Origin of the sequence: Corynebacterium nasorum (assembly GCF_022345765.1) — a bacterium.
GTDB lineage: Bacteria > Actinomycetota > Actinomycetes > Mycobacteriales > Mycobacteriaceae > Corynebacterium > Corynebacterium kefirresidentii.
Genome location: NZ_JAKRDR010000010.1, coordinates 1 through 57218, shown reverse-complemented (window position 1 = coordinate 57218; position 57218 = coordinate 1). Strand labels below are relative to the sequence as shown.

Below are 57218 nucleotides of genomic sequence, written 5' to 3'. Positions count from 1 at the left end.
CGGTCGAGTACATAGACATGAGAGTCGCTCCTTATGCGGCGTTGTCTTGCAGTGGTATTGGGGCGTTCGGGGTGCCGTTCGGGTGCATCGTGGTGCTGTTGTCAGGGCGGTAGCGCACGCCCTCGGGGTCTGTGATTGCTTGGCCCTTGTAGTGCAAGCGAACCGGAAGCCCATTGCTGTAGTGAGTAGCGCGGTGCACGTTGTGGTGCATGGCTTCCTTGCGAACTGCGTCGCGAATGCCGTCGAGGATGAAGAGCGCGTTCTGCAGGTTTTCGGGCAGCTCGTCGAACTCCGGGCAGGTGCCGTTGATGTCCTGGATTTCCTCGTTAGCGGCGTCGAGCGAAGCGAGCACACTATCAGCGAGATACGCCAGCGAGTCCTGGGGGAGGTACTGCTTCCGCACTTATGCCACCTCCTTGGGAGTGTCGGATTCGATGCCAAGCGTGGCGAGGAATGGTTTCGCGGGGACGATATAGCGGGAGTTCACCTTGAGAACGGGGAACGGGAGAGAGCCTTCACGTGCGGCGGCGTACATGGTGGAGTTGCTAACTCCCATTAGAGAAGCGGCTTCTCTGATCGTGTATGCGGCTTTTGAGGGTGCCATATTGGAAAATCCTTTCTTTCGATATTGGCAACCTTGAGATTATCGCATGCTATTTGGATACGCAAGCAATAAACGCAAACTTGCGAAATTAAACCGATAATGGCAACTGTCAGGCGAATATGGAATCCTTGCTATATGACCGATATTCCTGCGATGAGAGAAGAAGTCGCATCTCGCATAAAAAAAGCACGTAAGAGCAAAGGGGTTACTCAAGAAGCCTTAGCGGCGTCGATGGAAGCTAGAGGTGTTGCCATACATGCTTCTTCAATTGCAAAAATTGAATCTGGGCGTCGTTCTGTGGAGATTGTGGAAGCGCTAGCCATTGCGGATGCCCTGGAGATGCCATGGAGCGAATTCATGGTGAAACCAATTGAGCGTGAGGATGGAGCGGAACGTTTTCGCCAAGAAGCCAGCCGTATTATTCAGGCGGTTGAAAAAAATATTCGTGTGAATGAAGAGCACTTGGTCGAATTGTTAGAGCTAGTGAAGGTCTGGCTAGAGTCTTCCCCGAAAATCAGAATCGAATGGGCAAAAGCTTCAGAGGTAGACGGAAAGGTTGAAGACATTGCCAAGGACCTTGGTGATGCGCTTTTACGCCTGGAGGAGATAGCAATCGCTACCGGTTTGCGTGGCCCGTTTGAGACCGACGGTGACGGCCTACTGACTGAAAACTTCACGCCGATTCTTGTTCCTCCGCTGCATATGCTTCTGCAGGAAGACGAAGACCGGCAAGAGATATTGGACGATGGCTCGCGGTAGGCCGGCGACCCCTCCGGGGACGCATGGGGAGATTTCGGAGCCTAAAAAACTCGGAGAGAAAAAGTTCCAAGTATCCACTCGCCTAAGGCTACTGAACGGCAAAACGGTCAGAGTTCGAGCCACTGGAAGAAGCGCCACTGCCGCCCGCACCGCTCTAGAAAAGCGCTGCTCCGAAAGACTCCAGGGGAACGATAATGACGAGTTACGCAGCGCTTCCAAAGTCTCCACACTGATGCATATTTGGCTTGCACAACATGACGTCACAGAGTCTTCGAAAACCACCTACAGAAAATGTGTGGATGTGCACATCAACCCCAACATTGGGGAGCTTCGCTTAAACGAGCTGACTACCCAAAGAGTGCAAAACTTTCTCGAATCATTGACGCCAGGAACCGCTAAGACAGCCCGGGCCGCGTTGGGTAGCGCGTGCGGAATGGCGGTGCGTTGGGGCGTGGTGGCACGAAACCCTGTTCGTGATACGAAGCTGAAGAAGGCATCAAGGAAAGAAGTCCGAGCTTTAAGCGACGAAGAAATTAGCCAATACCGTTCTGCAATCGAGAAATGGAGTGGTGGAAACGCTTCAGGCACGAAACGCGGGGAGTCCCTACTAGAAATAGTGGACGTGCTGCGCGGTAGTGGTATGAGGATTGGCGAGGTGTTGGCGCTTCGGTGGCAGGATATTGACTTCGGCAACGGCACTGTCACGGTTGCTGGCACAGTCGATAATAAAGGCGGGCGAAACTCGCACCCTAAGACTGAAAAGTCACGACGGACGATTCCCGTGAAGCAGTGTGCACTCCAGGCACTGAAGGTTCAGTGGGGGAAGGAATATCGGCCGTTTATGGGAGAGGTTGTGTTCCCAACGCGGAATGGAACTTACCGCACTGTCCCAAATGTGTCTGGTGACCTGAAGAAGGCGCGTGGCGATTTGGATATTCATGCGCATGATTTTCGGAAGACGGTGGCAACTCGTATAGAGGAGTCTCACGGGGTCATGGCGGCTTCGAGGTATTTGGGTCATGCTTCCACGAAAGTGACGGAGCAGTCATATTTGGCTCGTCCTAGCATGATTGCTGACTATACGGAAGCGTTCTAGCGGTGTCCGAAAAGTGTCCAAGTATTGCCCGATATTAGCCGGAATATATGAGCTCTGGAATACTGGTTAATTCTTCTGCCTGCGCTAAAGGGAATAGGCAACACTAAAAGAGTGGGTTAGAATCGCTGCAATCTAAGCGTAGGTTGCGAGTTCAAGTCTCGTCTCCAGCTCAAAAGGAGGCTGGGTCCAGCGTGGGCCTAGCCTTCGTGGTGTTTTGTGGGGGCATCAATAAGCCCAAAAAGCCGGTCAACCATGCGTTGGCGGTTAGCGGGGGAGAGCTTGCGCTGGTTGAGGTGATCGTGCACCCACAGCCCCGTACTAAGCAACATGACGAGCAGGTCATCCTCGTCGGTCTCGGCGGCGGAGGGATCCACCATCCACCGTGCATCCACATCTGCCCATTGGGCAGAAAAATCTGGGTGAGTCTGGGAGTGCACACACATCAGCAGCTTGACGAGCGGATCCTTTTTGCCCATGGAGAGCACCAAGGCGCGGGAGCGCTCGGCCCAACTGAGTTCGCTGGCAGGGCGGCCGCCGGCGAGTTGCTCGAGCTCTTCTTCCCAGCGCTCAGCGCAAAAACGGTGACAATCTACCAGCAGGTTGTGGCGGGTAGGAAAGTGGTAGATGAGACCGGACTTGGACATGCCGGTCGCCTGCGCAAGGGAGTCATAGGTAAGGCCGGAGACGTCCTCGGCGGCGATGATATCGAGCGCGGCTTCAAGGGCTGCGGTCTTTTTGTTGATTCGCGGCATGGGGATCTCCTGATTTGGGGTTATCGCGGAAGCACCAGGCGGTTATCGCGGCTAGGAGCAAGGCGAAGCAAGCTAGGCCGCCAATGGTGGAAAGATACCCGGCATTGTAGGCGCTGGCGGCGGTCGCGTGGGAAGCGGGGTGATGCAGCGCGTCGGTTCCTAGTTCTGCGAGGTGAGGTGGGAGTTCGCGGGCCATGAGTAAAGGCACGAGGGTTCCGGTCAGGGCAATGGAAATCAGGGTGCCAAATTCATAAGAGACCGCCTCTACGCCAGCGGCCATGCCGGTGCGGTGGAGGGGCGCGGCATTGATGATGGCGGTTGAGGATACGGACATGGCAAGGCCCGCGCCTAGGCCGGTGAGGACGAGGGCGACAACGAGTAGGGCAAGCGTCTCGCCTCGGGTTGCGAGCAGCAGGGTCATGCCGGTGGCCATAAGGAGGAATCCGCCGCTTATGAGCGGGAGGAATCCCAGGCGATGCAATGTGGCGCCGCCCAGGATGGAGGTAGGGATGGCAGATAGCGCCATGGCGGAGATGATAAGGCCGGCGTGGAGGGGTGAGAGGGCGTCGACAAGCTGCAGCTTTTGGGTGCTGAGTAGCTCTAGGCCGGACATACCGAACATGGCACCGCCGGCCGCTAAGGCCCCGCCGCTGAAGACGCGGGAGCCAAAGATATCGAAGGTCAGAAGGGGATCTGCCAAGCGGGTCTGGCGGTGGGCAAAGGCGAGCGCTCCGCAGACGAAGACGGCAGCCGCAGCGACGCTCACCGGCCACGCGTGTGACAGGGATTTAATGGCCAGTACCAGGCTGGTAAGAGTGATAAGGGAATACAGGGACGAGGGAAAGTCCCAGTGTTTAAGGGGGTTTGGGACGTTTGGCGGAGCTAGGAGCAAGGTCAACGCGAGGGCAAGGGTCACGACGGGGACATTGAGCAGGAATACCGAGCCCCACCAGAAGTGCTCCAAAAAGAAGCCGCCCACGGTGGGGCCGGCCGCCGCGCCGATGACGGCGACAGAACCCCAGATGCCAATGGCCGTGTTGCGCTCCACCTCATCGGGAAAGGTAAGGCGGATAAGTGCAAGGCTCGATGGCATCATGATGGCGGCGCCGCAGCCTAGGAAAGCCCGGCTTAGGACCAGCGCCCAGGCGCTGGGGGAATAGGCGGCGAGTAGGGAGGCGCCGCCAAAAATGGCCAGACCGATGAGGAACATCCGCCGGTGACCGGTGCGATCACCTAGCGTGCCGGTGCTGAGAAGGAGACCGGAGAGTACCAACGCGTAGGCGTTGATAATCCATAGTTGCTGGGTATCGGTGGTATGCAATTGCTGCGATAGCTGCGGCAATGCGGTGTAGAGGATGGAATTATCCAGCCCAACCATGAGTAACCCCAGAGAGATGACGGCGCAGAAAGACCACCGCTGCGTGGCCGTGGAGGCCGGGGTGGAAACGCTTCCTGCGCGGGGTGGGTGGATACTCATAGCAGAGTAAACAGTACCGAACGGTCGTTATAGTTTACAGCCAAAGATAGGTTAGTATTACCTTCCTCACAGCTGGACGCAGTGTGTGAGTGTATAGGAGAATAGTGGACTTTCCTGCGGTGTAAGTAGCACAGTGGTATTAGCACCAATTAAGAGTTAAGGATGATAATTAATGGCACGTAACTATGCAGAACAGCTAGTTGACACCCTAGAAAAGCAGGGTGTCGAGCGCATTTATGGCCTGGTCGGTGACTCTCTGAATCCGATTGTGGATGCAGTTCGTCGCTCCTCCATCGAGTGGATTCACGTCCGCAATGAGGAGGCTGCAGCCTTCGCCGCTGAGGCAGATTCCCTGACCACCGGCAAGCTGGCAGTATGTGCTGCATCCTGCGGTCCGGGCAACACTCACCTCATCCAGGGCCTGTATGACGCCCACCGCAACGGCGCCAAGGTTCTGGCACTGGCTTCCCATATTCCATCCCGCCAGATCGGCTCCAAGTTCTTCCAGGAGACCCACCCAGAGGCAATCTTCCAGGAGTGCTCTGGTTATTGCGAGATGGTCAATTCCGCTGAGCAGGGCGGTGTTGTCCTGCACCATGCCATCCAGTCCACTATGGCAGGCAACGGCGTTTCCGTCCTGGTCATCCCGGGCGACGTCTCCATGCAGGACGCCGACGATGACTCCTTTGTGGAGTCCAAGATCTCTACTGGTCGCCCAGTCGTCTTCCCGGACCCAGCCGAGGCTGCGGCCCTGACCCAGGCCATCAACGAGGCTAAGACTGTCACCCTCTTCGTTGGCGCTGGCGCCAAGGATGCCCGCGAACAGGTGCTGAAGCTGGCGGAGAAGATTAAGGCTCCTATCGGCCACGCCCTGGGTGGCAAGATGTACATCCAGTACGAGAACCCATTCGATGTGGGCATGAACGGCCTGCTGGGCTACGGTGCGGCACACGAGGCCACCCACGAGGCTGACCTGCTCATCCTGTTGGGTACCGACTTCCCGTATAACGACTTCCTGCCGGATGCCAACGTGGCACAGGTGGACATCAACGGCTCCCACATCGGCCGCCGCACCAAGATTTCTTATCCGGTTACCGGCGACGTAGCCGCTACCATCGAGAACATCCTGCCGCACGTGGATGAGAAGAAGGACCGCTCCTTCTTGGACAAGATGCTCAAGAAGCACTACGGCAAGCTGGAGCACGTCGTGGAGGCCTACACCTCCAACGTGGAAAAGCACACCCCGATCCACCCAGAGTACGTTGCAGACCTCATCGATAGGAACGCGGATGAAGACGCCATCTTCACCGTCGATACCGGCATGTGCAACGTGTGGGGCGCTCGCTACATCACTGCCAACGGCAAGCGCGAGCAGATTGGCTCCTTCCGCCACGGCACCATGGCCAACGCCCTGCCACAGGCGCTGGGTGCACAGGCCGCTAACCCTGGCCGCCAGGTCATCACCTTCTCTGGTGACGGCGGACTATCCATGCTGATGGGTGAGCTGCTGACCGTAAAGCTCCACAACCTGCCTATCAAGATGTTCGTGTTCAATAACTCTTCCCTGGGCATGGTCAAGCTGGAGATGCTGGTGCAGGGTCTACCGGAGCACGAGACCGACCACGAGTCTGTCAACTTTGCCAAGATTGCAGAGGCTTCCGGTATCAAGCACTTCCGCATCGAGGATCCGAAGGAAGCTCCGGAGCAGATCAAGAAGGCGTTGGCCTACAACGGCCCGGCTCTTATCGACGTCGTTACTGACCCCAACGCCCTGTCCCTGCCACCAACGCTGACCATCGAGCAGCTCATGGGCTTCTCCAAGGCCGCAACCCGCACCGTTCTGGACGGTGGTGTGGGCCAGATGATCACCATGGCAAAGTCCAACCTGCGCAACATCCCACGCCCGCAGGACTTCTAAATAGCGCGCCGCGTTAGTTACCACGCTCTTCCTCACTAGGGGAGGGGCGTGGTTTTCTTTTGCGGCGACCAGGGCGAGCATCTATGTTCACAGGATTCAGCCAGAAACTCTTCAGTAGGCTGGGAAGCAAGCGTGTCATGATTGCGTGATAGAAATTCGCAACCTTTAAGGGAGTCTGAGGAGAACATGGAAGACAAAAAACTCGCCAAGGTTCTTGTCGTCGATGACGAGCCCAATATTGTGGAGCTGCTCACCGTATCGTTGAAGTTCCAGAACTTCGAGGTCTTCAGCGCCAATTCCGGCCACGAGGCGCTGCGCGTAGCCCGTGAGGTAAACCCTGATGCCTACATCCTGGACGTGATGATGCCGGGCATGGACGGCTTCGAGCTGCTAGGAAAGCTGCGTCAGGAGGGGCTGGACGGCCCGGTGCTGTACCTCACGGCAAAGGATGGGGTGGACCAGCGCATCCACGGCCTGACCATCGGTGCGGATGATTATGTGACCAAGCCATTTAGCTTGGAAGAGGTCATCACCCGCCTGCGCGTCATCATGCGCCGCGGTGGTGCGGCGGAAGAATCCACCAACGACGCCACCATGAGCTACGCAGATTTGACGCTTAATGATGACACCCATGAGGTCACCAAGGCCGGTGAGCTCATCGAGCTTTCCCCCACCGAGTTCAATCTGCTGCGCTACCTCATGCAGAACAAAGAAGTGGTGCTGTCTAAGTCCAAGATTTTGGATAACGTGTGGCACTACGATTTCGGCGGCGATGGCAACGTGGTCGAGTCCTATATCTCCTACCTGCGCCGCAAGATTGATACGGGCGATACCCAGTTGATCCACACCGTGCGCGGCGTGGGTTATGTACTGCGCACCCCGCGCTCCTAAAGTGCTGTGGTAATGGAAGATTCACAGGAGACCCAGGGCCAGGCGCCTGCGCCAGCGGCAGCGCGCCCGCAATCCATGTGGCATGAAGGCCTAGGGCAAGACGAGGGGGAGGACAAGTCCTCCAAGCGGCGGATGTTTTCCCAGATTCCGCAGGCAATGCCGCTGCGTACGTGGTTGGTCATCCTCCTTGTCGTAGTCTCTGGGCTGGGTATTACAGGCTCGTCCTTTGCGGTGAACTCCATTATGCGCAATGTGCTCTTTAATAACGTCGATGATGAGCTGCGCTCCGCATCGACTACGTGGGCACGCGATATCAGCAATGACTTCTTTATCGGTGATCACACTAAGCGCCCGCCTACCGAATACGTGGTGCTGAACTACCTGCCCAATGGCACCATCCGCTATTCGGGGCCGTCTTCGACCACACCGAATGCGGAGAATATCCCGCTTGGCGGCTATCCCACCACCGTTGGGTCCATCGAGAACAATACCAAGTGGCGCGCGCTGGCTTTTGCGGATTCTAATGGCGTCATCACGGTCATCGCTAAGGATATGACCCATGAAAAGGAAATCCTGCACGGCCTGGCGATGGTGCAGGTGACCATCGCCGCCATCGCCTTGGCCGCCATTGCGGCCGTGGGTTTCTGGTTTATCCGCAGGGCGTTGCGGCCGCTGCGGGTGGTGGAAAAGACGGCGTCGGAAATCGCGGCGGGCGACCTGGACAAGCGCGTTCCCAAGTGGCCGCTGCATACCGAGGTGGGCCAGCTGGCCGCCGCGCTCAATATTATGCTGGGGCAGCTACAGCGCTCCGTCGTGCGTGCGCAGGACAAAGAGGAACAGATGCGCCGCTTCGTAGGTGATGCCTCGCACGAGCTGCGCACGCCGCTTACTAGCCTGCGCGGCTATACCGAGCTTTATCGCTCCGGTGCCACCAAGGACGTGGACATGGTCTTTTCTAAGATCGATGATGAATCGAAGCGCATGTCCCTGCTGGTGGAGGATTTGCTGGCGCTTACCCGCGCCGAGGGTACACGCCTCGACCTGCGTCCGGTGGATCTATTGGAACTGGCCCTGTCCGTAGGCTCGTCCGCGCGTGCGGCCTTCCCCGGCCGCGAGATTTCGGTGGCCAATGATGCCAAGTCCATCCCCGTGGTCAATGGTGATGCCAGCCGCCTGCACCAGGTGCTGCTTAACCTAGTGACCAATGGCATCCGCCACGGCGGCGAGGGGGCCACGGTGACGCTGCGCCTGCGCCGTGAAGCCAATGACGTGCTGATCGATGTCATCGATGATGGCAAAGGCATGTCCAAAGAAGATGCGGCGCATATCTTCGAGCGCTTCTACCGCGCGGATACCTCGCGCACCCGCGATACCGGCGGTTCCGGCTTGGGCTTGGCCATCGTGCACTCCCTAGTGGAACAGCACGATGGCAGCATTAGCGTCGACTCCGAGCTCGGCCGCGGCACCACCTTTACGGTGCGCCTGCCCGCGCTTGCCGACGCCCCCTCTGAGTCCTAGTCCTCCTCCCGAAAGCCTTCCTCGTTGCAGCCCAGGTGCTGGCGGATGCGGGCGGCCGCCTCATCCATCGCGGCATCGTCGGTGTTATCGGCGTCGAAGGCCTTGGCAAAGTCATACTCTTCCATCTTCTCGGTAGGGAAGAGATGGATGTGGGTATGCGGGACGTCGAATCCGGCGATGATATAGCCAGTGCGCGGGGTATTGAACGCGGTCTTGATGGCACCGCCGATTTCCAGGGCGACCTCGTTGAGGTGGGCCCAGGTCTGCGGATCCAGGTCGGTCCACTTATCTACTTCCTCGATGGGCACGACCAGGGTGTGGCCGTAGCGCAGCGGCTCGATGGAGAGGAAAGCCACGCAGGTCTCATCGCGGTAGACAAAGCGAGCGGGTAGTTCACCGTTAATGATCTTGCTAAATACAGAAGCCATGTGTGCCAGGCTACCCGCTGGTTATGATGGTGGGCATGCGCATTCTCGTAATTGGTTCGGGCGGCCGTGAACACGCCCTTGTGAAGGGCCTGTCCGCCGACCCCCAGAGCACCGAAATCCACGCCGCGCCGGGCAGCGCGGCCATGTCCACTCTCGCCACGGTCCACCCGGAATACTCCCAGGTAGATGACGTGGATCGCATGGTAGAACTGGCCCGGGATATCGCCGCAGATCTCGTCGTCATCGGTCCCGAGGTGCCGCTCGTTGCTGGCGTGGCAGACGCCCTGCGCGCCGCCGGCATCGCGGTCTTCGGCCCCAGCAAGGAAGCAGCCCAGATCGAGGGATCCAAGGCCTTTGCCAAGGACGTCATGGAGGCGGCAGGCGTTAAGACCGCTCGCGCGGAACAGCTGCGCCCAGGTGCGGCCGAGGAAGACATTGAGGCCGCGCTCGACCGCTTCGGCCCACAGTTTGTGGTCAAAGACGATGGTCTTGCCGGCGGCAAAGGCGTGGTGGTCACCGCGGACCGCGCCGCTGCCCGCGCTCACGTAGATACCGTCCTTGCCGCCGGCAATCCGGTGTTGCTGGAGTCTTTCCTCGATGGACCTGAAATTTCGCTTTTCTGCCTGGTTGACGGCGAGACCGTCGTCCCGCTGCTGCCAGCTCAGGACCACAAGCGCGCCTATGACAACGACGAAGGCCCCAATACCGGCGGCATGGGGGCGTACACCCCGTTGCCGTGGCTGCCGGAGGAGGGCGTGCAGCGCATCGTGGACGAGGTTTGCGTCCCTGTGGCCAAGGAGATGGTATGCCGCGGCACCCCATATTCCGGCCTGCTTTATGCCGGCTTGGCGTGGGGCGAAGAAGGCCCGGCCGTAGTCGAGTTCAACTGCCGCTTCGGCGATCCCGAGACCCAGGCCGTGCTTTCCCTTCTCAAGTCCCCACTAGCAGAGGCCCTCCACGCCACCGCGACTGGCACCCTGGCCGAGCTCGCGCCGCTGGAATGGGAGGATGGCTTCGCCGTTATCGTAGTCATGGCGGCAGAAGGCTACCCGGCCTCCCCGCGCAAGGGCGATGCCATCTCCGGAGCTGCGCTGGATGATCCGCAACGCGTCCTGCACGCCGGCACCGTTCACACAGACGGGGCCTACCACACCGCGGGCGGTCGCGTGCTTAGCGTGCTGGGAAAGGGATCCACGCTGGCTGAAGCGCGAGCAGACGCCTACGCCACCGTCGACGGCATCGAGTTTGCGGGTGGTTTTGTCCGCCGGGACATCGGCAAGCGAGCAGAAGACGGTGAGATTTCTCTCTAACCCTTCACCCCGCGGTGGGGCAGGCATGGAATAATAGTCACATGGCTGAAAAGAAGAAGATTTCCAACGTCCTGTCCTCCCGCTATGCCTCCGCAGAGCTGTCCAACATCTGGAGCCCGGAGCATAAAATCATCCTGGAACGCAAGCTCTGGATTGCGGTTATGCGCGCCCAAAAGGATTTGGGCGTAGACATCCCCTCCCAAGCCATCGATGCCTACGAGGCCGTGGTGGAAGACGTGAACCTCGAGTCCATCGCGGAGCGCGAGCGCGTGACCCGCCACGATGTGAAGGCCCGCATCGAGGAGTTCAATGCGTTGGCCGGTTATGAGCATATCCACAAGGGTATGACCAGCCGTGATCTCACCGAGAACGTGGAACAGCTGCAAATCCACACCTCGCTGGAGATCATCCGCGATAAGGCCATTGCCGTGGTCTCCCGCATCGGCCGTCATGCCGCCGAGTACCAGTCTCTGGTTATGGCCGGCCGCTCCCATAACGTGGCCGCGCAGGCCACCACCCTGGGCAAGCGCTTTGCTACGGCCGGCGATGAGATGCTGCTGGCCATCGAGCGTGTCGAAGACCTTCTCGCGCGCTACCCGCTGCGCGGCATCAAGGGGCCGATGGGCACCTCCCAAGACATGCTGGATCTCATGGGCGGCTCCGAAGACAAACTTGCCTCCCTGGAGACCGCCATCGCGGATTACCTGGGCTTCCACCGCATCTTCAACTCCGTGGGCCAGGTCTACCCACGCTCCCTCGACTTCGACGCCATCTCCGCCCTAGTGGAGCTCGGCGCCGCCCCGTCCTCGTTGGCCACCACCATCCGCCTGATGGCCGGCAATGAGACCGTCACCGAAGGCTTCAAGGAAGGCCAGGTCGGCTCTTCTGCCATGCCGCACAAGATGAACGCCCGCTCCTGCGAGCGCGTCGGCGGCCTGCAGGTCATCCTCCGCGGCTACCTCACCATGGCCGCAGACCTGGCCGGCCAGCAGTGGAACGAAGGCGATGTCTTCTGCTCGGTCGTCCGCCGCGTCGCGCTTCCCGACGCCTTCTTTGCCCTCGACGGCCAATTCGAAACCTTCCTCACCGTCCTCGACGAGTTCGGCGCCTTCCCCGCCATGATTGACCGCGAATTGGAGCGCTACCTGCCCTTCCTGGCTACCACCCGCATCCTCATGGCGGCCGTGCGTGCCGGCGTGGGCCGCGAGACTGCCCACGAGGTCATCAAGGAAAACGCCGTAGCCGTTGCGCTTAATATGCGCGAAAACGGCGGCGAGCAGGACTTGGTCCAGCGCCTTGCTGCCGATGACCGCCTGCCCATGGACGAGTCCGACCTCGAGGCCGCCCTGGCCGATAAGCACGCCTTCATCGGCGCTGCCGAGTCCCAGGTCAACCAGGTGCTCAACCGCATTAACGCCTTGGTAGGCGAGCACCCCAAGGCCGCCGCCTATACCCCGGGCGAAATCCTCTAGCCCGCATTTTCCGGCTCCCTTCGCAATTCGATCAAATAGTCCCCGGATCCCGCGCGGATTTCGGGGCTTATTTGATCGAAACCTACTCGCCACCCCTGGGCGCTAGAATGAAAGCCATGCGTCTTGAGCTTTCTTCATATACCCATCTTGCCTCCGGCAAGGTCCGCGATATCTACGATGTGGACGAAAACACCCTGCTGATGGTGGTTTCGGACCGCATCTCCGCCTACGACCACGCCTTAGAGCCGGCCATCCCGGATAAAGGTCGCGTGCTGACCGCGACCTCGAAGTTCTTCTTCGATTCCATCGATTTTCCCAACCACCTGGCCGGCCCGCTCGATGATGAGCGCATCCCTGCCGAGTGCCTCGGCCGCGCGATGGTAGTCAAGAAATTGGACATGCTGCCCTTCGAGTGCGTGGCCCGCGGTTTTCTCACCGGCTCCGGTTTGAAGGAGTACAAGGCCAATGGCACCGTGTGTGGCATCGAGCTGCCAGAAGGCCTCGTGGAGGCTTCCCGCCTGCCCGAGCCCATCTTCACCCCGGCCACCAAGGCGGAACAGGGCGAGCACGATGAGAACGTTTCCTTCGACTACGTGGTGGACAAGCTAGGCACCGAGCGCGCCGAGGAGCTGCGCGCGGCCACCCTCCGCATCTACTCCGAGGCCGCCGCGCTCGCGGAGGAGAAGGGCATCATCCTCGCCGATACCAAGTTCGAGTTTGGTCTTGACCAGGACGGTACGCTCGTGCTGGCAGATGAAGTCCTCACCCCAGATTCCTCCCGCTACTGGCCGGCTGATTCTTATGTCGAGGGCGAGGTTCAGCCTTCCTTCGACAAGCAATATGTACGCAATTGGCTGACTTCCGACGCCTCCGGATGGGACCAAGCCGCCGACGGCACCCCACCTCAGCTGCCTGCCGACGTCGTTTCCGCCACCCGCCTGCGCTACATCGAGGCCTACGAGCGGCTGTCAGGCAAGCATTTCGCTGATTTCCTCTCGCCTGAGGACTAACTCCCCGCCGAAGCTCCCGCACCATGGGGTGCCACGCGTACAGTGGGACGGCATGAGCAACGAGAATCTTTCCGCCCCCGTAGCCGCCGTCCACCCCGTGACCCGTTCCTTCCACGGCCGGGAGTTCGTGGATAACTACGAGTGGCTGCGCGATAAGGAATCCCAGGAAACCCTGGATTACCTCAACGCCGAAAATGATTACACCAAGGCGAAGACCGCGCACTTGGAGGAGATGACGGAGAGTATCTTCCAGGAGATTAAGTCCCGCATCAAACAGACTGATATGTCCGTGCCCTCCCGCCGCGGCGATTACTGGTACTACGGCCGCACTGAGGAAGGTAAGAGCTACGGTTATTCCTGCCGCCTTCCAGTAGAGGAGGGGTCCGACCCCTGGACCGCCCCGGTTATCCCGGAGGAAGGCACCCCGGACGGGGAAGAGATTATCCTTGACGCCAACGCGTTGGCCGAGGGGAAGGACTTCTTCGCGCTCGGTGCCGCCTCCATCTCTGATTCTGGCCGCTACCTAGCCTATTCGGTGGATTTTGCCGGAGATGAGCGCTTTGAACTCTACATCAAGGACCTAGAGACCGGCGAGCTTCTCGACGACCACCTAGAGGGCATTTTCTACGGCGCTACCTGGGCTGGAGACGGCTTTATTTTCTACACCACCGTCGACGATGCATGGCGTCCCGATACCATTTGGCGCCACAAGGTAGGCACCGCGCAGTCCGAGGACGTGCAGGTGTTTAAGGAAGATGACGAGCACTTCAACGTCGGCATCGGCAGCGCCCGCTCTGATAAGTACCTCTTCCTTGGCATAAGCTCCAAGGTGACCTCTGAGGTATGGGTGCTCGAAGAGGACAACCCCGAGGGCGACTTCCGCCTGCTGTGGGAGCGTGAATCCGGCGTGGACTACGACGTCGATCACGTCGTCGTCAAGGGCGAGGACTACTGGATTGTCACCCACAATGCCACCGGCCCCAACTTCGAGGTGGGCTATACCAAGGCCGACGGCGAGCTGCCCGCTCTTCGGGATCTGCCCGCGCTGCTGCCTCATAAGGAAACCACCCGCATCGAGGGCGTGGATACCTACCGCGACCAAATTGTGGTGGGTTACCGCCGCGGCGGCATCGGCCGTGCCGCCATCATGCGCATTAACGACGGCTTTGGCGAATTCGAAGAGCTCAACTTCAACGAAGAGCTTTTCACCGTTTCCGTATCTGGTAACCCGGAGTGGGACGCGCCGGTGCTTCGCGTAAGCTATGTGTCCTTTACCCAGCCCGCCCAGCTTTTCGATTACCGCGTGGACACCGGCGAGTACACCCTGCTCAAGGAGCAAGAGGTTCCCGGTGGTTATAATCCGGATGATTATGTGGCCTACCGCGTGTGGACCACGGCTGCCGACGGCACCGACATCCCCGTCTCCATTGTCCATCGCGCCGATCTTGACCGCACCCAGCCGAATCCGACTCTGCTCTACGGCTATGGCTCCTACGAGGTCAGCGTGGATCCGGCCTTCTCCGTGACCCGCCTGTCCCTGATGGACCGCGGCATGATTTTTGCGGTCGCCCACGTGCGCGGCGGCGGCGAGATGGGGCGCACATGGTACGACGATGGCAAAATGCTCAAAAAGAAAAACACCTTTACTGACTTCATCGCCGTTGCCGATGACCTCATCGCCCGAGGCGTGACCACCGCAGACCAAATGGTGGCCGAGGGCGGTTCGGCCGGCGGAATGCTTATGGGTGCAATCGCCAATATGGCCCCAGACCGCTTTACCGCCATCCAGGCCGTCGTGCCGTTTGTCGATCCGCTGACCTCCATTCTCATGCCGGAGCTTCCACTGACGGTGCCTGAATGGGAGGAGTGGGGCGACCCGTACCACGATCCTGAGGTCTATGACTACATGAAGTCCTACTCGCCGTACGAGAATATCGAGGTCAAGGACTATCCGGACATCCTGGCTATTACCTCGCTAAACGATACCCGCGTGCTCTACGTTGAACCGGCCAAGTGGATTGCCCAGCTGCGGGCGACGGCCACCGGCGGTGAGTTCCTGCTCAAAACTGAAATGGCTGCAGGCCACGGTGGAGTGTCCGGCCGTTATGAAAAGTGGCGCCAAAACGCCTTCGAGTATGCGTGGACGATCAATAAGGCCACCGGCTTGGAGAAGTAAAACCCGGATAGGGGGCCAACGCGCGAATCCTAAATTCCTGTGCGATAATTTTCCTTATGAATGGCCACCTTCTGGTATCTATCTCCAGCATCTTTGATGACACACGGAAGCAGGCTAGCCGGCTCCTCTCGATCCTTGATCGGGAGGAGATTCCTGTTTCCCTGCTGATTGCCCCGCATATCGACGGCAACTGGCACCTCGCCAAAGACAAAGACACCAAGAAGTGGCTTCAAGACCAAGCCGATGCCGGCCGCATTCTCATCCTGAACGGTTTCGATCGCTCGGTGCAGGGCCGCCGCGCGGAATTCGCCAACCTCGATTCGCACGAGGCGAAGCTGCGCCTCGCCGGAGCTACCCGCCAGATGGCCAAGATCGGCTTCGAGCCCACCATCTTTGCGCCCCCTCGCTGGCGCATGTCACCCGGTACCTTGCAGGTCCTGCCACAGTTTAAGTTTGAGGTGGCAGCCTCTACCCGCGGCATCCTCCAGATTAGTTCCGGTAAGTTCCACCAAGCCCGCAACCTGTCCTTCGGTGAAGGCTTCGGTTCCGCCAAGTGGTGGCGCAAGAACATTATTCGCGCTGCTGAGCGCTCTGCCCAGCGTGGCAATACGGTCCGCCTGTCGGTTTCCGGCCGCAACCTGGATGACCGCAAAGTAATCAATGACTTCGTCAAAGCCGCCGACCGGGCCATCAACGCCGGCGCGACCCCTGCCGATTACGGCGCTTATCTTCCAAAATAGCCCGCGCATTCCCTCGTCAGAGGCTCCGCGGAGCAATAAGCCCAGCTTCGCGATTTTCGTCCATATAAACCACCACAACCGTCGACGGAAATGGGCGTTTATATGGACGAAAGTCGTGAAATGACCAAAGGCCCCGCCGCTAGGGAGTCTTCCTCCGAAGTTGCGGGGCTAGGGCTAATGGGTGATTAGCGCTGCAAGCTAGTGATGAAGTTCTTCACTTCCTTTGGCAACATGACCCAGATGGGGGCCGGGATGGCCTTGTGGAGGTTTCCGGTCACGGCGAGGAAACCAGGGATGGCGACAAGGCCGGCGATGGCCGCGATGGCGGCGGCGATGCCTGCGCTGACGGAGCTGGTGCTGGAGCTAGAGCCGGTGGCAGGTTTATTCGGCTTTTCAGAAGGATTATCGGAGGGCTTGTCCTCTGGCTTACCTGGCTCATCGGAAGGCTTGTCTGAAGGGGCATCCGCAGGATCGTCTGGCTGGCCGGCGGAGTCGTCCGCGCCGAGGGTGAAGCCGACCTTGACCGGGTCGTGGTCGGAGGCGCGGAATGGGGAGTCATCGTAGAAGTCGACGATATTGTAGTTGCGGCGGGAGTACTCGAAGGCGACGGGTTCGTCGGCATTGATGTTCCAGACTTGGGCGTCGTCAAGCGTGCCGGTGGCTACCTTGTTTGCCAGCACGTGGTCCAAGGTGCCAAGCAGGCCGGAGAACTGGTAGGAGGGATCGGCACCATATTTTTCGGCGGGCACGGTAAAGCCATCGTTGCGGAAGACGTCGAGCGCGGTCTCGTGAGTATAGGTATTGAAATCGCCTAGGGCGAAAAGCGGCTTATCCTTCCAGTCTTCCTGCTTGTGGAGGGCATCGAGGACGGCCTGTGCCTGCGCGTTGCGCACGTTCGGGTTATTGCCCTGGCCATCGCCGGAATCGACATCGCCCTTGGCCACCGAGCCCTTGGACTTGAAATGGTTGGCCACGGCAACGAAGGACTCCTCGCCCTCCTTTAGCGGTTGGAATTCCTGGGCAAGAGGCTCGCGGGCGGTGCCGGTGAAGCGATCGTCCTGGAAGATGCGGGACTCGCCGACAGGCTTCACCACATCCTTGTGGTAGATAAACGCGGTGCGGATGACATCCGGGGAGTCTGGTACGGCGTCCTTGGACGGGGAAGGAACGAAGGCCCACTTATCGGAGCCGGCGGCCTCATTGAGCTTTTCCGTCAGGTGCTTGAGTGCCTTATCGCGCTGGGCAAAGTCACCGGTGACAGCGTAGCCATCTTCGATTTCGGAAAGGCCGATGACATCGGCATCGAGGCCGTTGATGGCCGCGACAATCTTGCGTTCCTGGTCCGCGAGTGCGGACTGAGTATAGGCGCCGCGGGTCTTACCGCGGTTGACCGTGACCTTATTGCCCTCGCGGTCGGTGTAGGCGCTGCCGCCGAATTCCTCGCCCAGGGAGGTGAAGTAATTCAAAACGTTGAAGGCGCCGATGGTGTATTCGCCCTTGACGTCATCGATGGCGTGCAGCTCAGCCTCGCGGGAGTCCTCCCAAGAGATGGGCAGGTCTGCGCCCGCGGTGTTGCCGGTAACCGGGGTGGTGGGCTGGAAGCGCCACTGCTCGTGAGAAAAGCCCACGATGACCGGGTGCTGGAAAGAGACGGTATCGGTGGTGCGCAGGGATTTGATGGTGTGGGCATCGTCCTGGGCGATATATGGCAGTGGGGTTTCCTGGTCGGTTTTGAGGTAATCGCGGGTGCGGCCATCGTCCAAGGTGACCAGTTTATCGGCGTTGTCCTTGGTCAGCTTCTGGATATCGGAATTGGGATCCGTGGAAGGGGAGAAGATATCGGAAGGCTGGCGGAAGGCCTCCTTGCCAGGGGCAAGGCCAATCTCGCCGTACTGGTTGAGGGCGTAGTTATTGGTTACGGTGTGCTCGCCGGGCTGGATGAGCATGTGCTCGAAGGGCTCGCGGGCCTCGTTGCCATCAGGAAGCTGGTCGACCTTCAGTGGGGTGACCTTCTCTAGCGGGGCATCGAGCTGCGTGACCTCGGCGGCGGTGATTTGGGTGGAACCATAGAACTCGGAGACCTTGCCGGTGACCGCAACGGAATCCTCGAGGTCCGGGTACTGGTCGGCTGGCTTATCACCCATGTACACGAAGAGGGCCTGGGAGGCATCGGTAGCTTCGGCACCGGTCCCGCCCGTCTGGATAGTGAAGCCATTGAGGCCACCCTCGCTCCACACGCCGGTGACAACACCCTCGGTGGTAACGGTCTGGTCCTTGAGCGGGGACTCAGCGCCGGTGCCTTGGATATCCGCGATGGCGGTCACGCCTTCGGGAGCTGGCTGCTCGGGCTCGGCCGGATCCTCAGGCTGAGGGGAGGGAGCCTTATTACCGGTATTAGTCGGGGTGGGAGCGCCACTGGTGAAGTCGGCGGCATTGTCATCGGTATCGGTGCCCTCGGCGTCGCGAGAGGCGGATTTGGCATTGGACAGACCCGCAGCAGCGGTGCCCTCCTTGAGGGAAGCGGCGCCGTAGCCGATGGCATCGATGGGGGATCCGGTGGCGTCGGCAAGCTGCACGGAGCCCTTGGAACCGGACATGTTGAGGTTGCCCTCGGCATCTGGGGTAGGCAGTGCATCGCCCGCTCCATTGCCGGCCGCTCCCTGCACGAGGTAGTAGCCATGCGGGGCGATGGTGCCCGAAAGCACTACCTTGCCGCCCGTGTTGCCGGAGGCGGAGAAATACTCCACGGTATAGCCGCTCAGGTCAATCGGGGCATCGGTGGGGTTATAGAGCTCGATGAAGTCATGGGTGAAGGCAGCGCCCTTATTGCCACCGCCCCCGTAGACCTCTGAGATGACTGCGGCGGAGCCGTCGGTGGCAGCCGTGGCAGTGGGTACAGCAAGGGCGGCAGTAGACAAGGCGGTGGCGAGCGCCAGCGCACCTAGGCGACGAGAAGACATAGATTCAACCTTAAATGAGAGCGATAGTGTGCGATGTCTATTAGTAGATCGCCGCGCCGGGGCGGGGTGGAGCGCACGCCGGAGTTTGCCAGAGCGTTGTTTGAGGTTCACGTAGAGTTTGCCCAAGCGGGGTGAAACCCACACTGCGGGGGTGAGTCTAGGTAAAAGCAGGGGGTGCCAACTAAACTAAGCCGCGCAGACCAAAGCCCCATACAGTAAGGCAATATTTTCATGGCTCGTGTAGTTGTCAATGTCATGCCCAAGGCGGAAATTCTGGATCCGCAGGGCCAAGCCGTCGTCCGCGCGCTGGGTCGCATCGGGGTATCCGGTGTCAGCGATGTGCGCCAGGGAAAGCGCTTCGAAATCGAGGTCGACGACTCTGTAACCGCAGAGGACCTAGATAAGGTAGCCGCCACACTGCTGGCCAATACCGTCATCGAGGACTACGAGGTTGTTGGGCTGGAGGTCAAGTAAGTGGCCGCAACAATCGGAGTAATCACTTTCCCCGGAACCCTGGATGATGTGGATGCCGCTCGCGCAGCCCGCACCGCCGGCGCAGAGGTGAAAAGCCTCTGGCACGCAGATAGCGATCTGCACGGCGTGGATGCGGTCGTAGTGCCGGGCGGTTTTTCTTATGGTGACTACCTGCGTTCGGGCGCTATTTCCGCGCTTGCGCCGGTGATGCAGTCCGTTATTGACCGTTCGAAGCAGGGCATGCCGGTGCTTGGCATTTGCAATGGCTTCCAGATTTTGACCGAGGCGGGCCTGCTGCCGGGCGCGCTGACCCGCAATAAGGGCCTGCACTTCCACTGCACCGATACCTACCTGGAGGTGGCCAATTCCACCACCGCATGGACCAGCGAGTTTGAGCAGGGCCAGAAGATTTTGGTGCCGGCCAAGCACGGTGAGGGCCGCTTCCAGGCCGGCGATGATGACATTGCCCGCATCGAAGGCGAGGGCCGCGTGGTCTTCCGCTATACCGATAACTACAACGGCTCTGTCAACGGCATTGCCGGTGTCAGCGATGAATCTGGCCGCATCGTGGGCCTCATGCCGCACCCAGAGCACGCCATTGACACGCTGACCGGCCCATCCACCGACGGACTGGGACTTTTCGTATCCGCCATCAAGGCCGTCGCCCAGGCGCCGGCGGTTTAAGGAGGCCACTTTAATGACCGTTCATAATGACACCGTAGAAAAGGCACAGTCCACCCCGGATGAGCAGCAGCCCTACGCGGAGCTCGGCCTGAAGGATGACGAGTACCAGCGCATCCACGATATTCTGGGCCGCCGCCCTACCGATGCGGAGCTGACCATGTACTCCGTTATGTGGTCCGAGCACTGCTCCTATAAGTCTTCCAAGACGCACCTGCGTTATTTTGGCGAGACCATGACCGAGGAGATGGGGGAGAAGATCCTCGCCGGCATCGGTGAGAACGCCGGCGTGGTGGATATTGGCGACGGCAACGCGGTGACCTTCCGCGTGGAGTCCCACAATCACCCCTCCTACGTGGAGCCCTACCAGGGTGCGGCCACCGGCGTGGGCGGCATCGTGCGCGACATCATGGCCATGGGCGCTCGCCCGATTGCCGTGATGGACCAGCTGCGCTTTGGGCCTGCCGACGCCCCCGATACCAAGCGCGTCCTGCCCGGTGTGGTCTCCGGCATTGGCGGCTACGGAAACTCCCTGGGTTTGCCCAATATTGGTGGCGAGACCGTCTTTGATGAGACCTACGCGGGTAACCCACTGGTCAACGCCCTGTGTGTGGGCACCCTCAAGGTGGAGGACCTCAAGCTGGCCTTTGCGTCCGGCAAGGGCAATAAGGTCATGCTCTTCGGCTCCCGCACCGGTTTGGACGGCATTGGCGGTGTTTCCGTGCTGGCCTCCGATACCTTCGAGGACGGCGCCGAGCGTAAGCTGCCGGCCGTACAGGTAGGCGACCCCTTCGCGGAGAAGGTGCTTATCGAGTGCTGCCTCGATCTCTACCACGCCGGCGTGGTCGTAGGTATCCAGGATCTCGGCGGTGCGGGCTTGGCCTGTGCTACCTCGGAGCTGGCAGCGGCCGGCGATGGCGGCATGGAGGTCAACCTCGATAATGTTCCGCTGCGTGCGAAGGATATGACCGCGGCCGAGATCCTCGCCTCCGAGTCCCAGGAGCGCATGTGCGCCGTTGTGTCTCCGGAGAACGTGGAGAAGTTCCGCGAAATCTGCGCGCACTGGGATGTAACCTGCGCCGAGATCGGCGAGGTTACCGAGGGTAATCACCTGGTTATCCGCCACCAGGGTGAGGTCGTCGTGGATGCCCCAGCCGGCACCATCGCGGACGAAGCCCCGGTCTACGAGCGCCCCTATGCCCGCCCGGAGTGGCAGGACGAGCTGCAGAAGTACCAGGGCACCGACAAGCGTGGCTTGGTTGAGTCTTTGCAGAAGCTCGTCTCCTCCCCGTCGCTGTGCTCGCGCGACTTCATCATGAACCAGTATGACCGCTACGTGCGCGGCAATACCGTCCAGTCCCACCATGCGGATGCCGGTGTGCTGCGCATCGATGAGGAGACCGGCCGCGGCGTGGCCGTTTCTGCCGATGCTTCCGGCCGTTACACCAAGCTGGATCCGAATATGGGTGCCCGCCTCGCGCTGGCGGAGGCTTATCGCAACGTCGCCGTCACCGGTGCTAAGCCCGTCGCGATTACCAACTGTCTGAATTACGGCTCACCGGAAAACCCCGACGTGATGTGGCAGTTCCGCGAGTCGGTGCATGGGCTTGCCGACGCCGCCGTGGAGCTTTCCATCCCCGTCTCCGGCGGCAATGTATCCTTCTACAACCAGACCGGCGAGGAGCCGATCCTGCCCACCCCGGTGGTCGGCGTGCTGGGCGTTATCGATGACGTGCACAAGGCCATTGGCAATGAGCTGGGCACCGTGGGGGAGAAGGAAGTACTTATCGCCTTGGGTGAGACCAAGGACGAGTTTGGTGGCTCAATCTGGCAGCAGGTCAGCGCCGATACCTCCGAGGCTTCCTCCCTCAATGGCCTGCCGCCGCAGGTGGACATGGCCAACGAGAAGCGCCTGGCCGAGTTCTTCCACGGCAATGATTTGCTCACCGCGGCGCACGATATCTCCGAGGGCGGCCTTGCCGTCACCGCCTTTGAGATGGCAAAGCGCGCCGGTGCTACTGCCGACGGCGCCGGCCTCGGCCTCAACCTGGACCTCACCGCGGTCCACGAGGACGAGTTTGTCGCCGCTTTCTCCGAGTCCGCCTCCCGCGTACTCGTGGCCACCACCGCCGACCGCGCCGATCAAGTCCTCGCCCGCGCCGGCGAGCTAGGCATTCCTGCCGCCATCGTTGGCGAGACCACCGAAACCGGCGCCCTTACCCTCGGCGGCGAGTCCGTCGCCATCTCCCAGCTGGTCTCCGCCTGGTCCGCCACTCTGCCGGACCTCTTCGACCATGCCGTGGGTGCTAACTCCGTGGTGGAGTAAAAACTCCCGGCGTTGGACAAACGCAACTAAGCGACAATGCTGAAAGCCCGGCTTCGGCCGGGCTTTTTATGCTCGTTAGGAGCCGGGACAAAGGCTCGGCCTTATAGAGAACAGCGTCGGGACGAGTTCTTTTCAATCATTTTCCTTTCAGGCAACCTTTCCGTAACGTCAGCGGCCTACCGTGGGTGTGTCCCTCTTCAAGATATCCACTACTCATGGAAGCCAACGTCCAATGCGTATTCGTACTCTCGCTCTTATTGCCGCCGTTGCGTGTTCTGGTGTAACAGTGCCAGCCACGGCCGCCGAGCATGGTTCCTATTACTCCACCAAGCAGCACTATGAACCGCAGGGGCGGGAGTATTCCGAAGCTCCCGCAGGATTCCGACAGATCTATACCTCCACGGTGGACCGGCATGGCTCGCGTGGGCTGTCTAGCTTTAAGTATGACGACCTCGCGCAGCAGATGCTGGAGTATGCTCAGGAGCGTGGTGAGCTCACGGATTTAGGAGAAAAGCTCATTCCGCAGGTAGAAGCGATGATTTCCGTGAATGAGGAATTGGCCGGTGGCGCCGGACAAGACGCCGGATACGGAAACCTCACCGCAGTTGGGCGGGAAGAACTGCGGGGGATTGGTCAGCGCAATGCGCAACGCAATGCTGAGCTTATGCACAGCATCGACAGGGACGACTCCAAGGTGAAATTCATCTCTTCGGGTGAGGACCGCGCTAATGACTCTGGTTGGAATTTCGGTGCGGCGTGGCTGAAGGAAGCTCCCACTCTTGCTGACAACCTCGTGGACGGAACCAACGATGGTCATGTCACCATCGAGCCACGCACTGACCTGATGTATGCGCATAAAGTTAAGAAGTCACCGTCGTACGAAAAATATTCGGCGTGGAAAGACTCACCGCAGCTACAGGAAAAGATCCAGGAAGCTTATTCCAAGCCGGCCTCCCAAGAAGCATCGCAGGAGTTGCTGTCCAAGATTTTCACCTCGGATTTTATCAATGAGCTAAAAGATGGGTCCATTTCTTTTAGCGCCCGTGAAAAGGATGGCAAGACAGTAGAAGGAATAGTGGACGCCGCGCTGCAGTTCTACAACCTGTACATCATTGCTCCAGCACTTGCTGATGAGGAGAAAACCCCTGCTGAGGGGTGGATATTTGATCAGTACATGGACGATGCGAGCGGGCCTACCTTTGCATACCTATTGGATGTAGAAGACTTCTATGAGAAGGGGCCGGCTATCGAGGGGCGCACTGTTTCTTATGACAATTATGAGCCATTGCTTGAGGAAATGATTGAGGGCGTACAGGAACGCGCGGCCGGTGGTGATATAGCTGCGGAATATAGGTTTGGTCACGCGGAAACTATCATTCCGCTCGCCGCATTGCTGAAAACACCAGGCTCAGAAAAGGGAGTTCCCGCAGAAGAACTCTACACCTGGCAGAACTCGGATTGGCGTGGTGACAAGGTCTCCCCGATGGGAGCAAATATCCAGTGGGATGCCTTCCAGAATGACAATGGCGAGACCCTCGTGCGCATGCTGTACAACGAGAAGGAAATTCCCTTCAAGGAGGGGTGTGAGCCAATAAGTGAGGGCTCGACGTTTTATACCATCGATGAGCTGTCCGCTTGTCTGCCGCTTGGTTCTGTCTCTGACCACTCTCAAGCCCATATTGATTCCACCGCGGACAGCGGGTACAAGCCACAAACAGGAAGTAGCGTTGCCTCTTCACAGCCGAAGATGTGGGCGGTAGTTGGTGCCCTCGTCAGCGTACTGACTATTGCAGTTGGAACTGTGTACATTAACCGGCAGCAGATAGAAAGTCTGCTACATAAGTTCGGCATCCAACTTCCCTTTTAGTATCGGCAAGGTTTACTGAGTGGCCACTGCCGAGTTGATGCTGGGCGCTCTTGGCCTCTGTTATAGGTGTGGGGAGACGGGAACAATACACATTCATTCCGACTTATGTTCGGGATAGGGTGCCAGTGGCGTTGTAGGCGAGCTACACAGCCAGCTAAGCCGTATTTCTAACCTGCTTTGTCTTTGTCAAAGGCCAGGTAGGCTCCGCCACAACGAACTCTAAGCACCAGGGTCTACCCTGGCGGGCATGAAGGTTATCGCCCGGCTGCTCTCGATTCCGTTGACACTTATAGCAATGCTGGTGCTGTGGCTAGCGGTCTCGCCCTTTACCCCGCACATTTCATATTGGGGCGCTGGATCGCTCATCGGGCCGCAGTACATAGGGCCGCTGTTGCTGATTGCGCTGGTATTGGTGATCTTGGCGGCGCTGGGCGCGTTGGCCTCGCGCAGCTGCTACGTGCCAAGTGTGTTAGCTGGCATTGCCTTGGTAGCGAGCGTGGGTTTATTGGGAACACAGATTCATGCCGCAAAAGAGCAGGGAACCGACGTCGATATCCCGGCGGCCTTTACTTGGACCGGCGTTGAGAAGGCCGATGAAGGCCCGGATCATACGGTGACATATGACTCCTTCAACGGCGATGACCTCACCATGGATATCTACTCTCCGGAGACACACAGTATTCGCTCCGGCAGCAGCCATTCGCGCAAGCACCCGGTGATGATGTATGTCCACGGCGGCGGTTGGGACCAGATGACTAAGCGCTCCCAGGCTTTCAATATGCGGCAGATGGCCCAGCATGGTTACCTCGTATTATCCATTGACTACACATTGTCTAGCTGGGAACAGCCCACGTGGAAGGTGGCGGCGGGGCAGGTGGGCTGCGCGATGAACTGGGTCAACGCCCATGCCGCAGATTATGGCGGCGACTCGGAGCGCTTCTTTACCTATGGTGAATCCGCCGGTGGGCAGTTGGTCCTGAACGCGACTGCCGATGTCGCCGCACACCCCAGCCAGCTGCCTTTCTCCGACTGTTCCGGTACGCCGGCTGTTCCCAGCGCCGTCTATGCGGATTCACCGGCCTTGGATGTGCGCCACATTTATGATTCTGACGACCCCTATGCCGGGCAGGGCTCCCGCGATACCGTGGAGAAATACCTGGGTGGAACGCCTAAGGAATATCCAGACCGCGCGGACTTCGTGACTTCAGCTACGCATCTGACCTCGGATATGCCGCCTATCATGATCGTGCGCAGTGACCACGACCGGTTAGTTCCACCGGCTAGTTACGATGACTTTCGCCAGCGGGCGAAGGACAAAGGCGTAGAGCTTGAAGAGTACGTGCGCCCGCATGCCGATCATGCTTCCGCCTTGAGCGCACACGGCGTATGGAACCAGCACCTGTTGCAGGCTATGACTGAATTCTTTCAAGCCAATGACTTAGAAGATGACCTATAAGGGAAGGATCCTAAACGCTCGGTGCTAAATTGACCAGAGTTAGGCGGCGTAAGCCAGTGGATGGCTGGCAGGTCAGGCATAATGCTGTTATGTCAAAGTTCTCCGAGGTACTGGATCAGCTGCGCGAAAACCAACCAAAGGCGAAGTACGGCATCGCCTTTGAAAAGCTCATGGTGAATTTTTTCCGTACCGATCCGACTTTGAGAACGCAATTTGATGAGGTCAGCCGCTGGGTTGATTGGCGCTATAACGGCGGCAAGGCGGATACGGGAATTGACTTGGTTGCCCGCCGCGTGGATGACGGCACGTGGATGGCCATCCAGTGCAAGTTCTACGCTTCCAATGCTCGCATCCAGAAATCTCATCTCGATTCCTTCTTTGAGGCCTCAGGGCATTCCTTTGAGACCGAAAACGGCAGCGAATATTTTGGCAGCCGCATGATTATCTCCACCACTGATTATTGGTCTTCACATGCGGAAGCGGCGTTGGCCAACCAGATGATTCCCACCAGCCGTATCGGCATTTCGACCATTGCCGAGTCCCCGATCAACTGGGACGTGGCTTTCCCCGGATCGGAGGTTCGCGATAAAAGTATTCAAATTAACCTTTCGCAGCGCGAAACTTTCGAACCGCGCCCGCACCAGCAAATGGCCATTGATAAGGCCATTGAGGGATTTAAGACCCATGACCGCGGCAAGCTCATCATGGCCTGCGGTACCGGTAAGACGTTTACCGCGCTGCGCCTTGCGGAACGGGTAGCGGAAAACAACGGTGGCAAAGCCCGCATTCTGTTCCTCGTTCCTTCCATCTCCTTGTTGTCGCAGACACTAAAGGAGTGGACTGCTCAAGGCCGCCTAGACATGCGCGCCTTCGCGGTGTGCTCGGATTCGAAGGTTTCGAAGAAAGCGGAAGACATTGCGGTCTATGACCTCGAGGTTCCTGTATCTACAGACGGTGAGGAGATTACGCAGCGCTTTGCTTCTGGCAAGCGCGCTAAGGGTCTCAATATCGTCTTTTCTACGTACCAATCCCTGCCGGCGGTCCACGAGGCCCAGCAGCAGGGTCTAGATGATTTTGATTTGGTCATCTGCGATGAGGCGCACCGCACCACCGGCATTACCTTGGCTGGTGAAGATGCCAGCAACTTTGTACGCATCCACGATGCCGGCTATATCAGGGCAGCAAAGCGCCTTTACATGACCGCCACCCCAAGACTCTATGACGACGCGGTAAAGGGCAAGGCCGCCGAGCACTCCGCCGAGTTGACCTCCATGGATGATGAGGGCATCTATGGCCCCGAGTTCTACCGTCTTGGTTTTGGGGAGGCGGTGGATAAGGGCTTATTGACTGATTACAAGGTTCTTGTCATGACGGTTGATGAGTCCGTGGCCGCGGAAGCGATGGCCCGTAGCGACGACAACCAGATAAACCTCACCACGGCTTCGGCGATGATCGGTGCTTGGAATGGTTTGGCCAAGCGCTCTGGTGAATTGCAGGGCAAAAAAGGCGGCTTTGAGGAAAACGCCCAGCCTATGCAGCGCGCTGTGGCCTTTGCCAAAGACATTAAATCCTCACAGCTCATCGCTGATACCTATCCTTCGCTCATTGCCACTCACCAAGAGCTGCTCAAGGATAAGGCAGAGCTGGATGATGTCTCTTTGACTAACGTTGATCTGCGCGTTGCTGCACAGCACGTTGATGGCGGTATGAACGCCATGGAGCGTGGCACCAAGCTTTCCTGGATCGAATCCCCGGCGGATGAAAACGAAAGCCGCATGCTTACCAATGCCCGCTGCCTGTCCGAGGGTGTGGATGTGCCGGCGTTGGATGCGGTCGTATTCTTTAATCCACGCAACTCCATGGTGGACGTGGTCCAGTCCGTTGGTCGCGTAATGCGTAAATCTGCGGGCAAGGATTACGGTTACATTATCTTGCCGGTGGCGGTGCCACCGAATGTTTCTCCTTCGGAAGCGCTCAACGACAATCAGCGCTTCAAGGTTGTCTGGCAAATCCTCAACGCGCTGCGCGCCCACGACGATCGCTTCAACGCCAAGGTGAATTCAATTGCGCTTAACGGATCGAATGCGCAAGATGAACTGCCTATTGACGTCAACCACGTGTCTGGTGATAAAGAGAAAAGCGATAAAGAAAAGCTTGATGGGGAAGATAACACCAAGTCCCCTGAAGCATTCGACGATGGCACGGCTATGACGCAGCAGATTGCATTGTTCTCGTTAGAGCAATGGCAAGAGGCTATCTACACCAAGCTGGTGGATAAGGTCGGCACCCGAACCTACTGGGAAGATTGGGCCGATGACGTCGCTACCATCGCGGAGAACCAAATTACCCGTATCAAGACGCTGCTCGATGGCGCCGATGGAAGCCTGCGCAGAGAATTCGACAGTTTTGTCGAAGGTCTGCGTAACAACCTGAACGATGGCATCACCGACGACGATGCCATCTCGATGCTTTCGCAGCATCTGATTACAGCGCCGGTCTTCAACGCTCTGTTTGAAAACCATGACTTTATCACCCACAACCCCGTGGCTCAGGTGATGGAGAGAATGGTTAACGCTCTGTCCAAGGCCAACCTCGATACGGAAACGGAGTCTCTGGATAAGTTTTACGAGTCCGTACGCGTCCGTGCTTCTGAGGTGACCTCCGCTTCCGGTAAGCAGCAGGTCATCAAGGAACTGTACGAGCGTTTCTTCCGCAAGGCCTTCAAGAAACAAGCTGAGGCGCTCGGCATCGTCTACACCCCAGTGGAAATCGTGGACTTTATCTTGCGCGCTGCCGACGACGTATCCCAGAAGCACTTTGGAAGGGGCCTGAGCGATGAAGGCGTAAGCATCCTTGATCCCTTCGCGGGTACTTCGACGTTCATGGTCCGCTTGCTGCAATCCGGGCTTATCAAACCAGAGGATCTAGCCCGCAAGTACGCCAACGAGCTCTTCGCTACCGAGATCATGTTGCTGGCCTATTACGTCTCCGCCGTCAATATTGAGACCACCTACAACGCCCTGCGCGAGGAAGCCGCACAGCGCAACGGGGAACCAATTCCGGACTACGTACCCTTCACCAACATTGCTCTAGCGGATACCTTCCAAATCCACGAAGACGGCGATATTCCGGACCTCAACGTCTTCCGCGAGAACAACGAGACCATCGAGCGCCAAAAGAATGCGCCCATCAACGTAGTTATTGGCAACCCGCCATATTCTGCCGGCCAAAAGTCCGCCAACGATTTGAACGCCAACCAGAAATATCCGAGCCTGGACAAGCGCATTGCAGAAACCTACGCGGAGAAATCCACAGCCACTAATAAAAACTCCTTGTACGACTCGTACCTGCGCGCTTTTAGGTGGGCCACCGACCGCATCGGCGACCAAGGTATAGTAGCCTTCGTGTCCAATGGCGGATGGATAGACGGCAACACTGGCGACGGCGTGCGCTTATCGATGGCCGAGGACTTCACCGACCTTTATGTGTTTAACCTTCGAGGGAACCAACGTACAGCAGGTGAGCAATCACGAAAGGAAGGCGGCAAAGTCTTTGGATCTGGCTCTCGTAGCACAGTGGCGATCACTATTGGCGTCAAAGACCCAGTAAAGTCGAACTTTAAGCTGCACTATCGTGACATCGGCGACTATCTCACCGCCGAGGAGAAGCTTGGCATCGTCGACGCTTCCTCAATTGAAACCATTGACTGGCAATCCATTACACCCAACAAGGAAGGTGACTGGCTGAATCAGCGATCGGAAGAATTTGAGACTTGGCCGGTAATTGGTGAGAAGAAGGCCAACAGCACGAAAATATTCGATAATATTTCGGCGGGTTTGCAAACGAATCGTGATGCTTGGGTCTATTCATTCAACAAGTTGCAACTTGAAGAACAATTGCTAACTTTCGGGCACACTTATGAACAGGCGCGATCCGAATTCCATAAGCAAGAATTGCTAGGAAATGGAAAAGGGGAGTCACTGGTTGCAGATTTCTTGCAGTTCAATCCTGCTTTTGCTGACGCTAGATGGATTAAATGGAGCCGTTCGCTGAGGAATTCCGTCTATCGAAATACAAAGTTTGATTTTGATACCGACAGGATTGTAAAAGGTCTCTACCGGCCATTTTGTTCACAGCATGTTTACTACGACAAGTTGTTGAATCACGAACGTTCACGACTCCCATCAATGTTTCCGACTCCACAGCAATCAAATATCGGATTTTATATTCCCGCAGTTAGTAGTGCCGCTAGACAATTCAATTCATTAGCTACAGATTTGCTTCCTGATTTGTGTTTAAGCGGATCTGGCTCAGGCCAATTCTTTACCCGCTTCACTTGGTCCTCGCTCGAAGCCGACGATGGTGGCTTGTTTGGTGAGGGGGGCGTCGTCAAGCAGGGCGAGGCCAGTATCTACGGTTCGATTGGTGAGGTTGTTGATGGCTACGTGCGTGTGGATAACATCACTGATGAGATCAAGGCCTTGTATCGGGAGGCATTGGGCACTGACGTCACGGGTGATGACATCTTCCACTTTGTCTACGGCAAGCTGCATGATCCTGGCTATCGCACGAAGTATGCGGCGGATTTGAAGAAGATGCTGCCGCATATTGAGACTCCTTCCTCGCGTGCGGAGTTCGACAAGTTTGCTGCGGCTGGTAAAGAATTAATGGACTTGCACGTGAACTATGAATCCGTGGAGCCGTGGCCGCTGGATATTCAGGTCAAGGGTGATGAGTCCGACCGTGAGACGTGGCGCGTGCTCAAGATGAAGTGGGCCAAGCGCAAGGACGCGGAGACGGGCAAGAATGTCAATGACGTGACGAAGTTGATCTACAACAAACGCGTGACTATCGCTGGCATTCCTGCGGAGGCAGATGAGTACATGCTGGGTTCGCGCTCTGCGGTGGCGTGGTTGATTGACCGTTACCAGGTCAAAAAAGATAAGGCCTCCGGCATTGTCAATGACCCGAATGATTGGGCCGATGAGGTGGGCAATCCGCGCTACATCGTGGACCTAATTGGCAAGGTTACTCGCGTGGCGATGGAGACGGTGCGCATTGTTGATGGGCTGGTAGAGGAAGGCTCGGCTGCGGAAAATTAGCAGCATTTGAGGCGATTTTCCTTGAAGCCCTCCGGCCACGCCCGTAGACTTACGGTATCGTAAGTTTCTTATTGGGGTTGGTTGCGGCTAGCAGAAGGGAAGTACCTCGTGGCACAGATGCATGCAGATAGCGCGCCGGGGCCGGGTCTTGTCCAGCGAACCTATTGGATGGCAGATCGTGGCCCGAGGCCGCTTAGCCGTGGTTGGGGGCATGCAATAGCGGCGCTATTGTCGGTGATTGCCTCCACCGTGCTCATTACCTATGCATGGATGACGCTGCACTGGTGGCAAGGGCTTGGCGTGACTGTCTACGGCGTGGGGCTGGTGGGGCTTTTTGGCGTCTCAGCGCTTTATCACCGCTATCCGTGGGCGAGCGCGCGTGCGGTGCAGTGGTGGCGGCGCGCGGACCACGCGACCATTTCGGTATTTATTGCCGCGACATATACGCCGCTGTGCCTCATCGTGTTATCACCGGTGCAGGCGGCATGGATGCTAGGCGTTGCCTGGGCAGGAGCGATTCTTGGCGTGGTATTGAACTTGGTATGGATCAACCATCCTCGTTGGCTAGATGTGGTGGTCTACCTAGCGCTGGGATGGTTGGTGCTGCCGCTTCTGCCCACACTGTGGACGCAGGCAGGGGCAGCTGTGGTGTGGCTGCTCTTTGCCGGCGGGGTGGTGTACTCGCTAGGCGCGCTGGTCTATGGCTTTAAGTGGCCAGGGCGCAACGCGCGCTACTACGGCTACCATGAGCACTTCCACACCGCGACCATCGCGGCCGCGGTGGTGCACCTCGTGGCGGTGTGGATGGTTGTAGTCCAAGGCGCTGCTTAGCCAGCGTCAGGGAAAAGCCCCGCGGGATCGGTATCGGTCGTAATCGCGGCGGCAAGCAGCATACGTGCTTGGGGAGCGCGCAGGGTGCCAGAGGAGATAACGCCGGCGTCGGCAAGCGTGGCACCGCCACCGGCCCCGCCGTAGATTCCCTCCACTGGGCCGTGATCCACGCGGGTGGTGAGCACCACCGGAACCTTCTTGGCCGCGGCCTGAGCAGCCTGGGCTAGCTCGTCGCCGATATTGCCGGCGCCCATGCCCTCAATGACGATGCCTTCGGCGCCGCTGTCCAAGGAACGCTGGATGAGATCAGCCGGCGCGCCGGGGTAGGCGGCGATGATATCGACGCGGGTATTGCCCAGTGGCTTAAACTTCAGAGCCTTCGGGCGCTGAGGCTGCTTCTCGCCATTGTTATTGGCAAAGCCATCGGCTTTGGACGTATCGGACTTGAAAGCGCCGCGGGCAGGAATGACCTGATCCGCAAAGGCGATAAACGTGCCGCGGCCCCTATTGGCGGGACCGGTGACGGTCTTCACCGCGAGCGCCAAGTTATCCGGGCCATCTGGATTCGGATCATCAAAGGGGCGCATTGCACCGGTTAAGGCCACCGGCTTCTCACTGTCTTGGAAGGTATCGACAGCGATGGCGGTCTCTTCCATGGAATCGGTGCCATGGGTTACCACAACACCATCGACATCATCGCGACGCAGTTCCTTGTTTACGGCCGTGATAATGCTATCGGTATCGTCCAAGGTCATCGCGGAAGAATCCAGCTTAGCAATGTCTTTGACCTCTAACGTGAGTTTGTTGTTATCAAAGGTGCCAGAAAGCGGTTCCACCAACTTGGAGCCAGTAACGGTAGGCACCACCGCGCCAGTCTTATCGTGTGTGCTGGCGATGGTGCCGCCGGTAGAAAGGACCACCACGTGTCCCTCGGCGGTGGCGCGTGGGCCCTCGCTTTCCGTGGCGGAGGTTTCGGTTGCTTCTGTGGTCGCGGGCTCAGAACTGGTGGGGCTGTGCGAGACGGAAGACTCGGGTGTGGTGGCCGAAGTTTCGTCCGCTGGGCGGTTATCCGGATTCTGGCAGGACGCCAAGAGGCAGGCCGAAGCTATCAGGGCAAGGCCGGTGCGTACCGACCGGCGCAAAGTTGGGGTGTGCATATTCCCTCGTTTCTGTGTGGATATAAGAGCAGACGGCAGGAAACGTCGTCTGCGTATAAGTCCATCTAAAGCAGAAAGAAGGCGTGTTCGCCGCCCACTATGGACTTATTAACACCGAAACGAGGGGAGAGCAGTTAATCGATGTGCTGATTTGTCGGCGCCACCACCAAAGGTTTTGGCGAGTACTTGGCGCGTAGCTCGCGCAGCACGGTGGCGTGCTCGGCCAAGCGCTTATCTTCCTCGGTATGCGGATGGAAGGGGCGGGCCACCTGTGGCTGACCATCATGATCGAGGGCGATATAGGCCACGGTGGCATGGATGGCGGTTTGCAAGTGCTCACGGCCGCCGCGGGGGTTGCCGGAGCGGACGTGGATGGACATCTGCATCGAGCGGGTATCGGTACGCATCATGCGGGCGTCGACCTCGATGAGGTCGCCGATGGAAATCGGGCGGTAGAAGCGGATGCCACCGGCATAGACAGCTACGGTGCGCTCGGCGGACCACTCCATGGTGCAGGCCGCACCGGCCTCATCGATCCATTGCATGGCGGTGCCGCCGTGGACCTTGCCGCCCCAGTTGACGTCGGTGGGCTTGGCTAGGAAGCGGTTGACCATGCGCGGGGCATCGGAAGGCCCGTCATAGGTTTGCTCTTCCATCTCCGCCTCGATGGCCTTGCGCAGCTCAATGCGGGACTTGGCTGCTTCTTCTACGCGGCACTGTTCATCGGTTTCCGGCACGAAGGGCGGCACCGGGGTGGACTTGCCAGTGGCAGGGTCCTTGGCTACGAAGATGACCAGGCAATCGCAGGCGCGAGTGAAGATGCCTTCGCGCGGGTCAGCCGAAAGCACCTCATTGACGATGTGCATGGAAGACCGGCCGGTCATGGCGATGCGCGAGCGCACCTCCACGATGTGCCCGGAAGGGATGGGGCGGGTGAAGTGAATATGGCCCACGTATGCGGTCACGCAGTACTGGCCGGACCACTGCACGGCGCAGGCATAGGCGGCCTTATCAATCCATTCCAGGACGCGTCCGCCGCTGATGCCGGGGGCGCCGGCCATGGTGACGTCGGTTGGCGATGCCATAAAGCGCAGCGTCAGCGCCGGCGATTTCTGATTTTCCGCAACGGAAGGCGTAGGTGACATAAACAACAAGATAACAGTAGTTATGATGTAGTTATGAAAAAGCCCGTCGATCCCGCCGCTACCCGCGCGGCCGTCTTGGCCATTAAAGACTGGATTGCTGCCCCGGCGGAGCATGATAAGCCAGGTAGGGCCCAGCTTGCCGACGCCGTCCGGCGCACCGCCCGCACCCTCGAGGCCGACGCGCCGGGACATTCCGTGGAGCTGCGCGTACCCCCATTTGTTGCGGTGCAATGCATTGAAGGGCCCCGCCATACCCGCGGCACCCCACCCAATGTGGTGGAGACCGACCCGGAGACATGGCTGCGCCTCGCCACCGGATTGGCGGACTGGGAAGAGGCCGTAAGCACTGGTCGCGTCGATGCTTCCGGCTCCCGCGCAGGCGAAATTGCGCAGTGGTTGCCGCTTATTCCGTTAGTTTCCGGCGGCTCGACAGGCTAATATAAACGCCGTGGTAGAAGTACATACTCCTAGTATCACCAATCTTGACGATCACAATGAGCAGGAGCCCCGCGAAGAGTGCGGCGTCTATGGCGTGTGGGCTCCCGGGGAGGAAGTCTCCAAGCTGACCTACTTTGGTCTCTTCGCCCTGCAGCACCGTGGCCAGGAGGCTGCCGGCATTGCGGTGGGCGATGATGACCGCATCGTCGTCTTCAAGGACATGGGCCTCGTGGCCAATATCTTTGATGAGTCCACCTTGTCTGCCCTCCAAGGAAACGTAGCGGTGGGCCACACGCGCTATTCCACCGCCGGCGGCAAGGAATGGTCCAATGTCCAGCCGATGTTTTCTACCTCCTCCACCGGGGTAGACATCGCCTTGGGACACAACGGCAACCTGGTCAACTACTTAGAGCTGCGCGAGGAGGCCGTGCAGCGCGGCTTGATTAAGCCCCATGAGGAGTCTGTTTCTGACTCCATGTGCTTGTCTATGCTGCTTGCCGACGGCGTGGATGAAAACACCTCCGTCTTCGACTCCGCCCGCGATCTGCTCCCGCGCGTTAAGGGCGCATTCTGCCTGACCTTTACCGATGGTCACACCATGTACGCCGCGCGCGACCCGCACGGCGTGCGCCCGCTGGTTCTCGGCCGCTTGGCCAAGGGCTGGGTGGTGGCCTCCGAGACCTGTGCGCTCGATATCTGCGGCGCTCAGTTCATCCGCGAGATTGAACCTGGCGAGCTCGTCGCCATCGATGAGGCTGGCATCCGTTCCGTGAACTTCGCGCCGGCCAAGCGCCACGGCTGTGTCTTCGAATACGTCTACTTGGCCCGCCCGGATAGCGATATCAAGGGCCGCTCCGTCAATGCCTCCCGTGTGGACATTGGCCGCCGCTTGGCCCGCGAGTACCCAGTCGAGGGCGCGGACCTCGTCATCCCGGTTCCCGAATCCGGTAATCCAGCCGCCGTGGGCTATGCCCGCGAATCCGGCATCACCTTCGCCCACGGCTTGGTCAAAAACGCTTATGTGGGACGCACCTTCATCCAGCCCACCCAAACCCTGCGCCAGCTGGGCATCCGCTTGAAGCTCAACCCGCTGCGCGAGGTCATCAACGGCAAGAAGCTCGTCGTGGTGGATGATTCCATCGTGCGCGGAAATACCCAGCGCGCGCTCATCCGCATGCTGCGCGAAGCGGGTGCCGCCGAGGTGCACGTGCGCATCGCCTCCCCACCGGTGAAGTGGCCGTGCTTCTATGGCATCGACTTCGCCTCCCCAGGCGAGCTGATTGCCAATGCCAGCCCCTCCGACGATCCGGAAACCGTCTGCGCCACTATTTGTGACACCATCGGCGCCGATTCCTTGGGCTTTGTCTCCGTTGAGGAGATGGTGGCCGCCACTGAGCAGCCCCGGTCCGAGCTGTGCACCGCTTGCTTCACGGGCGAGTACCCGCTCGGCCTGCCCGCCGGAAACTCCAATGCAGACGCCGTGCGCACCCTGCTCGGCACCGAATAACAAAGGACTTTTGAAATCATGAGTGACAATACCTACGCCGCAGCCGGCGTCAGCATCGAAGAGGGCGACCGCGCAGTTGAGCTTTTCGCCCCGCACGCCAAGCGCGCCACCCGCCCCGAGGTCCTTGGCGGCCTCGGCGGCTTTGCCGGCCTGTTTAAGCTCGGCGATTATAAGGAGCCCATCTTGGCCGCGGGTTCCGATGGCGTTGGCACCAAGCTGGCCGTGGCCCAGGCCATGGACAAGCACGACACCATCGGCATCGACTTGGTCGCCATGTGCGTCGATGATCTCGTCGTCTGCGGCGCGGAGCCGCTTTTCCTGCAGGACTATATTGCCGTGGGCAAGGTCGTGCCGGAAAAGGTGGCCGAGGTAGTCAAGGGCATCGCCGAGGGGTGTGTGCAGGCCGGTGCCGCGCTATTGGGTGGCGAGACCGCCGAGCACCCCGGCATGATGGAAGAAAATGAATACGATGTCTCCGCCACCGCGGTAGGCGTCGTTGAGGCTGATGGCGTGCTTGGCCCCGATAAGGTCCGTGATGGCGACGTGCTCATCGCCATGGGGTCTTCCGGCTTGCACTCCAATGGCTACTCTTTGGCCCGCCACGTCCTTTTGGAGCAGGCTGGCATGCCTCTCGACGGCCACGTAGAAGAGCTGGGCCGTCCCCTCGGAGAGGAGCTGCTGGAGCCTACCCGCATCTACGCCAAGGACTGCTTGGCTTTGGCCAGTGAGTGCTCCGTATCCACCTTCTGCCACGTCACCGGCGGTGGGCTGGCCGGCAACCTCGAGCGCGTCATCCCGGAAGGCCTAGCCGCCGATATTAACCGCGCTTCGTGGACCCCAGGCCAGATCTTCAAGCTCATCTCCTCAGTGGGCAAGGTGGAGCTGGCTGAGATGGAGAAGACCTTCAATATGGGCGTGGGCATGATTGCCGTGGTCAACCCTGAAGACCGCGACCGCGCCCTAGCAATGCTTACCGCGCGCCACATCGATGCGTGGGAGTTGGGCACCGTTCGCTCCGCCTCTGGCGAGGAGTCGCGCGTGCTCATGCACGGCGAGCACCCAAATTTCTAATAGTGTCTTGCCCCGCTAGGGGAGGGCATGAGGAAGGGCCCTAGGAAATCCTAGGGCCCTTGAACTATCCGGCGGCGAGCGGAAGATTAGCGTTCGTCGCGGTCGTCATCCCATTCATCGACGTAGTCGGCGTATGGGTCATCCTCTTCATAATCGCGGGAGTCACCCTCTCGCTGTGCGGCGAGTTCCCGTTGTAGGGACTCGATATCCATCTCGGGTGAGTTGTACTTGAGCTGGCGTGCAACTTTGGTCTGCTTTGCCTTTGCGCGTCCGCGTCCCATGTGCATGACCCCCTTGGGTTAGTAGGGCGCGCCAGGGATTCTTGGGCGCCCCATCGACTTGTCTATTGAGTATCTTCCTGTAAGACACAATAGCCTGTGTGACGAAAAAATTCCGCACCGCCCCCTAGCTAGTGGGAGATCTAACGTCCGCGCAGCCGGTTTACCGCCTCACGTCCGGCCTTGGGGCCCTCATCTTCGGGGATGGAAGAAGGATCGATGGAAGCCGCCGTATCGCCCACCTCTAGGGTGCCGGCGTCCAGCGCAGAGCGCTTCACGAGGCCTAGGGCAATGGGGCCAAAATCGCAGTCATCCACAATCGTGCCGATGCGGCCTACCTTACGTCCATTGAAAGTAATGTCATCGCCCACATTCGGCCGTTGCGGGGCTGAGCCGTCGAGGTGCAGCTGCACCAATAGGCGAGGGGAACGGCCGAGGTTTTCCACGCGCGCTACCGTTTCCTGACCGCGGTAACAGCCCTTATTGAGGTGGACGTGGGCCGGATTATCTGTGCTACGGCTAATCCACTGCGGTACCTCGTGGGGGATGGATTTATTATCTAGATCCGCTGCCAGCTCCGGCTCACGGGCCCGCACACGCTCGGCGGTAAACGCCATAAGCCCGGCCAGTCGCGCGCCGGATTCCTCCAAGAGCTTCGTTGCCTCAACCAAGGATTCGCGCGGAACTCCCAGGTCAACGCGATTGATTCCGGTCCACTGAACCTGGCGGGAAAACTCCACCATGGGTGGTAGGGGAATATCGGTTTCACCCAGGAGGGTGAGGATGGCGATATCGGCCTCCTCTACGGTGACCTCGGACCAAAAGATCATCATGGTGAGGAACTTGAAAAGGGAGTCGAATTGGGCCGCGGGGACGTCGATAAGAAAGGCGTCTTCGGTGCGGACGATATCCATGTGGTGGAGGATATGTCCTTGGATGTCTAGGTCAAGGGCACCGGCACTAAAGCCCACGGGGGCGGTATCCAGCTTTTGCGAAAGCAAATTATTAAGAAACTCGGCGGCGTCCTTGTCGCTGGCACGGATGACGCGGCGTTGGGAACGGTCGATGACTATGGTGCCGCCATCGGCAGCCCGTTGCTCACCCAGTGGATTGCCATAGTGCCAGGCCACGCCTTGGGCATCGAGTACGGTTGCGTCCTGGTGCTCTGCGGCACCGGCGCGTTGCAGAAGAGGCGAAGAATAACTCACATCTACCGATGGTAGGGCATAATCAAAGGTATGAAGTTCTCGCCGCGAAAAGAGCCGGTCATCTACGTTGTGGAGCCCTTTGGAGGGTCGGTACGCAGGCATATGTCTACGCTGCCTCTCGTCTACGCGGATGATGCCGCGGTCACCCGCGGCGATGGCATTTTTGAATCCCTGCTCGTACGCGGAGGAAAAGCCGCCAACCTGCAGCGGCACGCGCAACGCTTCTGCGATTCAGCGCGCACCATGAATCTGCCAGAACCGCCTATGGAGAAGTGGGAAGAAGCCACGCGCCTTGCAATTGCGGATTTCTGCGGGGAAGAGACAGGGGATGCTAAATGCACCTGGACCTATACCCGCGGACGCGCCTCTACGGGAAGGCCGAGCGCCTGGGTCGTGGTTCAACCCATCGAGGAAAGGGTCCTAGAACAGCGCGCGCACGGCGTAGCCGTCATGACCAGCCCGCGCCTGTGGCACGTAGCTGAGGAATTACCCGCCAAGACGCTCAACTATGCGGCCACGATGGCGATGCTGCGCATGGCGCGAGATAAGGGCTTTGAGGATCTCATCCTCACCGATCCGGACACCGGAGAAATCCTCGAGGGCGCAACCTCGACCGTGGTGGCCGTCAAGGGAGAGAAACTGCGCACCGCCGCCGGCCGCGGCATCCTTCCCGGAACCACGCAGGCGGCCCTTTTCGCCCACGCCACTAAGGAGGGCTATCGCTGCAAAGCCAAGCCGCTCACCGTGGAGTATCTGGAAAAGGCGGACTCAGTGTGGCTGGTGTCCTCGGTGCGCGTTGCCGCCCGGGTCACCCGGCTTAATGGCAAAAAATTAAAGGCCCCGGATAACGTGGACGTCATTCGAGACCTTATTGATAAAGCGCTGGGGGACTAGCCAGCGATACGGGTGAGCTCCGCGGACATGTAGGGGCGCATTTCCCCATCAACCATGCGCTCGTCTACCCAGCCCAGGTTGTTATTGGGCATCAGGCCGTACATGCGCTTGCCCGGCCCCAGGTTTTTCGGTCCGGTTTCGGTGACCATGGTGGAGGCGGACTCCAGCTGCCATGCGCGGTCATTGAACGGCTCGCCGTAGAAGATTTCCACAATGCCGTTTGAAGAGGTGTAAGTGACCTCGATTTCATCCTTTTCAGAAATGCGCCAGAAGCCGGTCTCGCGCACGGAGGGGCCTTCCGGCTTGCCCTCGGTATCAATCTTCCAGGTGCGGGAGCTAAACGTGAGGTAATTCTCGCCATCGTGGGCGATGACCAGCTGCTGGCCAAAGGTATATTCCTGGCCCTGCGTATCGTGTGCCTGGCCCTCGCCTTGCCAGACGCCCACGAGGGGGAGCAGTCCTAGCAGGCCGTCGTGCAGCGATGGGCCCTGGCGCAGGTTGGCAGTATCGTCCGGTACCGGGGTATCGCCCAGCTCGAGAGCAGGGATATTGCGGCTAGCGGCGTCTTTCCACTGCTCGGCGGCTTGGTTCACGGCATCGTTGCCGTTGAGCTTTCCCGGGTCATTTTCCGGGTGGGAAGCCGCGGTGGTTTCGATGTTTTCGGGAGTGGTTTCATTATTGTTTTCGTTCATGGGCGTCCAGCCTAGTCGTGAACCCGCCTATTTAACTACTAGACTTGGGCCCCGTGCATGCATTGATGATCTCGAATCCCAACTCGACCTCACAAACCAACGCCCTTTTCCGCCAAATCGTTCCTTGTCTACAAGCGGTGGAGGGGCTGCGCCTCAAGGTGCAATTTACGCACTACCCTGGCCACGCCGAAGAGATGGTCAAGGGAATGACCAGGGATGACTATGACGTCATTATCGCTGTAGGCGGAGATGGGACCGTCAACGAGGTAGTCAACGGGCTCCTCGGCCCGGCCGATGGGCAGCGCCCCGACCCCCGCTCCATCCCCGCGTTGGCCGTAATTCCTACCGGGTCTGCCAATGTTTTCGTGCGTGCTCTAGGTTTTCCCAACACTCCGGTGGAAGCCACTCACGTATTGGCGCGCATGCTGGAGCGCAACCTCCGTCGCACCATTTACCTGGGCACGTGGAACGATCGCTGGTTTGCCGTCAATGCCGGCTTCGGCTTGGATGCGGATGTTTTGGCGCGCGTGGACCGGGCGCGCGAGCAAGGATTTTCTGCCACTCCACTGCGCTATCTCAATGTTGCCATTCGGGCGTGGAGCCGCGCGCGGAAGAATCCACCGCATATTGCGGTTAAGGCCGAATCCAGCACCGGCGAGCAGCTGCGCAAAGACGATGTGCCGCTCATGTTTACCTCCAATACCAACCCGTGGACCTTCCTAGGCCCTCTGCCGGTTGTGACCAATCCGCGCAATTCTTTTGATGAGGGCCTTGCTCTTTTTGGCCTGGAGGAGTTTAGCGGACTTGGCGGCGTCGTCGGCCTGCTGCACCTCTTTGGTGCCGATAAACGTGGATGGCTCAATAAGCTGACCAGAGAAAAGACGGTGGCCTTCGATGATGCCATGCGCGTCGAACTGGTCTGCCGCGAACCGCAGCGCTTCCAGGCAGACGGGGAATCTGAGGGGCGCTTCGATGCCGTTACCTTAGCCTCCGTGAAGGAAGCCATCGAGGTATTCGCCCCGCAGGATAGGAGAGAAGTCCATAAGCGCACGATGAAGGAAGTGCTCCGGGACTTTATCCGCCTGCGCTAGCCTGCGGCGCAGGTCCCACCCGGTGCTTGGTGTCGGCGGCTTTCTTTTCTGCCTCTTCTACGGCCTTTTGCTCCGAGCCTTCAATCTCCAGAGGAGAGAGTTGGGCCAGCTGCACCTTGATATTGCGGCGCTGTATTTCGAAGGAGATGGTGCCGCCCTGCATTTTCACCGCGGTAGCCTGGGCCGGAAGCGGAAGCTGGCGAGTATCAAAGTTGAGGGAAAAGGCCTTTTGCAGGCGCTCGTCATCGGTGTCATAGACCTGCATGCGAAACTCCGGCCCGACTAAGCGGAGGGTGACTTTGGCGGTGGACTTGTGAGTATCGCCAGGCAGGGTGCCTGTCAGCTCAGCTTCCGCGGAGGTGCCACCGGAAGGGGAGATATCGTCTGGGTTGGCAATGGATAGATCGGTAATTCCCAGCAGGCGGCCCAACGCCACCCCGTCTAAGGAAATGCCGCGCGAGTAGGTAGAAACGGGCGCGCCCTCAATATCGCCGTTCATTACTTGTTCTGGGGTGACTGTAATATCGCGCAGTACGGTCGAAGCATTGACCATTCCCAGCTTGGGCACCTCCACGTCGAGCGCCTTGACCTCCAAATAGGGAATTTCCTTCGAGGCCGCAGCCCACACGTAGGGGGTGCCACCGATATAAACATCTGGCGTATTTTCCAGCCGTGAATTGGCTTTTACGGCCTGCGCCACCTTGTGTTCCGTGTGCATAGCCACGCAGGCATCCGCCACCCAGGCCGCAATGAGTACGCACACCACGAGGAGGATGCGTACGATGCGCCGGTCAATTCTTAGAACACTCACCCCTTCATTCTTACCCTACGTATTCTGGGGTCTATGACTAGCAATGCCTTTAGTATCACGGAAGAAAACCTGCCGGACTCCCCGGAGCTGGCGAGCCGCCTAGAAGAGCTTGCTGAGCAGGCCGAACGTGTGGATGGAATGGCGCCCCTTTCAGAACAGTTCCTTAATGGCCTCACTGATTCCCGCCTGCAGCACCGCCACTTGGTGGCGTGGGTAGATAAGAAGCCGTGCGGCGTGGCTGGGCTGGATGGTTCCACCGCCGAGCTATTTATCGCCCCAGATTTCCGCGGCCAAGGCTATGGTGCCTCGCTTTACGACGCCGCCGCGGAAACCCCCAATCTCCAGGCCTGGGCCCACGGGAACCTGCCGGCCGCACAGGCCCTGGCACACTCCCGAGGTCTGCAGGTTACCCGCAAGCTAGTGGTTATGGGGATTGGGGGAGAAGAGCTCTCTGTGGTCGCCCGTCCCGAGGACGTGCCCTTGACGGCGCTTAATTATTCCGAGTCGGTAGCACAATGGGGACAGGAGTTTGTGGAGGAGCAGTGGCTCAAGGCAAATAATGAGGCTTTTTCCTGGCACCCTGAGCAAGGTGGCTGGGATATAGAACGCCTGCATCGCGGCATGGAGGCGGATTGGTTTGATCCCGCTGACCTGCTCTTCTTGTGGGATACGGCAGGAGATCCGGTCCTAGCCGGTTTTCACTGGACCAAATGGCATGCGGAGGAAACTCCAGGGTTTGGTGAGGTCTACGTGGTGGGCTTGGCTTCGGACTACCGCGGCAAGAAATTGGGCGGGCCGCTATTGCAGATTGGTTTGCGCCGAATGGTAGAAAAGGGAGCTCAGCGCGTCATTCTTTATGTGGAAGCGGATAATGAACCGGCGCTTAAGGCGTATGAGCGCCTCGGCTTTAAAGTTGATGAAGAACACGTTGTATGGGGCGCGTGTGATTAAAGTCATGGGGTGAGCCGTATTTGTTCACTCAGAGTTCACCTCCTAGAACCCTTTTGGACAGATCCTGCGGATAGCTTTACACCCTGTGAGTTAACCGCACCTGTGCACCTGCATCCCGCCCCAGAAGGCGGAGCGGGATGCAGGAAATATCTCTCTAGGAGATGCGGTTTCCTCGGACAATCAATCTCTGATCTGCACCGGAAAGGGTTTTCCCGTGATTCGCAACTTCAAGCGCACTGCCGCAATCTTCGGCATCGTAGCCGCAACCTCTACCGCTCTCGTAGCTTGCTCTGAGGAGTCTGGCTCCTCCTCCGATTCCGCTGGCGGCGAGGACGTCTCCGGCGAGCTCGTCGGCGACGGTGCATCCTCCCAGCAGAACGCAATGTCTTACTTCCAGACCGCGTTCTCTGAGGATCACCCAGACGCTTCCCTGTCCTACAACGCTTCCGGTTCCGGCGCCGGCGTTGAGGCCTTCACCAACGGCCAGGCTGACTTCGCTGGTTCTGACTCCGCCCTGAAGGAAGACGAGGGCGAGGTTGAGGCTGCCGCTAAGCGTTGCGACGGCAACGAGGCATGGCACCTGCCAACCACCATCGGCCCGGTTGCAATCGCCTACAACCTGGGTGACACCGAGATCAACCTTTCCACCAAGACCCTGGGCAAGATCTTCAAGGGCGAAATCAAGAAGTGGAACGACAAGGCTATCGCCGCTGACAACGAGGGCACCGACCTGCCGGACAAGGACATCACCGTCATCTTCCGTTCCGACGAGTCCGGTACCTCCGCAAACTTCCAGAAGTTCCTGAAGGCCGCTACGGGCGACTGGGACTCCGAGGGCAAGCAGTTCCCGGATTCTGTTGGTGAGGGCGCTAACGGTTCCTCCGGCGTTGCTGACCAGGTTGCAAGCATCGACGGTGCTATCACCTACGTCGAGGCTGGCTTTGCAGACCAGAAGGAAGGCGAAGGCGTTAAGAAGGCCAAGATTGACTTCGGCCACGGCCCAGTTGAGCTCTCCACCGAGTCCGTCAACAAGGCTCTGGAAAACCTGGAGTTCAAGAAGACCGACTCCGAGCACAACATGGTTGTTGACTCTGAGGCACTGTTCTCCTCTGATAACGAGGGTGCATACCCGCTCATCCTGACCACCTACAACATCGTCTGCTCCAAGGGCTACGATGAGGAGACCTCCAAGCTGGTCAAGTCCTTCTTCACCACCGTCCTGGATCACCAGGACGACCAGCTGGCTGAGCAAGGCTTCATCCCGGTTGAGGGTGCTCACCTGGACAAGCTGAAGGCTGCTGTTGACGCTTTGCAGTAAGCGCTAAAGCTGTAAAAGCTTAATACCTCCCGCCCCCACTGCCGCACACGATTCGCGCTTTGGGGGCGCAGGTATGTAACGATATTTTCCATTTTCAACGCTGAAAAGGATTAACAGTCTCATGGCAGACAATAATCTCACCACGGCTCCAGAGCAGGCGGACGCGAATATCACCGCTGCCGAGCGAGTCTCCACCAGCGGACACGAAGAGGTAGCTACCACCAGCTCCAATAGCGGCGTAAAGCGCCCAGGCGATCGTGTCTTTGAGTTCCTGTCCACTGCTTCGGCAACACTTATTACCGTCATGATTGCGGCTATTGCCGCCTTCCTGCTGTGGCGTGCAGTTCCCGCCCTGGGAGTCAACGACGGCGGCATCTTGGGCTTCTTTACCTATGGTGGCCGTTGGGAGACCACCGATACTTCTGCGATGAAGTTCGGTATCCCGACCATGTTCGGTACCACCGTCCTTATCTCCGTCTTCGCCCTCCTGCTGGCTATGCCGGTGGCCCTGGCCATTGCCATCTTCCTGTCCAACTACGCGCCTGCCCGCTTGGTCAAGCCTCTCGGCTTCCTGGTGGACATGCTCGCTGCGGTTCCTTCCATTGTTTATGGTCTGTGGGGCTGGCAGGTTCTCGGCCCGGCGCTATCCGGCTTCTACTCCTGGATGGAGTCTTGGGCCGGTGGCTTCTTCCTCTTCCATGTCTTCGATAACTCGCCGTCTTTTGCAACTGGCCGTAACTTGTTTACCGGTGGCATCGTGCTCGCCGTGATGATTCTGCCGATCATCGCGGCCACCGCCCGCGAGGTCTTCGTGCAGACCCCTCCAGGCCAGGTGGAATCCGCTTTGGCGCTGGGCGCTACCCGTTGGGAAGTTATCCGCATGACCGTCCTGCCATTCGGCATGTCCGGCTATATCGCAGGCTCCATGCTCGGCTTGGGCCGTGCGCTGGGTGAGACCATGGCGCTATACATGGTCGTCTCCCCGCTGATTGACTTCCGCTTCTCGCTTTTCGACGGCGGCACGACCTTCGCCACGGCCATCGCCCTGGCATCCGCCGAGTTCGGTAACGAGATGCGCGCTGGTGCTTATATCGCCGCTGGCCTCATGCTGTTCTTGCTGACCTTCGTGGTCAACGCCATTGCCCGCGCCATCGTGAAGAATAAGTAAGGAGGGGAGGATCAATGACTACGACAACTAATGCCAAGCCTGCCTCCCAAGGCGGCGCGACATTCCTAGACATCTCCGGCTCCCGCAAGATGACCAATAACATCGCCACTGCAGTGGTCTGGGGCGCAATGATTTTGGCTATGGTCCCGCTGGTGTGGGTTCTGTGGGAACTCATCGCCCGCGGTAGTGGCGTAATCCTCAACCCTGAGTGGTGGACCGCCTCCCAGCGCGGCATCATGAATAGCTCGGCTGGCGGCGGTGCTGCCCACGCAATCGTGGGTACTTTCGTCCAAACCATTTTGGCTTCCGTCATCTCCATTCCCATCGGTATCTTCACCGCTATTTACCTGGTGGAGTACTCCAAGGGTGGATGGCTTGGCCGCGTCACCACCTTTATGGTGGACATCCTGTCTGGTGTGCCGTCCATTGTTGCGGCTCTGTTCATCTTCGCCATGTGGATCACCCTCTTCGGTTTCGGCCGCTCCGGCTTCGCCGTGGCGCTGTCCCTGGTACTGCTGATGATTCCGATTGTGGTGCGCAATACCGAAGAGATGCTGCGCGTGGTCCCAATGGACTTGCGCGAGGCGTCCTACGCGCTCGGTGTACCAAAGTGGAAGACCATCGCCCGTATTGTTCTGCCTACCGCCCTGTCCGGCATCGTCACCGGTATCATGCTGGCGATTGCCCGCGTGATGGGCGAGTCTTCGCCGGTGTTGGTCTTGGTTGGTTCCTCCTCCGTCATCAACTGGGACGCTTTCAAGGGATCTCAGTCTTCGCTCCCGTTGATGATGCTGGATATGTACAAGGCCGGCGCTCAGCCAGCCGTGCTGGACAAGCTTTGGGGTGCAGCTTTGACGCTGGTTATCCTCATCGCCGTCCTCAATATTGCGGCCCGCATCGTGTCCGCAAAGTTCTCGGTTAAGAAGTAAAACGCCGTAACACTCGATTCCGCCATACACTTGCTAGAGGAGAAACTCCCAAATGTCTAAGCTCGCGCTCAATGACGTGAACATTTTCTACGGCGACTTCCACGCCGTGCAGAACGTGAATATGCAGATCCCGGCCCAGGCCGTGACCGCATTCATCGGCCCTTCCGGCTGCGGTAAGTCCACCGTGCTGCGCACCATCAACCGTATGCACGAGGTCATTCCCGGCGCCTCGGTAAAGGGTGAAATCCTGCTCGATGGCACCAATATCTACGGACCAAAGGTTGATCCAGTATCCGTACGCAACACCATCGGCATGGTCTTCCAGAAGGCTAACCCGTTCCCCACGATGTCCATTGAGGACAATGTTGTGGCTGGCCTCAAGCTTTCCGGTGAAAAGAACAAGAAGAAGCTCAAGGAAGTCGCGGAGAAGTCCTTGCGCGGCGCCAACCTGTGGGACGAGGTCAAGGACCGCCTGGACAAGCCGGGCGGCGGCCTCTCGGGTGGTCAGCAGCAGCGTCTGTGCATCGCCCGCGCCATCGCCGTGGAGCCAGAGGTGCTGCTCATGGACGAGCCTTGTTCCGCCCTAGACCCGATTTCCACCCTCGCCGTGGAGGACCTTATCCACGAGCTGAAGGAAAACTTCACCATCGTCATCGTGACCCACAATATGCAGCAGGCAGCCCGTGTGTCCGATAAGACCGGCTTCTTCTCCCTGGAAGCAACCGGCAAGCCGGGTCACCTGGTGGAGTTCGATGACACCACCAAGATCTTCGAGAATCCTTCCCAGAAGGAGACCGAGGATTATATCTCTGGCCGCTTTGGCTAAAGAGTAGAGAGATTGTCCGAGAAAACGGGCCGGTTCATTCGAACCGGCCCGTTTCTTAGTTTTTATTCCTTAGCGGCGGAACTGACGCTCCAGCTCGGCCATACGGGCCTCGAACTCCGCGTCCTTCTTGCTCTCTTCTAGCTTCTTGGCATAGTCGTGGGGCAGCAGCCCAGTGATCAAATAGATAATGTGGCCGGCAACCGAAACGCAGTGGTCGGCATAGCGCTCGTAATAGCGCGTAATCTGCGAGGTCTCCACTGCCTCTCGGACGGATCCTTCCCACTCGCGCTGGGTCAGGAGGCGCAAAAGATGAGAGTTGATATCGTCCACGGCGTCGTCATCGGCGCGAAGGTTCACGGATAGATCCGCGTCGGGAGTAACGAGAATATTGTGCAGCACAGAACCCATCTCTTCAGTGAGACGGTACAGCTCCTCAAAGTAGCCCATGTAGTTCGCAGGCACCACGGGATCGGGGTGGCGGCGGCGTGCGGAATCCGCGATGTGTTGGGCAAGTTTTCCCATTCGGTAGAGGTCTTCCACGATATAGATGGAAGAGACAACTTGGCGGAGATCCTGCGCCATGGGGTTTTCTAGTGCTAAAAGTTTTACGGCGCGCTCCGAGCATCGAGTGCGGATCTCATCGAGCTCCTCAGTCATAGTGAGAGCTTCTTCGGCTGATTCCAAAACGCCCTGGATTAGTGCCTGTGAGGCATTATCCATGATGGTGCGCACGGTATCGCACATGACGATGAGGTCATGGGAGAAGTTGTTTAAGTGTTCCCTGTAGGCAGCACGCATGCCAGAAATAATAGCGAAAACTTTCCATTCCCGCGCAACTTAAGTGGAAGATAAATGCACGATACCTATATACCCCAGGGTGCTCTGATGCCCTAATAAGGTTAACCGCCGGAATTCATAATATCTGCGGCGACGGGAACGCATTCATCCTCCGGATCGTCGAGCCAGCCATCTGGCAATGCCACCTTGGAAGGCGAACCTTGGCGGCCTCGGGCACCGTCGGCGTCGGCAGCCAAGGCGTCGGAATCTGCCCATGGGGCTAGGAGCTCTCGCAGTGCGTCGAGGGAATCCACCTTGGCCAAGCCCGCGCGTACTTGGCCGCCGACTGGGAAGCCGCGCAGGTACCAGCCAATGTGTTTGCGAATGTCGCGGGAAGCATTATCCTCGCCATCGTGCTCTGCGAGTAGCTCTGCGTGGCGGAGAATAACCTGGGTAACCTCACCCAGGGTGGGCTCAGCTGGGATGGACTCGCCGCGAAGGGCAGCGCCGAGCTCCGCAAAGAGCCACGGGCGGCCGAGGCAGCCGCGCCCGACCTGCACGCCGTCGCAACCGGTCTGTTCCATCATGCGGCGCGCATCCTCGGCGCGGAAGATATCGCCGTTGCCCAAAACCGGGACTCCAGTGTCTGCTAGGTGCTCTTTTAGTCGGGCGATCTCGTCCCACCGTGCTTCACCGGAATAGCGCTGGGCGGCGGTACGGCCATGCAAGGTAACGGCGGCGGCGCCGGATTCGACGGCGATGCGCCCCGCATCAAGATGCGTATGGTGTTCATCGTCAATGCCTACGCGCATCTTTACCGTTACTGGGATGTCGGTGCCCTCAGTAGCTTTGACGGCGGCGGAGACAATATTGCCAAAGAGGCGTCGCTTATAAGGCAAAGCGGATCCACCGCCGCGACGGGTCACCTTGGGAACCGGGCAGCCAAAGTTCATATCAATGTGGTCCGCCAAGTTCTCGTCCACGATCATCTTTGCTGCCTTGTAAGTATATTCCGGATCCACCGTATAAATCTGCAGTGATCGGGGATCCTCCTGCGGAGCAAAGGTTGTCATGTGCAGCGTCTTTTCATTGCGCTCTACTAGCGCGCGGGCGGTGACCATCTCACAGACGTAGAGGCCGGAAACCGTGCCAGTGCGCGCCAATTCCTGCTCGCGGCACAACGTGCGGAAGGCAACGTTGGTTACCCCCGCCATCGGGGCGAGGATGACGGGGGAGGAGAGATCGTAGTGTCCAATGCGCAAATTCACGCCCCAATTGTGCTAGTTGACGGGCCAAAATAGCAACTAGGGCCACAGTGGTGGCGTTCCTTATTTCCGTTTTATGGGGTGGGGGTCACACAAATGTGGTGGAAATCTTGCAAAGATTCGCTAATGTGGTCTGTGTAACTAATTAGGACGGCCGTTATTTTGGCTAGTCTCTCGATGAAGGAGGATTACCCTTGTCCGAAAGAATCGCGTATGCCCCGTTTCAAAAGCTCGTAGTTTCGGCAGAAGAGGCTGCTCAGCACGTAAACCACGGTGATCGCGTAGGCATTTCCGGCTTTACCGGCGCTGGCTACCCTAAGGGCTTGCCTACTGCCATTGCAGAAAAGGCCAAGGCCCTGCACGAAAAGGGCGAGGAATTTAAGATCGATGTCTTCTCTGGTGCCTCTACTGCTCCGGATTGCGATGGCGTCCTCGCGGAAGCTGAGGCGATTCGCTTCCGCTCTCCTTATAACTCCGATCCCACCTTGCGTAAGCAGTTCAATGACGGCACCGCGCTCTACCAGGACATTCACCTGTCTCACTCTGGCCAGCAGGTAGAGGAGGGCTTCTACGGTGATTTCCAGGTAGCCATCATCGAGGCTGTGCGCATCACCGAGGAAGGCCACGTCGTCCCGTCCTCCGCCGTGGGCAATAACCTCGAATACATTGAGGCTGCGGATAAGATCATCATCGAGATTAATGAGTGGCAGTCCATCAACCTCGAGGGCATGCACGATATCTACCGCATTGAAAAGCTGCCGAACCGTCAGCCTATCCCTATCACCAAGCCGGGTGACCGCATCGGTACCACCTACATGGAGGTGCCGGAGGAGAAGGTGGTCGCAGTGGTCAAGACCGATGCCCCCGACCGCAACGCGCCGTTTAAGGAGCCGGACGAGATCTCGGAAAAGATCGCTGCAAACTTCATCGAGTTCCTTGAGGGTGAGGTGGCTGCCGGCCGCCTTGAGTATGACAAGTTCATCATGCAGTCCGGCGTGGGCAACGTGCCAAATGCCGTGATGGCTGGCCTCCTGGATTCCAAGTTTGAAAATATCCAGGCCTACACCGAGGTTATCCAGGATGGCATGCTTGATCTTATTGATGCCGGCAAGATGACCATGGCCTCTGCTACCTCCTTTGCCCTTTCCCCGGAGTATGCCGAGAAGATGAACGCGGAGGCAGAGCGCTACCGCAAGCACATCATTCTTCGCCCACAGCAGGTCTCCAATCACCCAGAGGTCATTCGCCGCGTTGGCCTGATTTCTTCCAATGGCATGATTGAGGCCGATATTTACGGCAATATCAACTCCACCAACGTCTCCGGCTCCCGAATCATGAACGGCACCGGTGGCTCGGGTGACTTCACCCGCAACGCCTATATCTCCACCTTCGTCTCGCCGTCCGTGGCCAAGGATGGCGCCATTTCCGCGCTGGTTCCTTTCGTGTCTCACACAGACCACACCGAGCACGACACCATGGTCATCATTACCGAGTATGGAGTAGCTGACCTGCGCGGACTGGCTCCGAAGGAGCGCGTGGAGAAGGTTATCTCTGTCGCTCACCCGGACTACCGTCCGCTGCTGGAGGACTACTTCAAGCGTGCCAAGGAAAACAAGTTCCAGCACACCCCGCACGATTTGAAGACCGCCTTCGACTTCCAGGTGAACTTCATGGAAAAGGGCGATATGCGCGGCTAATCTAACTGTGTCCTGGCGGGCGCTCAGTGGTGAGCTGGGCGCCTTTCGCTTGCCGACGCCCCCTAATTAGGACTTTGCAAATGTCGCAAGCTAAGATGTAACGACGTTGGGCCTTTAGCTCAGTTGGTAGAGCTACGGACTTTTAATCCGCAGGTCGTGGGTTCGATCCCCACAGGGCCCACAACGGGAGCCACCTTATCGGGTGGCTCCTTTTAGTTTTTCACCATCTTCTTGATGGCGCGCATAGCCTCTTCTAGCTTCTCCGTGGCCACTTCGCCGTCCTCGGCGGCAGCACCGGCCACGCAGTGCTCGATATGGTCTTCTAGGAGCGCGAGTGAGACATTTTCTAGCGCTGACTTCACGGCCGAAATCTGGGTAATAATGTCAATGCAATATTGGTCTTCCTCGATCATGCGATGGATGCCGCGTGTTTGGCCCTCGATACGTTTGAGCCGTGCGAGGTAGCGATCTTTACTTTGTGAATCTGCGTTATATCCGTGCACGTGTGGCTCGTGACAGGAGCACGTTTGATGCTGGTCAGACATGGTTCCTAATCTTTCTGGGGGAGCGATTTTGTAACTAGGTGAGGTCTCCAGTATATTTCTAGAGGTCGCCATAGCGCGACGGGCCCCCATCGTCTAGCGGCCTAGGACACTGCCCTTTCACGGCAGCGGCACGGGTTCGAATCCCGTTGGGGGTACCAACATGAAAGTGTTGGTACGAATTTAATATTCGATTGGCCTTGTGGCGCAGTTGGTTAGCGCGCCGCCCTGTCACGGCGGAGGTCGCGGGTTCAAGTCCCGTCAAGGTCGCAGAAAAAGCAGCAATCGTTTCTACGATTGCTGCTTTTTGTTTTGGTACGCTGGCGCCAACTAAGGAATTAGGAGGGTCAGCACTGTGGAACCATACGTAGGGATTGTCGTCTTTGAGCTCGTGTCGCAGGATTCGGAGCGTGGTAATTTCTACCGGGAAGACTTCTTCCTCGTCTACGCAGATTCTGAGGAGGAGGCGCACCACAAGGTTGCTAACCGAGCTCACGAGCAAGAGTATGAAGAGCTGAAGTTGCGCCACATTGTAGATGTTGCTCCGGCCCTGTATGGCTATGTGGACCGAGATTGCGACCTTTACTCGCGACACTTTGCCGCACTGGAAGACTATGAGCGCTTTGAGATGAAATTAGGAGGAAGCGATCCTCTTCAGGCTCCCGAATAGTGTTATGACGTGCTGATTTGGTGAGTGTTGGGAGTCTTCTGTAAAGTAACTATCCGTGCCAGAGAGCACACATAATTTAAAATGGCCTTGTGGCGCAGTTGGTTAGCGCGCCGCCCTGTCACGGCGGAGGTCGCGGGTTCAAGTCCCGTCAAGGTCGCCGAAACCTTCGGGTTTCTGGCCAGATAGCTCAGTCGGTAGAGCACACGCCTGAAAAGTGTGGGGTCGCCAGTTCGATCCTGGCTCTGGCCACAATAATGGCTCCTCTTTAGAGGGGCCATTTTTGCTTTAGTATAGGTGCATGGAACACGCTATTGCACACCAGACCGATAAATCCCGCTACGTGCTGACCGTGGATGGCACTGAGGCGGGTGCTTGCTACTACGTAGACGCGGGCGATACCCGCGAGTTCAACCACACGGTCATCAAGGATGCGTTCCGCGGCCAAGGACTGTCCGCGCCGTTGATTGAGGCAGCGCTTGACGATGCCCGGGGCGTCGGCAAGCAAGTCATCGCTTCCTGCTCCGCCGTGGCACACTTTATAGAAAAGAACCCCGAATACCGCGACCTGCTGCGCCCAGAAGGCATATAAAAAGCGGCCCACAAGTGCCTGTGGGCCGCTAGGAGAGAATTTAGATGTAGTAGTCGGGGTCGACCAGCTTGATGCGCTCATTTGGATTGCGTGGGCGGTTCTTGGCCGGGATGCCCACCGCGATATGTTCGGCGGGCACGTCCTTCGTCACTACGGCATTGGCGCCAATGGCCGATCCCTCACCGATCGTGATAGGGCCGAGTACCTTAGCGCCTGCGCCGATGACTACATTGTCCTCGATGGTGGGGTGGCGCTTGGTCTGGGTAAGCACCTGGCCACCGAGGGTGACACCGTGGTAAAGCATGACGCCATCGCCAATCTCGGCGGTTTCACCGATGACGATGCCCATGCCGTGGTCAATAAAGAAGCGGCGACCGATAGTGGCGCCCGGGTGGATTTCCACGCCGGTAAAGAAGCGGTTAATTTGCGCTAATATGCGCGCGGGCCCGCGTAGGCCGCGCTTCCACATCCAGTGGGAAATGCGATGAGACCACACCGCGTGGAGGCCGGAGTACACTATTGCATTTTCGACGTCGCCGCGAGCGGCTGGATCGTGATCTCTTGCATTCGCTAAGTCTTCACGGATGTAGCTCATAATGTTCATGCTCACATAGTACTGGCATAAAAAAGGCACCCGCCAAGGTTGGCGGGTGCTTTTATTCAACCGAAGTGATTTAAGCCTCGCGGATGTCCTCGAAGAGGATGGTGGAGACGTAGCGCTCACCGAAGTCCGGCAGGACAACCACGATGGTCTTGCCCTCAAACTCTGGGCGCTCTGCCAGCTTCAAAGCTGCAGAGACGTTAGCGCCGGCGGAAATGCCTACCAGCAGGCCTTCCTGTGTGGCCAGGTCGCGGGAGGCCTTAATGGACTCCTCGGTGGTGGCGGTAAAGACTTCGTCGAGAAGCTCGCGGTCAAGTACCTCAGGAACGAAGTTGGCGCCGATGCCCTGGATCTTGTGCGGGCCAGCGTGGCCTTCAGACAGGACAGGGGAGTCGGACGGCTCGACGGCGGCCAAGTGCAGGTCCGGGTTCTTGGACTTCAGGAAGCGACCTACACCGGTAACGGTGCCGCCGGTGCCTACACCAGCAACGAAGGCATCAACCTTGCCCTCGGCGTCTTCCCAGATCTCCGGGCCGGTGGTCTCCTCGTGCATCTTCGGGTTTGCTTCGTTGGCGAACTGTGCAGCCAGGATTGCGTTGTCGTTCTCGGCGACGATTTCATTCGCCTTGTCGACGGCGCCCTGCATGCCCGCCGCACCTGGGGTCAGCACAATCTCTGCGCCGTAGGCGCGCAGCAGTACCTTGCGCTCGTTGGACATGGTCTCCGGCATGGTCAAGATGACCTTGTAGCCCAAAGTGGCGCCGGCCAGAGCCAAGGCAATGCCGGTATTGCCGGACGTGGCTTCCACGATGGTGCCGCCCGGCTTGAGCTGACCAGACTTCTCAGCGGCCTCAACGATGGCCTTGCCGATGCGGTCTTTCACGGAGTTAGCGGGGTTAAAGGATTCAACCTTGGCAAGCACGGTTGCACCCTTGCCCTCGGTAAGACGGTTTAGGCGGACCAACGGGGTACCGCCGATGGTTTCCATAATGTTGTTGTAGACAGCCATTGTATTGACTCCTTTGGGAATCGGATTTGGATTCAAATCGTGTACAACGCAAGGGTACACTACACAAGTAGACCAATCAGTATATAAATTCTAGACTGGGCATTCGGGCATTCCATGTGGGATTACAACACCGGATAAGCCAGGGGCGATTTCGAATTACCCCCACATGCTGTCTATACTTCCACTCAGTTGCCCGCTGGCCCCCAAATTCCCGGGGGGAAGACGGGTACACCTGCTTGGTTACCCCCGACGAGGAAAGAGTCTCATGGAGTCGCATCGCCTCAAAGATGATGAAGAATCCGTACGCGCGGCGTTATCGTCCCTGAAAACCGCTACAGGTATTCCGGTGACGATGTATGCCACGCTGCTGCCAGACAATCGCTTGCAGATTACGCAGTGGGTAGGGCTACGTACCCCAGCGCTGCAGAATCTGATCATTGACTCCGGCGTTGGTGTGGGTGGGCGAGTGGTCAGCACTCGCCGCGCGGTAGGCGTATCCGATTACACTCGTGCTACTACCATCTCGCACGAGAATGACCGCGTAATCCAAGATGAGGGCCTGCACTCCATCGTGGCTGTGCCCGTCACGGTCCAGCGCGAAATCCGCGGCGTCCTCTACGTGGGAGTGCATTCCCCAGTTCGCCTGGGCGACAAGGTCATCGAAGAAGTGACGATGACCGCGCGCACTCTTGAGCAGGACCTAGCTGTAAATTCCGCGATGCGCCGCGCCGATGGATCTAAAGGCGGGGCCGCCCGCGGCCACGTTATGAACGGTGCTGAGTGGGAACAGGTACGCTCCACCCACTCCAAGCTGCGCATGCTGGCTAACCGCGTGGAAGACGAGGAGCTGCGCAAGGAACTGGAGACGCTATGTGACCAGATGGTCTCTCCGGTGCGCGTGAAGCAATCCACTAAGCTCTCCGCCCGCGAGCTCGACGTTCTCTCTTGTGTGGCCCTGGGGCACACCAACGTGGAAGCGGCTGAGGAAATGGGAATCGGCGCAGAAACTGTGAAGTCTTATCTGCGCTCGGTAATGCGTAAACTCGGTGCGCACACCCGCTACGAGGCGGTCAATGCCGCCCGTCGCATCGGCGCGTTGCCTTAAGAACCGGTAGCGTAGGCAGTTGTGAAAGATCAGTTTATTGTTTCCGGCGGTGCCCGCTTAGAGGGCACCGTCAAAGTAGATGGCGCAAAAAATAGCGTCTTAAAGCTCATGGCCGCATCCTTGCTGGCGGAGGGCACTACGACGCTGACCAACTGCCCAGAAATTCTGGACGTCCCCCTCATGAAAAAGGTTCTCGAGGGGCTCGGCTGCGAGGTAGTAATCGAGGGCTCTGAAGTCCGGATTACTACTCCCGCGCAGCCCCAATCTAATGCGGATTTTGATGCAGTCCGCCAGTTCCGTGCTTCCGTTTGCGTGCTCGGGCCCCTGACCTCCCGCTGTGGTCACGCCAAGGTAGCGCTGCCCGGAGGTGACGCGATTGGTTCCCGTCCGCTCGATATGCACCAGACGGGCTTGGAAAAGCTGGGCGCGACCACCCGTATTGAGCACGGTGCCGTCGTGGCAGAAGCCACCCACCTACGTGGTGCGAATATTCGCCTTGATTTCCCGTCGGTGGGTGCAACCGAAAACATCCTCACCGCCGCGGTTCTCGCTGAGGGGGAAACCGTTCTGCATAATGCGGCTCGTGAGCCCGAAATCGTCGATCTGTGCACCATGCTCAAGTCCATGGGTGCCGATATCGAAGGTGAAGGAAGCTCGGTGGTGACTATCCGGGGCGTCGATAAGCTGCAGCCCACCCAGCACGAGGTTATCGGTGACCGCATCGTGGCAGGTACATGGGCATATGCCGCCGCCATGACTCAGGGGGACATCACGGTGGGAGGTATCTCGCCGCGCCACCTGCACCTGCCACTGGAAAAGCTGAAGTCCGCCGGTGCCGAACTGGAAACCTATGAGAACGGCTTCCGCGTGCGCATGGATCAGCGCCCGCAGGCGGTGGACTACCAGACCCTGCCATTTCCGGGGTTCCCTACTGATTTGCAGCCTATGGCCATTGGCATCTCCGCCATTGCGGACGGAACGACGGTCATTACAGAGAATGTCTTTGAATCCCGCTTCCGTTTTGTAGATGAAATGCTGCGCCTGGGTGCCGACGCCCAGGTTGACGGCCACCATGTAGTAGTCCGTGGCAAAGAGCGGCTGTCTTCTACTCACGTATGGAGCTCCGATATCCGCGCAGGTGCGGGCTTGGTGCTTTCTGCGTTGTGTGCGGATGAGACCACTACGGTTCACGATGTTTTCCACATCGACCGCGGTTATCCGAATTTTGTAGAAAACCTGCAGCGTCTCGGCGCCACGATCGAAAGAACTCAAGAAGAAGAGCTCTTTTAACGACGTCCCCAGTACACAGTTTTCCGTAGTGTGCTGGGGATTTGTGTTGTTTGGTTGTGGTGGACTACATTAATTCAAGTCGCCGAGAGGTTGCCGGGAGGTTACTTGATGGTGACATTTTGTGCGGACTTTGTTTGATGATTTGATTTTGTTCTTTGAGTTGAGTAAGTTTGTACGGGCTGCCGATGAGAGGTTAACGGGAAGTTAATTTTTTGTTGGTTGGTGGTGATGTTTGAGAACTCAATAGTGTGCCAATGTACTTTTTATTTTTTGTGTGCATGGTTGTGTGTTGATTGGTTTGTCTGCCAGCAGGCTTAATGGTTTGTTGGTTGGTGTGTGCC

Annotated in this window: 50 protein-coding genes and 5 tRNA genes (1 of these 55 running past the window's edge); 37 read left to right on the top strand and 18 right to left on the bottom strand. The window is 58.6% G+C overall.

Going from position 1 to position 57218, the window contains the following annotated elements; translation table 11 throughout:
• The 3 genes in view from MHK04_RS08290 to MHK04_RS08280 are tightly spaced (at most 12 nt apart) and all read right to left on the bottom strand, a layout consistent with a single transcriptional unit that may run on beyond the window.
• On the bottom strand, nt 1-19 hold the 5' end (the start) of the coding sequence (locus MHK04_RS08290; RefSeq protein WP_239208400.1) for a hypothetical protein. 236 nt of this gene lie to the left of the window's left edge; the window shows 19 of its 255 coding nt (coding positions 1-19); it begins with the start codon at nt 17-19; its stop codon lies off the left edge, out of view.
• 12 nt (nt 20-31) lie between these two features.
• Nucleotides 32-403 carry a hypothetical protein gene (locus tag MHK04_RS08285; protein WP_239208399.1) on the bottom strand — a complete coding sequence of 124 codons (372 nt, stop codon included), beginning with the start codon at nt 401-403 and terminating at the stop codon, nt 32-34.
• Nucleotides 404-604 carry an excisionase family DNA-binding protein gene (locus MHK04_RS08280; RefSeq protein ID WP_275434396.1) on the bottom strand — a complete coding sequence of 67 codons (201 nt, stop codon included), beginning with the start codon at nt 602-604 and terminating at the stop codon, nt 404-406. It lies immediately after the preceding gene.
• Between the two features lie 135 nt (nt 605-739).
• Between MHK04_RS08280 and MHK04_RS08275 the strand changes: the two genes are divergently transcribed.
• Entirely contained in the window at nt 740-1363 is a 624-nt protein-coding gene (locus MHK04_RS08275) for a helix-turn-helix domain-containing protein (RefSeq protein WP_239208397.1), read from the top strand.
• Nucleotides 1364-1595: 232 nt separating this feature from the next.
• Nucleotides 1596-2459, top strand: a complete 864-nt coding sequence (locus MHK04_RS08270) for a site-specific integrase (RefSeq protein ID WP_239208396.1) — start codon at nt 1596-1598, stop codon at nt 2457-2459.
• Between the two features lie 197 nt (nt 2460-2656).
• On the opposite strand, the gene MHK04_RS08265 is transcribed toward MHK04_RS08270, so the two are convergent.
• The gene (locus MHK04_RS08265) at nt 2657-3211 is read right to left on the bottom strand and encodes a TetR/AcrR family transcriptional regulator (RefSeq protein ID WP_023019890.1); all 555 of its coding nucleotides are present in this window, start codon (nt 3209-3211) and stop codon (nt 2657-2659) included.
• Nucleotides 3177-4688 carry an MFS transporter gene (locus MHK04_RS08260; RefSeq protein ID WP_239208395.1) on the bottom strand — a complete coding sequence of 504 codons (1512 nt, stop codon included), beginning with the start codon at nt 4686-4688 and terminating at the stop codon, nt 3177-3179. Before MHK04_RS08260 ends, MHK04_RS08265 begins: the two co-directional genes overlap by 35 nt.
• A 172-nt stretch (nt 4689-4860) precedes the next feature.
• Here MHK04_RS08260 and MHK04_RS08255 point away from each other — a divergent pair, with 172 nt between their 5' ends.
• The 3 genes from MHK04_RS08255 to MHK04_RS08245 all read left to right on the top strand — a co-directional run bounded on the left by MHK04_RS08255 (nt 4861) and on the right by MHK04_RS08245 (nt 9015).
• Complete coding sequence (locus MHK04_RS08255; RefSeq protein ID WP_023019888.1) at nt 4861-6606, top strand: pyruvate dehydrogenase; 1746 nt, start codon at nt 4861-4863, stop codon at nt 6604-6606.
• 186 nt (nt 6607-6792) lie between these two features.
• Complete coding sequence (locus MHK04_RS08250) at nt 6793-7497, top strand: response regulator transcription factor (RefSeq protein WP_023019887.1); 705 nt, start codon at nt 6793-6795, stop codon at nt 7495-7497.
• A 12-nt stretch (nt 7498-7509) separates the two neighbouring features.
• A complete protein-coding gene (locus MHK04_RS08245; protein ID WP_023019886.1) occupies nt 7510-9015 on the top strand; it encodes a sensor histidine kinase in 1506 nt (501 codons plus the stop codon).
• Here the strand turns inward: MHK04_RS08245 and MHK04_RS08240 are convergent.
• A complete protein-coding gene (locus tag MHK04_RS08240) occupies nt 9012-9443 on the bottom strand; it encodes an HIT family protein (RefSeq protein ID WP_023019885.1) in 432 nt (143 codons plus the stop codon). The genes MHK04_RS08245 and MHK04_RS08240 overlap by 4 nt on opposite strands.
• A 35-nt stretch (nt 9444-9478) precedes the next feature.
• Here MHK04_RS08240 and purD point away from each other — a divergent pair, with 35 nt between their 5' ends.
• The 5 genes from purD to MHK04_RS08215 all read left to right on the top strand — a co-directional run bounded on the left by purD (nt 9479) and on the right by MHK04_RS08215 (nt 16151).
• Nucleotides 9479-10753 carry a phosphoribosylamine--glycine ligase gene (gene purD, locus MHK04_RS08235; protein ID WP_034655982.1) on the top strand — a complete coding sequence of 425 codons (1275 nt, stop codon included), beginning with the start codon at nt 9479-9481 and terminating at the stop codon, nt 10751-10753.
• Nucleotides 10754-10794: 41 nt separating this feature from the next.
• Nucleotides 10795-12225: an adenylosuccinate lyase gene (purB, locus tag MHK04_RS08230; RefSeq protein WP_239208394.1), complete on the top strand. Its 1431-nt coding sequence runs from the start codon at nt 10795-10797 to the stop codon at nt 12223-12225.
• Nucleotides 12226-12341: 116 nt separating this feature from the next.
• Entirely contained in the window at nt 12342-13235 is an 894-nt protein-coding gene (locus tag MHK04_RS08225) for a phosphoribosylaminoimidazolesuccinocarboxamide synthase (RefSeq protein ID WP_239208393.1), read from the top strand.
• Nucleotides 13236-13287: 52 nt separating this feature from the next.
• On the top strand, nt 13288-15411 hold the full coding sequence (locus MHK04_RS08220; RefSeq protein WP_239208392.1) for a S9 family peptidase: 2124 nt from the start codon (nt 13288-13290) through the stop codon (nt 15409-15411).
• 56 nt (nt 15412-15467) lie between these two features.
• Entirely contained in the window at nt 15468-16151 is a 684-nt protein-coding gene (locus tag MHK04_RS08215; protein WP_239208391.1) for a DUF2334 domain-containing protein, read from the top strand.
• 185 nt (nt 16152-16336) lie between these two features.
• On the opposite strand, the gene MHK04_RS08210 is transcribed toward MHK04_RS08215, so the two are convergent.
• Complete coding sequence (locus MHK04_RS08210) at nt 16337-19111, bottom strand: ExeM/NucH family extracellular endonuclease (protein ID WP_239208390.1); 2775 nt, start codon at nt 19109-19111, stop codon at nt 16337-16339.
• A 231-nt stretch (nt 19112-19342) separates the two neighbouring features.
• Here MHK04_RS08210 and purS point away from each other — a divergent pair, with 231 nt between their 5' ends.
• The 7 genes from purS to trhA all read left to right on the top strand — a co-directional run bounded on the left by purS (nt 19343) and on the right by trhA (nt 31848).
• On the top strand, nt 19343-19585 hold the full coding sequence (purS, locus tag MHK04_RS08205) for a phosphoribosylformylglycinamidine synthase subunit PurS (protein WP_049360085.1): 243 nt from the start codon (nt 19343-19345) through the stop codon (nt 19583-19585).
• Entirely contained in the window at nt 19586-20269 is a 684-nt protein-coding gene (purQ, locus tag MHK04_RS08200) for a phosphoribosylformylglycinamidine synthase subunit PurQ (RefSeq protein ID WP_239208389.1), read from the top strand.
• A 13-nt stretch (nt 20270-20282) separates the two neighbouring features.
• Nucleotides 20283-22592, top strand: coding sequence for a phosphoribosylformylglycinamidine synthase subunit PurL (gene purL, locus MHK04_RS08195; protein WP_239208388.1), 2310 nt, complete (start codon nt 20283-20285; stop codon nt 22590-22592).
• A 232-nt stretch (nt 22593-22824) separates the two neighbouring features.
• Nucleotides 22825-24459, top strand: coding sequence for a histidine phosphatase family protein (locus tag MHK04_RS08190; protein WP_239208387.1), 1635 nt, complete (start codon nt 22825-22827; stop codon nt 24457-24459).
• 247 nt (nt 24460-24706) lie between these two features.
• Nucleotides 24707-25915, top strand: a complete 1209-nt coding sequence (locus MHK04_RS08185; protein ID WP_239208386.1) for an alpha/beta hydrolase — start codon at nt 24707-24709, stop codon at nt 25913-25915.
• An 89-nt stretch (nt 25916-26004) separates the two neighbouring features.
• The gene (locus MHK04_RS08180) at nt 26005-31017 is read left to right on the top strand and encodes a DEAD/DEAH box helicase (RefSeq protein WP_239208385.1); all 5013 of its coding nucleotides are present in this window, start codon (nt 26005-26007) and stop codon (nt 31015-31017) included.
• 117 nt (nt 31018-31134) lie between these two features.
• A complete protein-coding gene (gene trhA, locus MHK04_RS08175; protein ID WP_239208415.1) occupies nt 31135-31848 on the top strand; it encodes a PAQR family membrane homeostasis protein TrhA in 714 nt (237 codons plus the stop codon).
• On the opposite strand, the gene MHK04_RS08170 is transcribed toward trhA, so the two are convergent.
• On the bottom strand, nt 31845-33005 hold the full coding sequence (locus tag MHK04_RS08170) for an asparaginase (RefSeq protein WP_239208384.1): 1161 nt from the start codon (nt 33003-33005) through the stop codon (nt 31845-31847). The genes trhA and MHK04_RS08170 overlap by 4 nt on opposite strands.
• 134 nt (nt 33006-33139) lie before the next feature.
• Nucleotides 33140-34150 carry an acyl-CoA thioesterase gene (locus MHK04_RS08165; protein WP_239205537.1) on the bottom strand — a complete coding sequence of 337 codons (1011 nt, stop codon included), beginning with the start codon at nt 34148-34150 and terminating at the stop codon, nt 33140-33142.
• Between the two features lie 33 nt (nt 34151-34183).
• On the opposite strand from MHK04_RS08165, the gene MHK04_RS08160 reads away from it, so the two are divergent.
• From MHK04_RS08160 to purM, 3 genes are read left to right on the top strand one after another with little or no spacing between them, the layout of a single operon-like run.
• Nucleotides 34184-34588, top strand: a complete 405-nt coding sequence (locus MHK04_RS08160) for a sterol carrier family protein (RefSeq protein ID WP_239208383.1) — start codon at nt 34184-34186, stop codon at nt 34586-34588.
• 10 nt (nt 34589-34598) lie between these two features.
• Complete coding sequence (purF, locus tag MHK04_RS08155) at nt 34599-36095, top strand: amidophosphoribosyltransferase (RefSeq protein ID WP_239208382.1); 1497 nt, start codon at nt 34599-34601, stop codon at nt 36093-36095.
• 18 nt (nt 36096-36113) lie between these two features.
• A complete protein-coding gene (gene purM / locus MHK04_RS08150; protein WP_239208381.1) occupies nt 36114-37166 on the top strand; it encodes a phosphoribosylformylglycinamidine cyclo-ligase in 1053 nt (350 codons plus the stop codon).
• An 86-nt stretch (nt 37167-37252) separates the two neighbouring features.
• On the opposite strand, the gene MHK04_RS08145 is transcribed toward purM, so the two are convergent.
• Both MHK04_RS08145 and ygfZ read right to left on the bottom strand, forming a co-directional pair.
• Nucleotides 37253-37447 carry a DUF3073 domain-containing protein gene (locus MHK04_RS08145; protein ID WP_239208380.1) on the bottom strand — a complete coding sequence of 65 codons (195 nt, stop codon included), beginning with the start codon at nt 37445-37447 and terminating at the stop codon, nt 37253-37255.
• A 140-nt stretch (nt 37448-37587) separates the two neighbouring features.
• Nucleotides 37588-38652, bottom strand: coding sequence for a CAF17-like 4Fe-4S cluster assembly/insertion protein YgfZ (gene ygfZ, locus MHK04_RS08140; protein ID WP_239208379.1), 1065 nt, complete (start codon nt 38650-38652; stop codon nt 37588-37590).
• A gap of 30 nt (nt 38653-38682) precedes the next feature.
• Here ygfZ and MHK04_RS08135 point away from each other — a divergent pair, with 30 nt between their 5' ends.
• The gene (locus MHK04_RS08135) at nt 38683-39546 is read left to right on the top strand and encodes an aminodeoxychorismate lyase (RefSeq protein ID WP_239208378.1); all 864 of its coding nucleotides are present in this window, start codon (nt 38683-38685) and stop codon (nt 39544-39546) included.
• On the opposite strand, the gene MHK04_RS08130 is transcribed toward MHK04_RS08135, so the two are convergent.
• Nucleotides 39543-40238 carry a heme-binding beta-barrel domain-containing protein gene (locus MHK04_RS08130; RefSeq protein WP_239208377.1) on the bottom strand — a complete coding sequence of 232 codons (696 nt, stop codon included), beginning with the start codon at nt 40236-40238 and terminating at the stop codon, nt 39543-39545. The two genes, MHK04_RS08135 and MHK04_RS08130, sit on opposite strands and share 4 nt — an antisense overlap.
• A gap of 53 nt (nt 40239-40291) precedes the next feature.
• On the opposite strand from MHK04_RS08130, the gene MHK04_RS08125 reads away from it, so the two are divergent.
• On the top strand, nt 40292-41329 hold the full coding sequence (locus MHK04_RS08125; RefSeq protein WP_239208376.1) for a diacylglycerol/lipid kinase family protein: 1038 nt from the start codon (nt 40292-40294) through the stop codon (nt 41327-41329).
• Here the strand turns inward: MHK04_RS08125 and MHK04_RS08120 are convergent.
• Nucleotides 41313-42140: an LmeA family phospholipid-binding protein gene (locus MHK04_RS08120; protein ID WP_239208375.1), complete on the bottom strand. Its 828-nt coding sequence runs from the start codon at nt 42138-42140 to the stop codon at nt 41313-41315. The genes MHK04_RS08125 and MHK04_RS08120 overlap by 17 nt on opposite strands.
• 33 nt (nt 42141-42173) lie before the next feature.
• Between MHK04_RS08120 and mshD the strand changes: the two genes are divergently transcribed.
• The 5 genes from mshD to pstB all read left to right on the top strand — a co-directional run bounded on the left by mshD (nt 42174) and on the right by pstB (nt 47332).
• Nucleotides 42174-43091 carry a mycothiol synthase gene (gene mshD / locus MHK04_RS08115; protein ID WP_239208374.1) on the top strand — a complete coding sequence of 306 codons (918 nt, stop codon included), beginning with the start codon at nt 42174-42176 and terminating at the stop codon, nt 43089-43091.
• Nucleotides 43092-43305: 214 nt separating this feature from the next.
• Entirely contained in the window at nt 43306-44409 is a 1104-nt protein-coding gene (gene pstS / locus MHK04_RS08110) for a phosphate ABC transporter substrate-binding protein PstS (protein WP_179386949.1), read from the top strand.
• Between the two features lie 121 nt (nt 44410-44530).
• Complete coding sequence (pstC, locus tag MHK04_RS08105; RefSeq protein ID WP_239208373.1) at nt 44531-45577, top strand: phosphate ABC transporter permease subunit PstC; 1047 nt, start codon at nt 44531-44533, stop codon at nt 45575-45577.
• Between the two features lie 14 nt (nt 45578-45591).
• Entirely contained in the window at nt 45592-46506 is a 915-nt protein-coding gene (gene pstA, locus MHK04_RS08100; RefSeq protein WP_049360033.1) for a phosphate ABC transporter permease PstA, read from the top strand.
• Between the two features lie 52 nt (nt 46507-46558).
• Nucleotides 46559-47332, top strand: a complete 774-nt coding sequence (gene pstB / locus MHK04_RS08095) for a phosphate ABC transporter ATP-binding protein PstB (protein WP_023019857.1) — start codon at nt 46559-46561, stop codon at nt 47330-47332.
• Nucleotides 47333-47401: 69 nt separating this feature from the next.
• Here pstB and phoU read toward each other — a convergent pair whose 3' ends face one another.
• Both phoU and dusB read right to left on the bottom strand, forming a co-directional pair.
• Entirely contained in the window at nt 47402-48130 is a 729-nt protein-coding gene (gene phoU, locus MHK04_RS08090) for a phosphate signaling complex protein PhoU (RefSeq protein WP_239208372.1), read from the bottom strand.
• 101 nt (nt 48131-48231) lie between these two features.
• A complete protein-coding gene (dusB, locus tag MHK04_RS08085) occupies nt 48232-49377 on the bottom strand; it encodes a tRNA dihydrouridine synthase DusB (protein WP_239208371.1) in 1146 nt (381 codons plus the stop codon).
• A 191-nt stretch (nt 49378-49568) separates the two neighbouring features.
• On the opposite strand from dusB, the gene scpC reads away from it, so the two are divergent.
• A complete protein-coding gene (gene scpC, locus MHK04_RS08080; RefSeq protein ID WP_023019854.1) occupies nt 49569-51071 on the top strand; it encodes a succinyl-CoA:acetate CoA-transferase ScpC in 1503 nt (500 codons plus the stop codon).
• Nucleotides 51072-51179: 108 nt separating this feature from the next.
• Nucleotides 51180-51252, top strand: a tRNA-Lys gene (locus MHK04_RS08075).
• 31 nt (nt 51253-51283) lie between these two features.
• On the opposite strand, the gene MHK04_RS08070 is transcribed toward MHK04_RS08075, so the two are convergent.
• On the bottom strand, nt 51284-51616 hold the full coding sequence (locus tag MHK04_RS08070) for a metal-sensitive transcriptional regulator (RefSeq protein ID WP_023019853.1): 333 nt from the start codon (nt 51614-51616) through the stop codon (nt 51284-51286).
• Between the two features lie 82 nt (nt 51617-51698).
• Between MHK04_RS08070 and MHK04_RS08065 the strand changes: the two genes are divergently transcribed.
• The 6 genes from MHK04_RS08065 to MHK04_RS08040 all read left to right on the top strand — a co-directional run bounded on the left by MHK04_RS08065 (nt 51699) and on the right by MHK04_RS08040 (nt 52872).
• Nucleotides 51699-51774 (top strand) — tRNA-Glu (locus MHK04_RS08065).
• Nucleotides 51775-51809: 35 nt separating this feature from the next.
• Nucleotides 51810-51883, top strand: a tRNA-Asp gene (locus tag MHK04_RS08060).
• An 85-nt stretch (nt 51884-51968) separates the two neighbouring features.
• Nucleotides 51969-52283: a DUF4288 domain-containing protein gene (locus MHK04_RS08055; protein WP_239208370.1), complete on the top strand. Its 315-nt coding sequence runs from the start codon at nt 51969-51971 to the stop codon at nt 52281-52283.
• An 83-nt stretch (nt 52284-52366) separates the two neighbouring features.
• Nucleotides 52367-52440: transfer RNA gene (locus tag MHK04_RS08050), tRNA-Asp, on the top strand.
• A 19-nt stretch (nt 52441-52459) separates the two neighbouring features.
• Nucleotides 52460-52532: transfer RNA gene (locus tag MHK04_RS08045), tRNA-Phe, on the top strand.
• Nucleotides 52533-52581: 49 nt separating this feature from the next.
• Nucleotides 52582-52872, top strand: a complete 291-nt coding sequence (locus tag MHK04_RS08040; RefSeq protein WP_239208369.1) for a GNAT family N-acetyltransferase — start codon at nt 52582-52584, stop codon at nt 52870-52872.
• A 40-nt stretch (nt 52873-52912) separates the two neighbouring features.
• On the opposite strand, the gene epsC is transcribed toward MHK04_RS08040, so the two are convergent.
• Complete coding sequence (gene epsC / locus MHK04_RS08035) at nt 52913-53476, bottom strand: serine O-acetyltransferase EpsC (protein ID WP_034655513.1); 564 nt, start codon at nt 53474-53476, stop codon at nt 52913-52915.
• Nucleotides 53477-53546: 70 nt separating this feature from the next.
• Nucleotides 53547-54482: a cysteine synthase A gene (gene cysK / locus MHK04_RS08030; RefSeq protein WP_023019849.1), complete on the bottom strand. Its 936-nt coding sequence runs from the start codon at nt 54480-54482 to the stop codon at nt 53547-53549.
• A gap of 265 nt (nt 54483-54747) precedes the next feature.
• On the opposite strand from cysK, the gene ramA reads away from it, so the two are divergent.
• Both ramA and murA read left to right on the top strand, forming a co-directional pair.
• Nucleotides 54748-55587: an acetate metabolism transcriptional regulator RamA gene (ramA, locus tag MHK04_RS08025; RefSeq protein WP_005325834.1), complete on the top strand. Its 840-nt coding sequence runs from the start codon at nt 54748-54750 to the stop codon at nt 55585-55587.
• 21 nt (nt 55588-55608) lie between these two features.
• Nucleotides 55609-56877 (top strand): UDP-N-acetylglucosamine 1-carboxyvinyltransferase, encoded by a 1269-nt coding sequence (murA, locus tag MHK04_RS08020; protein WP_005325837.1) that lies wholly within the window; start codon nt 55609-55611, stop codon nt 56875-56877.
• Nucleotides 56878-57218 lie beyond the last annotated feature (341 nt).

Excerpts from the sequence above, each read along its gene's own strand:
- MHK04_RS08040 (WP_239208369.1), top strand. The coding sequence starts at position 52,582 with ATGGAACACGCTATTGCACACCAGACCGATAAATCCCGCTACGTGCTG.
- MHK04_RS08180 (WP_239208385.1), top strand. The coding sequence starts at position 26,005 with ATGTCAAAGTTCTCCGAGGTACTGGATCAGCTGCGCGAAAACCAACCA.
- MHK04_RS08280 (WP_275434396.1), bottom strand. The coding sequence starts at position 604 with ATGGCACCCTCAAAAGCCGCATACACGATCAGAGAAGCCGCTTCTCTA.
- MHK04_RS08210 (WP_239208390.1), bottom strand. The coding sequence starts at position 19,111 with ATGTCTTCTCGTCGCCTAGGTGCGCTGGCGCTCGCCACCGCCTTGTCT.
- MHK04_RS08070 (WP_023019853.1), bottom strand. The coding sequence starts at position 51,616 with ATGTCTGACCAGCATCAAACGTGCTCCTGTCACGAGCCACACGTGCAC.
- MHK04_RS08255 (WP_023019888.1), top strand. The coding sequence starts at position 4,861 with ATGGCACGTAACTATGCAGAACAGCTAGTTGACACCCTAGAAAAGCAG.
- MHK04_RS08260 (WP_239208395.1), bottom strand. The coding sequence starts at position 4,688 with ATGAGTATCCACCCACCCCGCGCAGGAAGCGTTTCCACCCCGGCCTCC.
- MHK04_RS08225 (WP_239208393.1), top strand. The coding sequence starts at position 12,342 with ATGCGTCTTGAGCTTTCTTCATATACCCATCTTGCCTCCGGCAAGGTC.
- purL (WP_239208388.1), top strand. The coding sequence starts at position 20,283 with ATGACCGTTCATAATGACACCGTAGAAAAGGCACAGTCCACCCCGGAT.
- purS (WP_049360085.1), top strand. The coding sequence starts at position 19,343 with ATGGCTCGTGTAGTTGTCAATGTCATGCCCAAGGCGGAAATTCTGGAT.
- pstC (WP_239208373.1), top strand. The coding sequence starts at position 44,531 with ATGGCAGACAATAATCTCACCACGGCTCCAGAGCAGGCGGACGCGAAT.
- phoU (WP_239208372.1), bottom strand. The coding sequence starts at position 48,130 with ATGCGTGCTGCCTACAGGGAACACTTAAACAACTTCTCCCATGACCTC.
- cysK (WP_023019849.1), bottom strand. The coding sequence starts at position 54,482 with ATGGCTGTCTACAACAACATTATGGAAACCATCGGCGGTACCCCGTTG.
- MHK04_RS08275 (WP_239208397.1), top strand. The coding sequence starts at position 740 with ATGACCGATATTCCTGCGATGAGAGAAGAAGTCGCATCTCGCATAAAA.
- MHK04_RS08245 (WP_023019886.1), top strand. The coding sequence starts at position 7,510 with ATGGAAGATTCACAGGAGACCCAGGGCCAGGCGCCTGCGCCAGCGGCA.
- MHK04_RS08130 (WP_239208377.1), bottom strand. The coding sequence starts at position 40,238 with ATGAACGAAAACAATAATGAAACCACTCCCGAAAACATCGAAACCACC.
- purB (WP_239208394.1), top strand. The coding sequence starts at position 10,795 with ATGGCTGAAAAGAAGAAGATTTCCAACGTCCTGTCCTCCCGCTATGCC.
- pstA (WP_049360033.1), top strand. The coding sequence starts at position 45,592 with ATGACTACGACAACTAATGCCAAGCCTGCCTCCCAAGGCGGCGCGACA.
- MHK04_RS08250 (WP_023019887.1), top strand. The coding sequence starts at position 6,793 with ATGGAAGACAAAAAACTCGCCAAGGTTCTTGTCGTCGATGACGAGCCC.
- purM (WP_239208381.1), top strand. The coding sequence starts at position 36,114 with ATGAGTGACAATACCTACGCCGCAGCCGGCGTCAGCATCGAAGAGGGC.
- ramA (WP_005325834.1), top strand. The coding sequence starts at position 54,748 with ATGGAGTCGCATCGCCTCAAAGATGATGAAGAATCCGTACGCGCGGCG.
- MHK04_RS08160 (WP_239208383.1), top strand. The coding sequence starts at position 34,184 with ATGAAAAAGCCCGTCGATCCCGCCGCTACCCGCGCGGCCGTCTTGGCC.
- MHK04_RS08220 (WP_239208392.1), top strand. The coding sequence starts at position 13,288 with ATGAGCAACGAGAATCTTTCCGCCCCCGTAGCCGCCGTCCACCCCGTG.
- MHK04_RS08215 (WP_239208391.1), top strand. The coding sequence starts at position 15,468 with ATGAATGGCCACCTTCTGGTATCTATCTCCAGCATCTTTGATGACACA.
- trhA (WP_239208415.1), top strand. The coding sequence starts at position 31,135 with ATGCATGCAGATAGCGCGCCGGGGCCGGGTCTTGTCCAGCGAACCTAT.
- MHK04_RS08190 (WP_239208387.1), top strand. The coding sequence starts at position 22,825 with ATGCGTATTCGTACTCTCGCTCTTATTGCCGCCGTTGCGTGTTCTGGT.
- MHK04_RS08240 (WP_023019885.1), bottom strand. The coding sequence starts at position 9,443 with ATGGCTTCTGTATTTAGCAAGATCATTAACGGTGAACTACCCGCTCGC.
- epsC (WP_034655513.1), bottom strand. The coding sequence starts at position 53,476 with ATGAACATTATGAGCTACATCCGTGAAGACTTAGCGAATGCAAGAGAT.
- MHK04_RS08265 (WP_023019890.1), bottom strand. The coding sequence starts at position 3,211 with ATGCCGCGAATCAACAAAAAGACCGCAGCCCTTGAAGCCGCGCTCGAT.
- mshD (WP_239208374.1), top strand. The coding sequence starts at position 42,174 with ATGACTAGCAATGCCTTTAGTATCACGGAAGAAAACCTGCCGGACTCC.
- MHK04_RS08135 (WP_239208378.1), top strand. The coding sequence starts at position 38,683 with ATGAAGTTCTCGCCGCGAAAAGAGCCGGTCATCTACGTTGTGGAGCCC.
- purD (WP_034655982.1), top strand. The coding sequence starts at position 9,479 with ATGCGCATTCTCGTAATTGGTTCGGGCGGCCGTGAACACGCCCTTGTG.
- MHK04_RS08145 (WP_239208380.1), bottom strand. The coding sequence starts at position 37,447 with ATGGGACGCGGACGCGCAAAGGCAAAGCAGACCAAAGTTGCACGCCAG.
- pstB (WP_023019857.1), top strand. The coding sequence starts at position 46,559 with ATGTCTAAGCTCGCGCTCAATGACGTGAACATTTTCTACGGCGACTTC.
- MHK04_RS08185 (WP_239208386.1), top strand. The coding sequence starts at position 24,707 with ATGAAGGTTATCGCCCGGCTGCTCTCGATTCCGTTGACACTTATAGCA.
- MHK04_RS08270 (WP_239208396.1), top strand. The coding sequence starts at position 1,596 with ATGCATATTTGGCTTGCACAACATGACGTCACAGAGTCTTCGAAAACC.
- MHK04_RS08165 (WP_239205537.1), bottom strand. The coding sequence starts at position 34,150 with ATGTCACCTACGCCTTCCGTTGCGGAAAATCAGAAATCGCCGGCGCTG.
- MHK04_RS08170 (WP_239208384.1), bottom strand. The coding sequence starts at position 33,005 with ATGCACACCCCAACTTTGCGCCGGTCGGTACGCACCGGCCTTGCCCTG.